The organism is Rheinheimera sp. (assembly GCF_037442525.1).
In the GTDB taxonomy this organism is placed as follows: Bacteria; Pseudomonadota; Gammaproteobacteria; order Enterobacterales; family Alteromonadaceae; genus Pararheinheimera.
Genome location: NZ_JBBIQD010000018.1, coordinates 1 through 55,179, shown reverse-complemented (window position 1 = coordinate 55,179; position 55,179 = coordinate 1). Strand labels below are relative to the sequence as shown.

The 55,179-nt window shown below is 51.1% G+C and carries 55 protein-coding genes; 36 read left to right on the top strand and 19 right to left on the bottom strand.

Annotation, left to right across the window (positions count from 1 at the left end; genetic code table 11):
- The 4 genes from infC to WKJ03_RS17485 form a co-directional block, all read left to right on the top strand.
- A partial coding sequence (gene infC / locus WKJ03_RS17500) for a translation initiation factor IF-3 (RefSeq protein WP_337843533.1) occupies positions 1-240 on the top strand: 240 nt, incomplete at its 5' end.
- Positions 241-335: 95 nt separating this feature from the next.
- Positions 336-533, top strand: coding sequence for a 50S ribosomal protein L35 (gene rpmI, locus WKJ03_RS17495; RefSeq protein WP_337843532.1), 198 nt, complete (start codon positions 336-338; stop codon positions 531-533).
- An 18-nt stretch (positions 534-551) separates the two neighbouring features.
- Positions 552-911, top strand: coding sequence for a 50S ribosomal protein L20 (gene rplT / locus WKJ03_RS17490; protein WP_337843531.1), 360 nt, complete (start codon positions 552-554; stop codon positions 909-911).
- A 176-nt stretch (positions 912-1,087) separates the two neighbouring features.
- Positions 1,088-2,044 (top strand): ADP-ribosylglycohydrolase family protein, encoded by a 957-nt coding sequence (locus WKJ03_RS17485; RefSeq protein ID WP_337843530.1) that lies wholly within the window; start codon positions 1,088-1,090, stop codon positions 2,042-2,044.
- An 18-nt stretch (positions 2,045-2,062) separates the two neighbouring features.
- Here WKJ03_RS17485 and fur read toward each other — a convergent pair whose 3' ends face one another.
- Positions 2,063-2,506 carry a ferric iron uptake transcriptional regulator gene (fur, locus tag WKJ03_RS17480; protein ID WP_337843529.1) on the bottom strand — a complete coding sequence of 148 codons (444 nt, stop codon included), beginning with the start codon at positions 2,504-2,506 and terminating at the stop codon, positions 2,063-2,065.
- 142 nt (positions 2,507-2,648) lie between these two features.
- Between fur and WKJ03_RS17475 the strand changes: the two genes are divergently transcribed.
- Positions 2,649-3,131, top strand: coding sequence for a DUF4442 domain-containing protein (locus WKJ03_RS17475; protein WP_337843528.1), 483 nt, complete (start codon positions 2,649-2,651; stop codon positions 3,129-3,131).
- Positions 3,132-3,174: 43 nt separating this feature from the next.
- On the opposite strand, the gene fldA is transcribed toward WKJ03_RS17475, so the two are convergent.
- From fldA to WKJ03_RS17455, 4 genes are all read right to left on the bottom strand, one after another.
- Positions 3,175-3,705: a flavodoxin FldA gene (gene fldA / locus WKJ03_RS17470; protein ID WP_337843527.1), complete on the bottom strand. Its 531-nt coding sequence runs from the start codon at positions 3,703-3,705 to the stop codon at positions 3,175-3,177.
- 12 nt (positions 3,706-3,717) lie between these two features.
- Positions 3,718-4,002, bottom strand: coding sequence for a LexA regulated protein (gene ybfE, locus WKJ03_RS17465; RefSeq protein ID WP_337843526.1), 285 nt, complete (start codon positions 4,000-4,002; stop codon positions 3,718-3,720).
- Positions 4,003-4,011: 9 nt separating this feature from the next.
- Positions 4,012-4,212: a DUF2788 domain-containing protein gene (locus WKJ03_RS17460; protein WP_337843525.1), complete on the bottom strand. Its 201-nt coding sequence runs from the start codon at positions 4,210-4,212 to the stop codon at positions 4,012-4,014.
- A gap of 63 nt (positions 4,213-4,275) precedes the next feature.
- Positions 4,276-5,034 carry an alpha/beta fold hydrolase gene (locus WKJ03_RS17455; protein WP_337843524.1) on the bottom strand — a complete coding sequence of 253 codons (759 nt, stop codon included), beginning with the start codon at positions 5,032-5,034 and terminating at the stop codon, positions 4,276-4,278.
- A 110-nt stretch (positions 5,035-5,144) separates the two neighbouring features.
- Here WKJ03_RS17455 and seqA point away from each other — a divergent pair, with 110 nt between their 5' ends.
- From seqA to WKJ03_RS17430, 5 genes are all read left to right on the top strand, one after another.
- Positions 5,145-5,663 carry a replication initiation negative regulator SeqA gene (gene seqA / locus WKJ03_RS17450; protein ID WP_337843523.1) on the top strand — a complete coding sequence of 173 codons (519 nt, stop codon included), beginning with the start codon at positions 5,145-5,147 and terminating at the stop codon, positions 5,661-5,663.
- 12 nt (positions 5,664-5,675) lie between these two features.
- Positions 5,676-7,322, top strand: coding sequence for a phosphoglucomutase (alpha-D-glucose-1,6-bisphosphate-dependent) (gene pgm / locus WKJ03_RS17445; RefSeq protein ID WP_337843522.1), 1,647 nt, complete (start codon positions 5,676-5,678; stop codon positions 7,320-7,322).
- 163 nt (positions 7,323-7,485) lie between these two features.
- A complete protein-coding gene (locus WKJ03_RS17440; protein ID WP_337843521.1) occupies positions 7,486-9,984 on the top strand; it encodes a glycogen/starch/alpha-glucan phosphorylase in 2,499 nt (832 codons plus the stop codon).
- 127 nt (positions 9,985-10,111) lie between these two features.
- Positions 10,112-10,411 (top strand): hypothetical protein, encoded by a 300-nt coding sequence (locus tag WKJ03_RS17435; protein ID WP_337843520.1) that lies wholly within the window; start codon positions 10,112-10,114, stop codon positions 10,409-10,411.
- 84 nt (positions 10,412-10,495) lie between these two features.
- The gene (locus WKJ03_RS17430; protein WP_337843519.1) at positions 10,496-13,558 is read left to right on the top strand and encodes an FAD-binding and (Fe-S)-binding domain-containing protein; all 3,063 of its coding nucleotides are present in this window, start codon (positions 10,496-10,498) and stop codon (positions 13,556-13,558) included.
- Here the strand turns inward: WKJ03_RS17430 and WKJ03_RS17425 are convergent.
- The 3 genes from WKJ03_RS17425 to fabA form a co-directional block, all read right to left on the bottom strand.
- Complete coding sequence (locus WKJ03_RS17425; protein ID WP_337843518.1) at positions 13,534-15,012, bottom strand: diguanylate cyclase; 1,479 nt, start codon at positions 15,010-15,012, stop codon at positions 13,534-13,536. The two genes, WKJ03_RS17430 and WKJ03_RS17425, sit on opposite strands and share 25 nt — an antisense overlap.
- A gap of 89 nt (positions 15,013-15,101) precedes the next feature.
- Positions 15,102-15,476: a VOC family protein gene (locus tag WKJ03_RS17420; RefSeq protein WP_337843517.1), complete on the bottom strand. Its 375-nt coding sequence runs from the start codon at positions 15,474-15,476 to the stop codon at positions 15,102-15,104.
- Between the two features lie 138 nt (positions 15,477-15,614).
- Positions 15,615-16,127, bottom strand: a complete 513-nt coding sequence (gene fabA, locus WKJ03_RS17415; protein ID WP_337843516.1) for a 3-hydroxyacyl-[acyl-carrier-protein] dehydratase FabA — start codon at positions 16,125-16,127, stop codon at positions 15,615-15,617.
- A gap of 115 nt (positions 16,128-16,242) precedes the next feature.
- Here fabA and WKJ03_RS17410 point away from each other — a divergent pair, with 115 nt between their 5' ends.
- Positions 16,243-16,500, top strand: a complete 258-nt coding sequence (locus tag WKJ03_RS17410) for a hypothetical protein (RefSeq protein WP_337843515.1) — start codon at positions 16,243-16,245, stop codon at positions 16,498-16,500.
- A 70-nt stretch (positions 16,501-16,570) separates the two neighbouring features.
- Complete coding sequence (locus tag WKJ03_RS17405; RefSeq protein WP_337843514.1) at positions 16,571-17,425, top strand: 6-carboxytetrahydropterin synthase; 855 nt, start codon at positions 16,571-16,573, stop codon at positions 17,423-17,425.
- Positions 17,426-17,477: 52 nt separating this feature from the next.
- Here WKJ03_RS17405 and WKJ03_RS17400 read toward each other — a convergent pair whose 3' ends face one another.
- Entirely contained in the window at positions 17,478-18,533 is a 1,056-nt protein-coding gene (locus WKJ03_RS17400; RefSeq protein WP_337843513.1) for a metal-dependent hydrolase, read from the bottom strand.
- Positions 18,493-20,271, bottom strand: coding sequence for a PDZ domain-containing protein (locus WKJ03_RS17395; protein WP_337843512.1), 1,779 nt, complete (start codon positions 20,269-20,271; stop codon positions 18,493-18,495). The genes WKJ03_RS17400 and WKJ03_RS17395 overlap by 41 nt, the downstream gene beginning before the upstream one ends.
- Positions 20,272-20,320: 49 nt before the next feature.
- Between WKJ03_RS17395 and hinT the strand changes: the two genes are divergently transcribed.
- From hinT to WKJ03_RS17370, 5 genes are all read left to right on the top strand, one after another.
- Complete coding sequence (gene hinT / locus WKJ03_RS17390; RefSeq protein WP_337843511.1) at positions 20,321-20,671, top strand: purine nucleoside phosphoramidase; 351 nt, start codon at positions 20,321-20,323, stop codon at positions 20,669-20,671.
- A 54-nt stretch (positions 20,672-20,725) separates the two neighbouring features.
- Entirely contained in the window at positions 20,726-21,124 is a 399-nt protein-coding gene (locus WKJ03_RS17385; RefSeq protein WP_337843510.1) for an acyl-CoA thioesterase, read from the top strand.
- A gap of 69 nt (positions 21,125-21,193) precedes the next feature.
- Complete coding sequence (locus tag WKJ03_RS17380) at positions 21,194-21,661, top strand: Mpo1-like protein (protein ID WP_337843509.1); 468 nt, start codon at positions 21,194-21,196, stop codon at positions 21,659-21,661.
- Positions 21,662-21,781: 120 nt separating this feature from the next.
- Positions 21,782-22,864: a histidine kinase gene (locus WKJ03_RS17375; protein ID WP_337843508.1), complete on the top strand. Its 1,083-nt coding sequence runs from the start codon at positions 21,782-21,784 to the stop codon at positions 22,862-22,864.
- Positions 22,848-23,675 carry a LytTR family DNA-binding domain-containing protein gene (locus tag WKJ03_RS17370; protein WP_337843507.1) on the top strand — a complete coding sequence of 276 codons (828 nt, stop codon included), beginning with the start codon at positions 22,848-22,850 and terminating at the stop codon, positions 23,673-23,675. Before WKJ03_RS17375 ends, WKJ03_RS17370 begins: the two co-directional genes overlap by 17 nt.
- Positions 23,676-23,724: 49 nt before the next feature.
- Here the strand turns inward: WKJ03_RS17370 and WKJ03_RS17365 are convergent, their stop codons facing one another.
- Complete coding sequence (locus WKJ03_RS17365) at positions 23,725-24,702, bottom strand: ATP-dependent 6-phosphofructokinase (RefSeq protein WP_337843506.1); 978 nt, start codon at positions 24,700-24,702, stop codon at positions 23,725-23,727.
- A 174-nt stretch (positions 24,703-24,876) separates the two neighbouring features.
- On the opposite strand from WKJ03_RS17365, the gene WKJ03_RS17360 reads away from it, so the two are divergent.
- Together WKJ03_RS17360 and WKJ03_RS17355 are read left to right on the top strand one after the other, a co-directional pair.
- The gene (locus tag WKJ03_RS17360; protein WP_337843505.1) at positions 24,877-25,794 is read left to right on the top strand and encodes a DMT family transporter; all 918 of its coding nucleotides are present in this window, start codon (positions 24,877-24,879) and stop codon (positions 25,792-25,794) included.
- Between the two features lie 27 nt (positions 25,795-25,821).
- Positions 25,822-26,028 carry a hypothetical protein gene (locus WKJ03_RS17355; RefSeq protein ID WP_337843504.1) on the top strand — a complete coding sequence of 69 codons (207 nt, stop codon included), beginning with the start codon at positions 25,822-25,824 and terminating at the stop codon, positions 26,026-26,028.
- Positions 26,029-26,107: 79 nt separating this feature from the next.
- Here WKJ03_RS17355 and pyk read toward each other — a convergent pair whose 3' ends face one another.
- On the bottom strand, positions 26,108-27,544 hold the full coding sequence (gene pyk / locus WKJ03_RS17350; protein ID WP_337843503.1) for a pyruvate kinase: 1,437 nt from the start codon (positions 27,542-27,544) through the stop codon (positions 26,108-26,110).
- A gap of 221 nt (positions 27,545-27,765) precedes the next feature.
- Positions 27,766-28,623: a MurR/RpiR family transcriptional regulator gene (locus WKJ03_RS17345; protein WP_337843502.1), complete on the bottom strand. Its 858-nt coding sequence runs from the start codon at positions 28,621-28,623 to the stop codon at positions 27,766-27,768.
- Between the two features lie 259 nt (positions 28,624-28,882).
- Between WKJ03_RS17345 and zwf the strand changes: the two genes are divergently transcribed.
- From zwf to WKJ03_RS17265, 16 genes are all read left to right on the top strand, one after another.
- Entirely contained in the window at positions 28,883-30,355 is a 1,473-nt protein-coding gene (zwf, locus tag WKJ03_RS17340) for a glucose-6-phosphate dehydrogenase (RefSeq protein WP_337843501.1), read from the top strand.
- Between the two features lies 1 nt (position 30,356).
- Positions 30,357-31,052, top strand: a complete 696-nt coding sequence (gene pgl, locus WKJ03_RS17335; RefSeq protein WP_337843500.1) for a 6-phosphogluconolactonase — start codon at positions 30,357-30,359, stop codon at positions 31,050-31,052.
- 21 nt (positions 31,053-31,073) lie between these two features.
- Entirely contained in the window at positions 31,074-32,906 is a 1,833-nt protein-coding gene (gene edd, locus WKJ03_RS17330) for a phosphogluconate dehydratase (RefSeq protein WP_337843499.1), read from the top strand.
- A complete protein-coding gene (locus WKJ03_RS17325; RefSeq protein ID WP_337843498.1) occupies positions 32,899-33,888 on the top strand; it encodes a glucokinase in 990 nt (329 codons plus the stop codon). The genes edd and WKJ03_RS17325 overlap by 8 nt, the downstream gene beginning before the upstream one ends.
- Positions 33,878-34,534, top strand: a complete 657-nt coding sequence (locus WKJ03_RS17320) for a bifunctional 4-hydroxy-2-oxoglutarate aldolase/2-dehydro-3-deoxy-phosphogluconate aldolase (protein ID WP_337843497.1) — start codon at positions 33,878-33,880, stop codon at positions 34,532-34,534. The genes WKJ03_RS17325 and WKJ03_RS17320 overlap by 11 nt, the downstream gene beginning before the upstream one ends.
- A gap of 219 nt (positions 34,535-34,753) precedes the next feature.
- On the top strand, positions 34,754-35,833 hold the full coding sequence (gene serC, locus WKJ03_RS17315) for a 3-phosphoserine/phosphohydroxythreonine transaminase (protein WP_337843496.1): 1,080 nt from the start codon (positions 34,754-34,756) through the stop codon (positions 35,831-35,833).
- Positions 35,833-37,122 carry a 3-phosphoshikimate 1-carboxyvinyltransferase gene (gene aroA / locus WKJ03_RS17310; RefSeq protein ID WP_337843495.1) on the top strand — a complete coding sequence of 430 codons (1,290 nt, stop codon included), beginning with the start codon at positions 35,833-35,835 and terminating at the stop codon, positions 37,120-37,122. The genes serC and aroA overlap by 1 nt, the downstream gene beginning before the upstream one ends.
- Before the next feature lie 103 nt (positions 37,123-37,225).
- Positions 37,226-37,909 (top strand): (d)CMP kinase, encoded by a 684-nt coding sequence (cmk, locus tag WKJ03_RS17305; RefSeq protein WP_337843494.1) that lies wholly within the window; start codon positions 37,226-37,228, stop codon positions 37,907-37,909.
- Positions 37,910-38,007: 98 nt separating this feature from the next.
- Complete coding sequence (gene rpsA / locus WKJ03_RS17300) at positions 38,008-39,681, top strand: 30S ribosomal protein S1 (RefSeq protein ID WP_337843534.1); 1,674 nt, start codon at positions 38,008-38,010, stop codon at positions 39,679-39,681.
- Between the two features lie 8 nt (positions 39,682-39,689).
- The gene (ihfB, locus tag WKJ03_RS17295; RefSeq protein WP_337843493.1) at positions 39,690-40,025 is read left to right on the top strand and encodes an integration host factor subunit beta; all 336 of its coding nucleotides are present in this window, start codon (positions 39,690-39,692) and stop codon (positions 40,023-40,025) included.
- A gap of 282 nt (positions 40,026-40,307) precedes the next feature.
- A complete protein-coding gene (locus WKJ03_RS17290) occupies positions 40,308-41,447 on the top strand; it encodes an N-acetylglucosaminyl transferase (protein WP_337843492.1) in 1,140 nt (379 codons plus the stop codon).
- A 15-nt stretch (positions 41,448-41,462) separates the two neighbouring features.
- Positions 41,463-42,173, top strand: a complete 711-nt coding sequence (gene pyrF / locus WKJ03_RS17285) for an orotidine-5'-phosphate decarboxylase (protein WP_337843491.1) — start codon at positions 41,463-41,465, stop codon at positions 42,171-42,173.
- A gap of 294 nt (positions 42,174-42,467) precedes the next feature.
- Positions 42,468-45,014: a nitrite reductase large subunit NirB gene (gene nirB / locus WKJ03_RS17280; protein ID WP_337843490.1), complete on the top strand. Its 2,547-nt coding sequence runs from the start codon at positions 42,468-42,470 to the stop codon at positions 45,012-45,014.
- A 2-nt stretch (positions 45,015-45,016) separates the two neighbouring features.
- Positions 45,017-45,382, top strand: coding sequence for a nitrite reductase small subunit NirD (nirD, locus tag WKJ03_RS17275; RefSeq protein ID WP_337843489.1), 366 nt, complete (start codon positions 45,017-45,019; stop codon positions 45,380-45,382).
- A gap of 10 nt (positions 45,383-45,392) precedes the next feature.
- Positions 45,393-46,268, top strand: coding sequence for a uroporphyrinogen-III C-methyltransferase (cobA, locus tag WKJ03_RS17270; RefSeq protein ID WP_337843488.1), 876 nt, complete (start codon positions 45,393-45,395; stop codon positions 46,266-46,268).
- 102 nt (positions 46,269-46,370) lie between these two features.
- The gene (locus WKJ03_RS17265; RefSeq protein WP_337843487.1) at positions 46,371-47,543 is read left to right on the top strand and encodes an alginate export family protein; all 1,173 of its coding nucleotides are present in this window, start codon (positions 46,371-46,373) and stop codon (positions 47,541-47,543) included.
- A 57-nt stretch (positions 47,544-47,600) separates the two neighbouring features.
- Here the strand turns inward: WKJ03_RS17265 and WKJ03_RS17260 are convergent, their stop codons facing one another.
- Together WKJ03_RS17260 and WKJ03_RS17255 are read right to left on the bottom strand one after the other, a co-directional pair.
- Positions 47,601-49,298 carry a protein phosphatase 2C domain-containing protein gene (locus WKJ03_RS17260; protein ID WP_337843486.1) on the bottom strand — a complete coding sequence of 566 codons (1,698 nt, stop codon included), beginning with the start codon at positions 49,296-49,298 and terminating at the stop codon, positions 47,601-47,603.
- On the bottom strand, positions 49,295-50,143 hold the full coding sequence (locus WKJ03_RS17255; RefSeq protein WP_337843485.1) for a formate/nitrite transporter family protein: 849 nt from the start codon (positions 50,141-50,143) through the stop codon (positions 49,295-49,297). Before WKJ03_RS17255 ends, WKJ03_RS17260 begins: the two co-directional genes overlap by 4 nt.
- Before the next feature lie 404 nt (positions 50,144-50,547).
- Between WKJ03_RS17255 and WKJ03_RS17250 the strand changes: the two genes are divergently transcribed.
- On the top strand, positions 50,548-51,825 hold the full coding sequence (locus WKJ03_RS17250; protein WP_337843484.1) for a nitrate- and nitrite sensing domain-containing protein: 1,278 nt from the start codon (positions 50,548-50,550) through the stop codon (positions 51,823-51,825).
- 72 nt (positions 51,826-51,897) lie between these two features.
- Here WKJ03_RS17250 and WKJ03_RS17245 read toward each other — a convergent pair whose 3' ends face one another.
- From WKJ03_RS17245 to WKJ03_RS17230, 4 genes are all read right to left on the bottom strand, one after another.
- Entirely contained in the window at positions 51,898-52,344 is a 447-nt protein-coding gene (locus tag WKJ03_RS17245; protein ID WP_337843483.1) for a hypothetical protein, read from the bottom strand.
- Between the two features lie 343 nt (positions 52,345-52,687).
- Positions 52,688-54,046: a zonular occludens toxin domain-containing protein gene (locus tag WKJ03_RS17240; protein ID WP_337843482.1), complete on the bottom strand. Its 1,359-nt coding sequence runs from the start codon at positions 54,044-54,046 to the stop codon at positions 52,688-52,690.
- Between the two features lie 3 nt (positions 54,047-54,049).
- A complete protein-coding gene (locus WKJ03_RS17235; protein WP_337843481.1) occupies positions 54,050-54,394 on the bottom strand; it encodes a DUF2523 family protein in 345 nt (114 codons plus the stop codon).
- Between the two features lie 2 nt (positions 54,395-54,396).
- On the bottom strand, positions 54,397-55,179 hold a 783-nt coding region (locus WKJ03_RS17230; protein ID WP_337843480.1), incomplete at its 5' end, for a virulence factor TspB C-terminal domain-related protein.

The window sequence follows — 55,179 nt, the reverse complement described above, 5'->3', positions numbered from 1 at the left end:
GGAACTGATGAAGGCGATTACCAGGTAAAACTACGCAACCTGCGTCGCTTCATTGAAGAGGGCGACAAAGCCAAAGTCACACTGCGTTACCGTGGTCGTGAAATGGCGCATCTGGACATCGGTATTGAGGTTCTGAACCGGATCAAAGAAGACATGGCAGACATTGCTGTTTGTGAGTCTTTCCCGAGTAAGGTAGAGGGACGTCAGATGATCATGATGCTGGCCCCAAATAAGAAGTAATAAGGCTTTCAAGTATGTAAAGACGCCGCTTGAAAGAGTGGCGTTTTTTATCGCCTTATTATTCGTTGTCACTAAACAATGCGAGTTAGTAAACTATGCCAAAGATGAAAAACAACAAAGGTGCTGCAAAGCGCTTTAAGAAAACCGGCTCAGGCGGTTTTAAACGTAAACAATCACATCTTCGCCACATCCTGACGAAGAAATCTTCTAAGCGTAAGCGCCACTTAGGTCCAAAAACCTTAGTTGCCAAAGTTGACGTGAACAGCGTTGCACGTTGTCTGCCATACGCATAAGCCATTAGGAGATTTTAAATGCCAAGAGTAAAACGTGGTGTGACCGCTCGCGCGCGTCATAAGAAGGTTTTAGCGCAAGCTAAAGGTTATTACGGTGCCCGTAGCCGTGTTTATCGTGTTGCCTTCCAGGCAGTGATCAAAGCGGGTCAGTACGCTTACCGTGACCGTCGTCAACGTAAACGTCAATTCCGTCAGCTGTGGATCGCGCGTATCAACGCTGCTTCCCGTCAAAACGGTCTGTCTTACAGCCGCTTTATCGACGGTCTGAAACGTGCTTCTGTTGAGATCGATCGTAAGATCCTGGCCGATATCGCTGTATACGACAAAGGCGCTTTTGCTGCCTTAGTTGCTAAAGCGAAAGAAGCTTTAACTGCTTAATTCATTGAGCGAATTTTAAAAAGGCACCTTCGGGTGCTTTTTTTATGCCTGTCATTCAGCCCTGTATAGGCAGTGAAGTTAAGCTATGACATTGATTTTTAACAAGAGCTTGGCTTGTGCATCGCAATAGCTTATAACTAAGCACAAGGTTTAAAAATTCATCAGTTGAGTGGGTTATGCCAGAGGCTGTACTGCTATCCAAAGCCCAAGGGTTGATCTTCGGTTTGTTAGCCGGTGAAGTCACTGGCGCCGCATTGGAAAACCTGACAGATACAGAACGGGCCTTGCGCCTCGGTGGTAGTCTGGATGAACTGTTGCTGCAAAACAGCTGGAACACCCAACCAGGGCAGGTTACAGACAGTGGGGAGCTGGCTTTATTGTTATGCCGTTTGCTGGCGCACTATGGAGATTATCAGGAAGAGGGGGCCTGGCAGGCGTACGAATACTGGCTGCGGACTGAGCCTTTCGCTGTTCCTGAAGAATTGAAACAGGCACTGCTGGGACGGCAGAGCGAAGACTCATTTGCACCTACGCCTCTGGCCCGGATTGCCCCTATTGCGCTGGCTGTTCCACATTATTCATTACCTCAACTGGCCGCCTGGGCCATGGCCGACACGGCACTGACTCACCCGAATCTGCTGAATCAGCAAGTGACGGGGTTGTATGTGATGGCGCTTGGCCATTTGTTGGAAAATGACTGCAGCGCGGATGAACTGTACCAACAAATCAAAGACTGGGCACTGCAGCTGAAAGTGGACAAGCTGATAATCCGGGCCATCGATCAGGCTCTGTTTATGCCGCCAAAAGATTTTTATACTGACGACCATCCGATACTGGTCAGCTTGCAGAATGCACTTTGGCAGTTGTTGTATGCGGCTGACTGGCTGGATGGCATTTACGATACCATTCGCCGGGGCGGGGACACGGCAGATAATGCCGCCGTAGCAGGTGCGTTGTTAGGCGCCTGCTACGGCGTGAATGAAATTCCTGAGCCGCTGGTTCAGGCGATCAGCAATTGCCGGCCACTGAAAGGTCAGTTTGGTGTTCGTCGGCCACGGCCTGAGTGTTGTTGGGCCACCGAAGTTGGTTATTTGACTGAGCAGATACTGGCAGGTGTAAAAAAACCGGCGTAGCCGGTTTTTCTGGAGGCATTAGCCTTTGTGGCTGCGGTTATTTTCGCATTCCGCTTTATCGACACACTCGCCATAGAGGTACAGGCTGTGGTGGGTCAGTTTGATACCATTTTTTTCGGCAATTTCTAACTGTTTGCGTTCAATATCATCGTCTTCAAATTCAATGACTTTACCGCAGCTCAGACACACCAGGTGATCGTGGTGGTCCATTTTGCTCAGTTCAAACACCGATTTCCCACCTTCAAAATGGTGTCTGGTGACTATACCCGCATCGTCGAATTGGTTTAACACACGATATACAGTGGCCAGACCAATGTCTTCACCCAGGTCGAGCAGGATCTTGTATACATCTTCCGCGCTGATATGTTGATGGTTTGGATCCTGCAGAATATCCAAAATCTTAACCCGTGGCAGTGTAACTTTAAGACCTGCTTTACGCAGTTCCGTATTGTGATCTGACATTGAATGTCCCGTTCTTGCTTCAATTTCAAATGATTATAAGGGCATTGCCTTAAGAAGCAAACTGTTAATGGGCAGAACGCAGCAGACAAACGGCAGTTCGGGGTATAGAATTGCGACAACAGGTCATACCAGAGAGGGCTTTATGCGTTGGGCATTTAAACCCGCAGTGATGCGGCACTTACTGAACTTCTGGCCACCGTTTTTCTTTTGTGGCATTCGGGTTGAAGAACTGTCGGAGGATTACCGTTATTGCAAGGTGGTGCTGAAAAACCGGCCCTGGACCCGTAATATCAACAGCAGCCAGTTTGGTGGCTCCATGTTTGCGATGACCGACCCTATTTATCCTTTGATGCTGATGGGAGCTTTGGGTAAAGAATACATCGTTTGGGATAAACAGGCCGACATTAACTACATCACACCAGGGCGCAGCAAGCTCTGTGCTGAGTTTGTACTGACAGATGCCCAACTGGATGAAGTGAAAGAAAAAACCGCCGCGGGAGAAAAGTACTTTCCTGAATTTGTTGTGCATGTCAAAGATGCGAAGCAGCAACTGGTTTGTGAAGTGAACCGCAAAGTGTATATCCGGAAAAAACCAAAGTACCGTGCAGCAGAGCAGGATCTCTGACCCCAAAAAAGTAAAAAAGCCGGGGATCCCCGGCTTTTTTTGCTTATAACGCTTCCAGCTCTTTTAAGCTGAGCTCGTCATAAATTTGTTTACACCATTGTTTGACACGCTGTTCGGTCAATTCTGGCTGACGGTCTTCATCAATCCCTAAACCGACAAAGTGATCGTTGTCCGCCAAGGCTTTGGAGGCAACAAAATTGTAGCCTTTGGTTGGCCAGTGACCGACGATGATGGCACCTTTAGGTTCAATAATGTCTCTTAAGGTCCCCATCGCATCAAGGAAGTATTCGGCGTAGTCTTCCTGATCACCACAACCAAAAATAGCGACCAGTTTATTCTCGAAATCAATGTTTTCCAGCTCAGGGAAAAAATCGTCCCAGTCGCACTGGGCTTCGCCGTAATACCAGGTCGGAATACCAAATAACAACAAATCGTAGCTGGCAATTTGTTCTTTGGTGCTCTTTGCAATATCGAACACATCAAATAACTGTTTACCCAGCTCTTTTTGAATCATCTTGGCGATATGTTCGGTGTTACCGGTATCGCTGCCAAAAAATATACCTACAGTAGCCATAAGCTCAGCCTTTTACTTCAGTTGCGCCTGACGCAACGCTTGTTCTAAAACCAACTCTATATAGGCGCTCCGGGTCATCTGCTGCGCTTCTGCGCTCTGACACAACTGCTGGTACAGTTGCTCCGACACTTTGCACTCTATACGTTTTAAACCTTTAGTCCGATCGCGTTTGATTTGATTGCGTTTATTCAGTTTGACCTGTTCTTCGCGTGGCAGCGGGTTGGTCCGTGGCCGGCCAGGTCTTTTGTCATGCGCAAACAAATCAATGGTTGTGCGATCGGTGGCAATTTTCGCCATGAACGCACCTTACTCTGCTAAGAAATATTCAATAATCAGTTTGGCTACAAAGACTGCAGGTGACAAAAACAGCACCAGCCAGACAAAAAACTTGCCAAAACGGGGTGCTTTACTCTTCTTAAGCACATCCCATATCGCCATCACGATAAAGAGATACAAAGCACCTACACCCAGCACTAAACCCAGGGTTTCAAACTGTTCAATACTCATACTGCAGCTGGCCCGAAAAAAATTGCGCGCACTATAGCACAAATTAGTTGGGAATTAGTTGCATTAAGTCAATAAAAAATCATTGACCAGTCTTGCAAAAGCCGCAGGCTTTTCGGCATGCAACCAGTGACCTGTGCCCATAATCACTTTGGCTTTGGCCTGAGGGAAAAGTGTGCTGATCACGCCTTGGTGCTCACTGAGTAAATAATCGGAATCGCCGCCTTTGATAAAGAGTGTAGGGCCGGGGTAAGGACCTGTCGCGGCAGGTGGCTGAAGAATAGTATCGTAGCAGGACTGCAGCACATCCAGATTAAAACGCCAGGCAAAACCTGTTGCTGCTTTTTGCAGGCTTTTCAGTAAAAAAGCACGAACTCCAGCCTCTGCAATATACGCCGTCAGCAGCTGATCGGCCTGTTGCCTGCTTTGCACATTAGCTGCTGCGACGGCCGACAAACCGGCAAAAATAGCCTGATGACGCGGTTTATTCTGCACTGGCGAAATATCGGCCAAAATTAGCTTGCTGATCAGATGGGGTCTGGACAAAGCCAGTTGCATCGCCACTTTCCCGCCCATGGAATGGCCCAAAACGACCACCTGCTCAATGCCATACTGAGCCAGGGTTTCGGCGACATCATCCGCCATGGCAGGGTAATTCATTTCATCACTCCAGGGTGAGCGGCCATGATTACGTAAATCCATGCTGATCACCTGATAGGATTCCAGCTGACGGGCAATGACGCCAAGATTTTCATAACTGCCAAATAAACCATGCAACAGCAACACAGCTTGACCCTGACCGGAGATCTCGGTATGTAATAGCATCTGGGATCCTTCTGATTAAATTGGCCACAGGTTAACAGATCCTGGCTATAGCGTCAGGACTGCCGGCTTTATATAATGTTGTCAATTTTACTAAAACGCGGAATAAGTTCATGAAAACCATTGAGATAGACGACGATCTTTATCAATTTATCGCCAGCCAGACTCAGGAAATTGGCGAAAGTGCGTCGGATATTCTGCGCCGTTTATTGTTGCAGACCCATGCGACACAAATCCCGCTTGAGTCGGTGTCTGTTGCTGACATGGAGACGAAAAAGCCGGAAAAAGCCAATACAGGTTCAGTGTTTGACGTCTTGAGCCAACAGGACTTATCGGCAGAACACAGTGTGGTTGGCCGGTTTTTGTTTATTTTGTCTGCGCTGGCACGGGCTCACAAAAAAGAATTTGCCAAGGTGCTGGATATTAAAGGCCGTAACCGACTGTATTTTGCGCGCAGCGAACACGAATTGCAGGAAGCAGGCAGCAGCACTAACCCGAAATCTATCCCAAACACTGACTTTTGGGTCATTACCAATTCCAATACAACCCGTAAGAAAATGATGCTGACTGAAGTGGCCACAACCTTGGGTTACAACAGCGCGGATGTGGAAAAAATACGCGACTTATTATAAGGAGATACAGCGATGTCTTTGCACTCACTGGCCGGTCAGGTAGCGCCAGCCTCAAGCTTGATCAATGTGGCACAACTGGTATCAGCCTACTATGAGTTGGTACCAGACCCGAAAGTACCCGCAGAGTTGGTCAGCTTTGGGACCTCAGGCCACAGAGGTGGCGCCTTTTCAGCCTCCTTTAACCAGTCACATATTCTGGCCATAGTGCAGGCTGTGGCTGAGTACCGGCAGACGCAAGGCATCACTGGCCCATTGTTTTTAGGCAAAGACACTCATGCCTTGTCAGAAGCTGCCTTTGCTACGGCGTTACAGGTGCTGACCGCCAACGGCGTCCATACCATGATCCAGCAGGGCATGGGTTACACACCGACACCAGTGATCTCCCATGCCATTTTATGTTTCAACCGGGGCCGGACTGAAGGTCTGGCGGATGGCTTGATCATTACCCCTTCGCACAATCCGCCGGAAGACGGCGGTATTAAGTACAATCCGCCCCACGGCGGCCCGGCAGATACCGATGTGACCGACTGGATCCAACACAGGGCTAATCAGTTACTGGCCACGCAACTGCAAGGTGTGAAGCAGCAAAGTTTGTCAGCAGCGCTGCAGAGCCAGCACTGCCAGAGTTATGACTATGTCACTCCTTACGTCGACGATTTGAAGAATGTGATTGACATGGCTGCTATCGCCAAAGCAGGTATCCGCATTGGGGTTGACCCGATGGGCGGGTCGGGTTTGGCCTTCTGGTCTGTGATAGCCAAAACCTATGGCCTGGATATCACAGTGGTGAATGAGCGCATTGATCCGGCTTTTGCATTTATGCCGCTGGATAAAGACGGCAAAATTCGCATGGACTGCTCGTCAGCTTATGCAATGGCCAACCTGATCCAACTGAAGGACCAGTTTGATATAGCGGTAGGGAATGACCCGGATTTTGACCGCCATGGTATTGTGACCCGCAGTGGCGGCCTGATGAACCCCAATCATTATCTGGCAGTCGCCATTAATTACCTGCTCAGCAACAGACCTCAGTGGTCGGCTGATTTGGCGATTGGCAAAACCCTGGTCTCCAGTGCGTTAATTGACCGTGTGACTCAGGGGCGTGGCCGTACAGTGTACGAAGTGCCTGTGGGCTTTAAATGGTTTGTGGACGGGTTGCACAAAGGCAGCATCGCCTTTGGTGGTGAAGAAAGTGCCGGTGCCAGCTTCCTGCGATTCGATGGCTCGGTCTGGTCGACGGATAAAGACGGTTTTATTCTGGGTTTATTGGCCGCAGAAATGCTGGCGAAAACCGGGGTGGATCCCTACCAGCAATATCAGGCGTTAACCCGCGAATTTGGCTCGCCTTTATACCGCCGTCTCGACGCCAGTGCGACGGCAGAGCAAAAGAAAGCCCTGAAATCTCTGGATGTCAGCAGTGTGACTCAGACAGTATTGGCTGGCGATCCCATTCTGGCAGTACAAACCAAGGCTCCAGGCAATGACGCCAGTATAGGGGGGGTCAAAGTGGTGACTAAAAACGGTTGGTTTGCCGCGCGGCCTTCCGGCACCGAAAACAGCTACAAGATTTATCTGGAAAGCTTTGTCGACCCAGCGCATTTGCAGCAGCTGGAAAGCGATGCTAAAGCTTTTGTAGATGATGTGTTCGCTAAAATTTAAACAATCACAAGCTAATGCAATAATCCTGCCACAATTACGTAATTTAATTACGGTGGCAGGAGGGTAATCTGCTGAATCTTGACGAGAGACAAGGGTTTTTGTAATTTTTCTACAATTATTCTTATGACAATAACGGCTTCAGGCCGCAAACCGGGATTTGGCAATGAAAAATCAAGCGAAAAGCCAGTTGGCTACAGGCGCAGTGGCGCATTTACCCACATCTGATGAATTAAAGAACAGCATTGTCCGTCATTTGCACGGTACTTTGGGTACTGATATTAACAAAGCCAGCCGTCAGGCCTGGTGGAGTGCTACCTGTGCCGCAGTGAATGAATACGTATTCGATGGCCTGCGTAATACTCAACGCACTCACTATGAACAAAACACCAGGGCTGTGCATTATTTCAGCCTGGAATACCTGATGGGGCGCCTGTTCAGTAATAACCTGCACAACCTCGGAGCTTACGAGGCCGCTAAACAGGCGTTGGCTGAATTAGGGTTGAATATCGCTGATCTGGAAGATCAGGAAGAAGATATGGCATTGGGGAATGGTGGCCTGGGCCGTCTGGCCGCTTGCTTTATTGACTCAATGGCGACCCTGAACTACCCGGCTATCGGCTACGGCATTCATTACGAACATGGCTTGTTTAAACAGGAATTTTCTGATGGTCGCCAGATTGAGCGTCCGGACAGCTGGCGGGAATATGGCAACCCCTGGGAAATTTGCCGTCCAGAATCAGTGCAGGAAGTCTCAGTGTATGGCTATGTCGAAACCACCTACGACCTGCAAGGTAAAATGAAAAAAGTCTGGCACCCTGGCCGCATCATCAAAGGTATCCCTTGGGACATTCCGGTGGTCGGCTATCAGGGCAGCTCGGTGAACGTGCTACGGTTATGGGAATCGCGTGCCAGTGGTTTCTTTAACTGGGACGTCTTTAACTCAGGCGGTTACATTGATGCCGCCCGTGAAAACGTCGAAGCGGAAACCATTGCCAAAGTCTTGTATCCGAATGACGAAACGGATGCCGGCAAAGAGTTGCGCCTGATCCAGCAATATTTCTTCTGTTCCTGTTCGTTAAAAGACATTATCCGTCGTTACAAACGGACCTATGGAGACGACTGGAGCCAGTTCAGTGCTCAGGTGGCAATTCAGCTGAACGACACCCATCCGGCTATCGCCATTCCTGAACTGATGCGGATTCTGGTGGACCGCGCAGAAATGGGCTGGGATGAAGCCTGGAATATCTGCCAGCATGTGTTTGCCTACACCAACCACACGCTGTTGCCGGAAGCGCTGGAAAAATGGTCGGTACGTTTATTCGAAAAAGTGCTGCCGCGCCATCTGGAAGTGATTTATGAAATCAACCGCCGTTTCCTGGTGGAGCAGGTCGATGTGCTGTGGCCTGGCGACAACGAGAAAAAACGTAAGCTCTCTATTATCGAAGAAGGCCATGAGCCTATGGTCAGAATGGGGCACCTGTCCGTTGTGGGGTCGTTCCGTGTCAATGGCGTGGCGCAAATTCACTCCGATTTGGTTCAGTCCGATCTGTTCCCTGAAATGGTCGCGCTGTGGCCGGACAAATTCACCAATGTGACCAATGGCGTGACACCAAGGCGCTGGTTAAAGGCCTGTAACCCGCGTTTGTCCAAATTGCTGGATGAAACGGTAGGGACAGAATGGCCACGGGATCTGAAGCAACTGAAAAAGCTGGCAGCATTTGCCGATGATGCACAGATCCAGGACGCCTTTATGGCCATTAAGCATCAGAATAAAGCCGATTTAGCCCATACAGTGAAAGAACTGACCGGTGTCAGCATAGACCCTCATGCTATTTTTGATATTCAGATCAAACGTTTGCACGAATACAAACGGCAGCACCTGAATCTGCTGCATATTCTGGCGCTCTATCGTCGTATTCTGCAAAACCCCGACTATGACATGGTGCCACGGGTGTTTCTGTTTGGTGCCAAAGCGGCGCCGGGGTACAAGCTGGCGAAGGAAATTATTTATGCCATCAATAAAGTGGCAGAAAAAATCAACAGTGACAAACGGGTGAAAAACCGCCTGAAAGTGGTGTTTATGCCAAATTACCGTGTCACCCTGGCAGAGAAAATGATCCCGGCCGCTGATGTTTCAGAGCAAATTTCCACCGCAGGTAAAGAAGCATCTGGCACAGGCAATATGAAACTGGCACTCAATGGCGCCATTACGGTGGGGACGCTGGATGGCGCCAACATTGAAATTGCTGAAGAAGTGGGCTCCGATAATATCTCTATTTTTGGCCTGACAGTCGATGAAGTGAAAGCGCTGAATGCAGCGGGTTACCACAGTTGGGACTATTACTACGCAGATCCGGAAATTAAAGCCATTCTCGACTGGCTGGAAACTGACTACTTCACGCCGGGCAAACCGGGTGAATTAGGCGCCATTAAACGCAGTCTGCTGGAAGGTGGTGACCCTTACCTGGTACTGGCCGATTTCCGCTCTTATGTCGAAGCCCATCAGAAAATTGACGGCTGGTACCGCGATAAAGCCGGTTGGGCAAAAAAAGCTATTTTAAACACGGCTTCAGTCGGCAAGTTTACCTCCGACCGGTCTATTGAAGACTATGTAGAGCGCGTCTGGAAACTGGCGCCTTGCCCAATCACAGCAAAGCCATAACCCAGTCTAAGCGCATCCGAAGCTTCGGATGCGCTTCTTTCTCAGTAAAAAACCAGCATGGCCTTGAATAGTATCTGGTTCTCCCCAATTAACTTAACTGATATGTTCATTAACCATGAGTGCAGCAATGAATTACCGTGAGCAGGCGCAACAGTTTCAGCAATTATTCCGGCAGAGGCAACAGGCAGGTCTGCTAAGCAGGTTGCTGTTGTGGCTGGGCCTGGGGTTGATGTTGCTGATTGCAGTGGCGGTCTTGATGTTTTTCCTGTTGCTGAGCTGGTTATTGATCCCGGTGTTTTTGTACAAACGCCACCAGTTGAAAAAACGGATGCAACAGGCATTTTCTCAGCAGCAATGGCAATCCTCCACAGAAACTGGTTCGGCTGGCAGAGTGATTGAAGGCGAGGTAATCGACCGGAAGGATTGATACCCTTAGTTTTTTTAACAGAGCGTTCAACGCTGTTGCTACGCTCTGATATACTCCGGCCCATGCTGATGTCAGGTGTGCCTTATGATCCCGAAGCTCTCCACTGTTGAAAGTCTGGACCCGACAGTCCGGGCTTATTTAGAAGCCTTATCCACTGCTGGTTTTGCCGGCGATATCGAAACCAGTTATGCCAGCCGCCTGGCAGTGTCGACAGATAACAGTGTTTACCAGCAACTGCCTGCCGCCGTGGTGTTACCCAAGCATCAGGCTGACCTGGTGTTGCTCACCAGTCTGGCTCAGACCAGCAGTTTTACGTCACTGAAGTTTACCCCCAGAGGCGGTGGCACCGGTACCAATGGTCAGGCACTGACGTCAGCGATCGTTGTCGATTTATCGCGTCATATGCGTGGCATTCTTGAACTCAATCTGGAAGAACGCTGGGTACGGGTAGAGGCGGGGGTGATTAAAGATCAGCTGAACGCCTATTTAAAACCACACGGTTTTTTCTTCGCACCAGATTTGTCCACCTCGAATCGCGCCACTATTGGCGGCATGATCAATACCGATGCATCCGGTCAGGGCTCACTGGTGTATGGCAAAACCAGTGACCATGTACTGGAGCTGAGTTCGGTGCTGGTGGATGGCACTGTGCTTCACAGCAAAGCAATGCCCGTGGCTGAAGCCGAACAACTGGCCCAGCAGCAAAACCAGCTGGGCAGGCTGTACCATCAGGTGCTGACCAGCTGTCGTGAACATCGCCAGCTCATTCTGGATACCTTCCCCCGGCTGAACCGCTTTCTGACCGGTTATGATTTGGAGCATGTGTTTAACGACGACCTGAGCCAGTTCGATTTATCGCGCATCATTTGTGGCTCTGAGGGCTCTTTGGGGTTTGTCTCTGAAGCGCGGCTGACTATAACGCCCATTGCCAAATACAAATGCCTGGTCAATGTGAAATACGACAGCTTTGAAAGTGCGCTGCGTAATGCACCTTTGATGGTGGCAGCCAATGCGACTTCAGTGGAAACCGTTGACAGCAAGGTGCTGAACCTGGCCCGCGCCGATATTATCTGGCACCAGGTAAAAGATTTTATTCAGGACGTACCCGGCAAAGAGATGCTGGGGCTGAATATGGTGGAATACAACGCCGAAGCGCCGGAAGCTATGGCCCAGAAGATCCGCGCGCTGGAACAACAGCTGCAGCAAAGTATGGAGCAGGGCAATGCCGGCATTATTGGCTACCAGCTCACCTATGATAACGACGCTATTTCACAGATTTATGCGATGCGTAAAAAAGCTGTGGGTCTGCTCGGCAACGCCCAAGGGGCGCAAAAACCTCTGCCATTTGCCGAAGATACCGCGGTTCCCCCTGAAAACCTGGCCGACTTTATTCTCGAGTTCCGAGCCTTGCTGGACAGTTATGGCTTAAGTTACGGCATGTTTGGCCATGTGGATGCCGGTGTGTTGCATGTGCGGCCAGCGCTGGATATGTGTGACCCTGAACAGGAAAAGCTGCTGCGCACGATCTCGGATCAAGTGGTGGCACTGACCGCCAAATACGGCGGCCTGATGTGGGGTGAACATGGCAAAGGCTACCGCAGTGAGTACGGTCCGGCGTTTTTTGGCCCAGTGCTGTTTAATGAACTGCGGAAAATCAAAGCAGCCTTTGACCCACAGAACAGGCTGAACCCTGGAAAAATCTGTACACCGCTGCACAGCGATGACCCTCTGGTCAGTGTGGATGGCCAGAAAAGAGGGCATTTTGACCGGCAAATTCCGGTGCAGGTCAAAGACAGTTTTGACAGCAGCCTGAACTGCAACGGCAACGGCCTTTGTTTTAATTACGAAGCCCAGTCGCCCATGTGTCCGTCGAGCAAAGTAACCAAAGACAGGCGGCATAGCCCAAAAGGTCGGGCAGGGCTGATGCGGGAGTGGCTGCGACTGATGCAGCAACAAGGCGTGGACGTGCTGGCGCAGGAAGAACAGTTACTGCAAAAATCCACTGGTTTCACTGCACTGCTGAAAAAGCTGAACAACTACAGAGCGAAAAAGCAGGGCGATTATGATTTTTCTCATGAAGTGATGGACGCGATGGAAGGCTGTCTGGCCTGTAAAGCCTGTGCCGGTCAATGCCCTATCAAAGTGGATGTGCCGTCATTTCGCGCGCGTTTTCTGCAGTTGTACCACAGCCGCTACCCACGCCCGCTGAAGGATTATCTGGTTGCCAGTATTGAGCAAAGTGCACCTGTGCTGGCCAGAATTGCCCGGCCGGTGAACTGGCTGCTCCAACGGAAACTGGTCGCCAAAACGCTGGCAGCCACAGTGGGCTATGTGGACTCCCCCTTATTGTCTGTGCCGTCCTTGCAACAACGGATTGGCGATCAATACCGCTTTGATCTGGCGGCTCTGCAAGCCCTGTCTGCAGAAGCCAGGCAACAACTGGTGTTTTTAGTGCAAGACCCCTTCACCAGTTTTTATGAAGCCGATTTAGTCGCTGATGCATTGCGTTTGCTGCAAAGCCTGGGATTCAGGCCGGTGTTGTTGCCCTTTAAACCCAATGGCAAACCTCAGCATGTGAAAGGCTTTTTGCGCGAATTTGCCACAACAGCCACCACAGCCTCTGAATTTTTACAGCAGGTCTCGGCGTTGGGCGCACCTATGCTGGGCCTGGATGCATCTTTAGTGCTGGTATACCGTGATGAATATGTCAAAGCGCTGGGGCCGGCCCGGGGCAATTATCAGGTGAAGTTATTGCACGAGTGGCTGGTTGAGCAGCCATTACCACCATTGCAAAGTAACCAGCAGTTTAAGTTGCTGGCGCACTGCACCGAAAAAACAGCGCTACCGGCCACTGAAAAAGCCTGGCAGCAGATCTTCAACAAAGCCGGGCTGGAATTGTCCGCTGTGGCCGTTGGTTGTTGTGGTATGGCGGGCACTTATGGTCATGAAAAGCAAAACCAACAGAACAGCAGGGCCCTGTATCAGCTCAGCTGGCAGAAACCAGTCCAGCAGTTTGGTGCTGAGCAGGTGCTGGTCACTGGTTTTTCCTGCCGTAGCCAGGTGAAACGGATGGAGGGCGTGAAACCCAAACATCCGCTCCAGCAATTGTTGCTGTTATTGGCTCAGTCTTCAGCCAACGCCAGCTGATCCCGGCCTGCTCTTTTGGCCTGATACAAAGCCCGGTCGGCGCGGCGAAGCAGGGCGGCATAGTCTTCGCCCTGACGCCACTGGGCCAGGCCAGCACTGATCTGAAGTTTGGGCAGATGACCGACCTGCAGTTGCTGCAATTGATTCCGGATCCGTTGCATAACATCCTGTGCTCCTGCCACTGTGGTGGCCGGTAACAGGATCACAAACTCATCGCCCCCAAAACGACCTAACAGATCGGTGGGCCTCAGATGGCTTTGTGCTACTTTGGTTAACTGTTGCAGTGCCGCGTCCCCAACTGCATGGCCATATTGGTCATTAATCTGTTTGAAATGGTCCATATCAAGGATCAGCAAAGATAAAGCATCACCGCTCAATTGTGCCTGTCGAACAGCCAGCTCAGCCTGCTGACGCAGGCTTTCACGGCTGGCGACCTGAGTCAGCGGGTCGGTATACGCTGCTTTACGTAACTGCTGGTTGTCAGCGACCAGGGCGGGTAAGGTCAAACCAAACAAGGTATTGGCGGCAATAATAATGATGGCAAACTGATACACCATCACGTGATCCATCAACTCAAACCAATGCACCAAAAACGCCAGCAGGAAGCTATTCAGCGCCAGAGTCGCAACATTGACCAGGGCGGATTCAGTACAGGCCAGCCACATATGGGGGATCAGCAACAAAAATATGGCAAAGGTACTGTAAGCTGAGTGACTCCAGTAAGCGAGCAGCAGACAACAGGCCGCCAGCACGAGTGTTGCCGCAAGTTTGGCTGGGTACTGTGCACTTATTTTTTGGCTCAACAAACCGTTCAGGTCAGATACACGGATAAAATGCAACGGTGTCAACCGGATAAACAGACTGACAAAAAGAGGAGCCATCACCACCACACCGGCCAAATCGCCAATCCAGAAAGGTAACCAGGTTTGTGGCAACAAACCGGAATCAAGCATCTGAGTGGCCACCAAGGCTAACAGCACCAGGACACTGGCAGCAAATGAGCTCAGAGCCGCGATCAGCAGAAACAACACCACACTCAGGCCTAAATGACGTTGAATAGGGCGCAGCAGACTGTTCAGCACCCAGGTGCCCAGCGCATAGGGGGCCAGATGAGCCAGACTGAACCAAAACGCCGCATTCAGACTTTGTAAAAAGGTCAGAGGTAACTGATAAAACCAGATGGAATAAAAGGTGACCAGGCTGGCCGCCATCACCAAGGCTGGCAACGCCTGCAGACCAAACAACAGTAGCGCCGCAAAACTCAGACCGGCAGCTGGAAACCAGACACTGGCATGCTGGGTGTATTCCACCAGCCAGCCTAGTTTGAAAACCAGCAACCATAGCGTAAGGATCAAGCCTTGTTTTGCCCAGAAAGACGACAACAAGGCCGGATAAGAAGTGTCAGAAGCTGACTTCAGTGGCTCAGATTTTATTGCAGACAACTCCCACTTCATGCCGTTCCGTCCCTCGCAGCAGCTATAGGCTTATACTGCCAGAGAGCACAGGCGAACTGCAAACAGATCCCCCAAACAGGGGCAGTGTTTTATTGCATGGAATGCAAGCCAACTTTGTTGCCTTCGCTGTCGGTGAAGTGCCCGATAAAACCATGTTCACCTATCGCAGTTTTAGGCAGGACCACTTTGCCACCTGCAGCTTTCACCCGCTCCAGAGTGGAGGCCACATCGTCTGCGACAAAATACACCAAAGTTCCGCTGCTGGACGGCTCATAGCCGGCTTCCTTGACCAAAGCACCTGCAGCCCCGTTGGCTTGATGATCATAAGGAAACATCGCCATATCACTTGGCCCCATTTGCATACGTTCAAACTGCAACAAAAACACCTGTTGATAAAAAGCGCAAGCGCGCTCCAAATCCACCACTGGAATCTCAAACCAACCTACAGGATTCACTGAACTCATCATCATTTCCTTTTTTGCCAGATAGGTATAAAAGACTATAGCCCAGGCGGGCACTCGGATGCGAGCGGAGCAGAATTTCGAAAGACGGGGTTGTGCACTCACAGCGCCGTTGTCGGCACTGTGAGTCATAAAAGGGGATCAAAAACTGGACGTATCCTGGAACAAGCCGACTTTCAGCTCATCCGCTGTATAAATTTCACGGCCATCAACGCTGACAGTGCCATCCGCAATGCCCATAAAGAGTTTGCGTTTGATCACCCGTTTCATATCAATTTTGTAGGTGACTTTTTTGGCAGTCGGCAAAATCTGACCGGTAAATTTCACTTCGCCTACACCCAAAGCGCGGCCTTTACCCGGGCCACCGGCCCAACCCAAAAAGAAGCCAACCAACTGCCACATGGCATCCAGGCCCAGACAGCCGGGCATCACAGGGTCGCCTTTAAAGTGGCAGGCAAAGAACCATAAGTCCGGGTGAATATCAAACTCAGCAATAATTTCGCCTTTGCCGTATTTACCACCTTCTTCAGAGATATGCAGAACGCGGTCAATCATCAGCATATTATCAACCGGTAACTGGCTGTTACCCGGGCCAAATAAGTCACCCAGGCCGCAAGCCACTAAATCTTGTTTTGTAAAGCTATTCTTTGTCATGTATGTTAGATCCATCATCAGGGCCGGGTCACTTTAGCGAACAGATGTACGCTAAACAAGTCCGATTAGTCGGAGCCGGTACAACTTCAGCCTCAACGCCAATTGTTACGCTGTCATGACAGAATACGAAAAACGACCACTTACGAATGCAGAAAAACAACAACGGTACCGCGAGCGGCAAAAGGGCTCCGGGAAAAAGGAGTTGCGCGGTTATCTGACCCCGGAAGCTCTGGCCTGTTATCAGGAAATTCAGCAAAAAACCGACTGGAACGACAGTACTTTGCTCAGCAATGCCGTGCGCTTGATGTACGCAGCACATAAACTGGGCCAGATAGGACTGCTTAACGGCTGGCTGACCGAACACAAAAAGTAACTTTGGCTCCAGACCCGCCCTTCGGGTATACTGGCGGCCCTTTTTGCCAGGCGCCAGTTGAGAGCTCCAGATGATTTTGTTTGTACGCGATTTAACAGTCATAGATTTTTCTTACCTTTGCCAGCAGCGTGGTTTGCTTGGTGAAAGTTATATCGTGGATGTTGAACTGCACGGTGATCTGGATCAGATGTCGATGGTGCTGGATTTTGCCCGGGTTAAAAAAAACATCAAAAAAGCCATTGATGAGCTGGTGGACCATAAACTGGCGATACCGGCTTTATCTGCGGCCACAGATCTCATTCAGGCGGATCGTTCTGTGGTGAAGTTTCAGTCAGCCAAGGGCCTTATTCAGGTGGCTTCGCCAGCCGATGCTTTTGTGGCCATTCCGGCTGCACAGATCAGCATGGACAGTATCAGCTCGTATCTGACCGAACACATCAAGGCTTTACTGCCTGCCAACGTGCTGAAACTGGTGCTGAGTCTGCGAACGGAGCAGATCAGTGGTTTCAGTTATCACTATACCCATGGCCTGAAGAAACACGATGGCAATTGCCAGCGTATTGCACACGGTCATCGTTCTACCATCCAGATTTATCAGGATCAGATGCTATCGCCTCGTCTGAACAAATACTGGTGTGAACGCTGGGAAGATATTTATCTCGGTTCAACTGAAGATCAGTGCGATGCGGGGGCGTTACGGTACTTAGACGCCGAACCGGATGCGCTGAATTTTTGTTATGACGCACCTCAAGGTTACTTTGAAATCTCATTACCTGCTGCTGTCTGCGAAGTGGTGCCTTGTGACACGACAGTGGAATGCCTGGCTGACTTTATTGCCAGCGAGCTGAAGCAACAACAGCCAGACCATCAGTTTAAAGTGGTGGCCTACGAAGGGGTAGGTAAGGGCGCAATTGGGTTTGCCTGAGACAAGGCAGCTGAAAGCCTGAGTCGGTCTCAGGCTTTTTTATCGGCGAAATTTACTGAGGAAGCCACTGTACCAAAGGTTGTTGGGTCTGGCTCCAGATCCGTTGCCATAACCAGAGCAGGTGCAAAGTGCTGACTTCAGGTCTTGTTCGTTGCTGTACCGGCACTGGCTGCCATAGGCCGTCGCGCTGCTCGGCAACCACAAAGCTGAAATTGTAATAGGGGGCCAGCCCCATACGTAAATCGGTCAGTACCAACTGCTGCTGATGCTGCTCTAACACATAAAATCCCGAGCTGAACCAGCTCAGTTGCCTGACAGCGTCAAGGTCGGCAAAGGTGGTCAGCAGTGCCTGCTCACGGCGAAAGACCTGCCATTGCACAGGCTTGTCGCCGTCGAACACCGAATAGTAGCCTTCCAGATAGTGGTCCTGTTGCAACACCAGGATACGCCAGAGTGCGGTGTTAAAAGGGGTCGCAGTTACCAGCAGCTTCTGCACCTGTTGCTGTTCACCCTGTAATTGCTGCATCACTTTGTTGCTGACCATCCACTGAGTTGCCAAACCAATCAGCAGGTATACCGAACTCAGCGCCAGACCCCATTGATTGGCACGTCCCTGGGGTCGGACAAAAGCGGAACAAACGCCAAACAGCAACAGCAGGGTGTAAAGTGGGTCAATGACAAAGACAGTGCCGGTGCCATAAGGGGTATTGCTAAACGGCAGTGCCAGTTGAGTGCCATAAATGGTTAAGCTGTCCAGCAACGGATGGCTGAGCAGTACGGCGGCAACAGCCAGCGTCAGACGGACAAACCAGCGCGGTTGTAACCAGTATTTGGCCAGCAGCCAGCCCAGCAGCGGGGAGAGTAACAGCAGATAAAACAGGGCATGAGTTTCAGTTCTGTGTTGAGTCATATTACTCAACGGATCACCATGCTCTATCAGCACATCCAAATCCGGCGCTGTGCCAAGCACGGCTCCGAGCAGCGCCGCTTTAGGCACGCCAATCTGCTTGCGAAGCAGTGTGATACTGACGGCGCCGCCAAGGGCCATTTGGGTCAGGGAATCCACTTTATAACGCCACTCCGAACCACCGCTGTACTGTCTCTGCATGCTGGGTCTGCAGCATTCTTAATGACTCCGCTGCCAGCACGACCGGCAGCTGCAACTCGATAAGCCGCTGACGCCGAAACAGGTGCAGCGTCAGTGTGCGGCCGGGCTCGGTATCGGCCAACGCCTGCAATAAAGAAGCTTCAGTGACCTTTTTATGATTGGCGGCGATGATCAGATCCTGCGCCATTAAACCCGCTTTGTGGGCTGCAGAGCCCAGCAGAACCTGCAACACCTGCACGCCTTCTGCGGTACCAGACGTTACGGCACCAAAATCACGGGCAGGGTACTGGGAACCGGCTGAACCCGACCAGTCTTTCGGATGACTGCGGGCGCGGTAGCTAACCTTCAAACCCAACTGAGTCAGGCACTGTTCTAACGGCAATGGTTCTGCCTGATGGACCCAGCTTTCCAGCGCATCAGCGACATCATGTCCGGCATAATGACGGGTCAGTTCGACAAAATCATCTTCCAGACTACCTTTGCCGGAAGCACCAAAAGCGAGCCAGGCCTGTTGCATTAAGTGTTCCAATGACAAGCCTTGTTGTTGCAGGCGGGCCTGCAGACAAAGCGCGATCAGGCTGCCTTTCAGGTAATAGCTGACCACCGCATTGGGTGCATTTTCATCTTGTTTATAGTATTTGGTCCAGGCGTTGAAACTGCTGTCGGCCACCGACTGTACAGATTCTGCCGGCAACAGGCTGACCTTGTTGATGCTTTGTTCCAACGTGGTCAGGTACTGGGCCACTGTCATTTTGCCACTGCGGACCAAGGCCAGGTCATCAAAGTAGGAGGTAAAACCTTCATACAACCAGAGCTGTGCTGTGTAGAGCTCCCGGTCCGTTTGATAAGGCAAAAACTGCGCTGGTTTGGCCCGTTTGACCCACCAGGTATGAAAATACTCATGACTGCATAAGCCCAAAAAGCTGCGGTAAGCTTCAGTACTTTCGTCAGGCCTTAACGGGTGCGGCAAATCCTGATGACTGAGCAACAGCAAGGTTGAATTCATATGTTCAAGCCCGCCGTAACCTTTATCAGTCACCCAGCTTAAAAACCAGTACTGAGTTAAATCGGCCGGTAAGCCGCCGAAAACCCGCACCTGAGCTTCACAAATGGATGTGAGATCCGTGCACAAGCGGGTGATGTCTGTCGCAGGTTCACCCGCCAACACCATATAGTGAGGAATACCTGCCACCATAAATTGTTGACACTGCAAGTTGCCCAGTAACAGCGGGCTGTCGATCAATTGCTGATAGGTTTGCGCATAATAGAGTCCCTGGCCTAAAAATTTGGTGCCATCAGCAGCTTGCAAACCTGTGGCAACCTGCCAGTCTCTCTGTTGTGGCGCAGAAATCGTCAATTCCAACGGAGCGTCGGTCTGACCTTGAACCGCCAGACACAAAGCACAGGGGTTCAACGCCGCCAGCTGATCGTCCAGGTAGTTGCCCCGTACCGATAAATCAAAGGCATAGACCAGATAACTCAATTGAACCGGTAAACCTCTGTGTGACAGGCGCCAGCTTTGTTTATCCAGCTGTCTCAACGGCAAGGCTCCTTCCGGGTCGCAGGCATTCAACCCTTGCAGGTGTTTGGCGTAATCACGGATCATGTAACTGCCAGGGATCCAGGCCGGCAAACTCAGCACCATGTCATCATCGGTGGTCGGGCTAAATTCAAGACGAACCTGTATCAGGTGGGCAACTGGGTCTTTCAACTCAATCTGGTAACGGACTTTGGCCATCCCTTATACTCCAAGGCGTTGATTTGGATGTTTATCACCGGAGTATTGTATGGCCTCTGAAACTATTTTTTCCAAAATTATTCGTCGTGAAGTGCCGGCGACCATTTTATATCAGGATGAGCTGGTCACTGCGTTTAAAGACATACATCCAAGAGCGCCGACTCATATACTGATAGTGCCAAATGTGTTGATCCCAACAGTCAATGATGTGGAGCCCCAGCACGAAGCCGCGCTCGGCCGTATGTTCAGTGTGGCCAGAAAGCTGGCGGCCGAGGCGGGTATCGCAGAGAAAGGTTACCGGCTTATTATGAATTGCAACGAACATGGTGGTCAGGAAGTGTATCATCTTCACCTGCATCTGGTCGGTGGCAAAGCATTGGGCGCTATGCTCAGCCGCTAGGCAAAATCATGAAAAATCACTACAATTCGCGCCCAAACCTAGCCGGAGACTGGAATGACAGACCAAGCGCAAATAGCCAAACGCATCGAATATGCCCTCACCAAGGTGACCAAAACCGTATTCCCTGGACGCACCAATCACCACAACACTTTGTTTGGTGGCGAGGCGCTGGCCTGGATGGATGAAGTGGCCTTTATTGCTGCCACCCGTTTTTGCCGCAAGCCTCTGGTCACCGTCTGTTCAGATCGGGTTGATTTCAAAGAGTCCATTCCGGCCGGCACCATTGTCGAGCTGGTAGCGCGCATTGAGCATGTAGGCCGCACCAGTATTAAAGTGAATGTCGACATTTTTGTGGAAGACATGTATCACGACGATCAGCACAAAGCGATTTCCGGCAGTTTTACCTTTGTGGCTTTAGGGCCGGATCGGAAACCTGTGCCTGTGCTGAGTTAACGGGGCTTGAGCTTTGAGGTGCCCGGCAGTAAAGTGGTCTGAGTTCCACAACAACAGGGCACCATAACAATGAAAACAGTGCAACAATGGTTCGATGAATACGGTGAAAGCCATCAGAATCCTACCAATAAACTGATCCACTGGCTGGCGGTCCCAGTGATTTATTTCACCGTCTTTGGTCTGTTATGGCAGCTGCCTATGCCATTTACCCTCTTTGCTGAACAACAAATCACCTGGCCACTGTTGCTGGCTGTGCCAGCTTTGGCTTTCTATTTCAGCCTGTCTTTTGCCATTGGTCTGGGCATGACGATCTTTACCGCTCTGGTGGTCTGGTTAATCCGTCTGTACCAGACCCAAGTCAGTCCGGATATCTGGTTATTGTCGCTCACACTTTTTGTGATCGCCTGGGTGTTTCAGTTTATTGGCCATAAAATTGAAGGCAAAAAACCTTCCTTTTTTAAAGATCTGCAATTTTTACTGATAGGGCCGGCCTGGTTGCTTGGCTTTATTCTGCGCAGGCTTGGCTTGGGTGTTTAATCTGTGATGGGACTGTTGCGACTAACGGAGCTAATGCCGGGTTTAAAACCCGCTCCTTGCAGCGCCAGTGCCAGTCGGCTCAGTTACAATAGTCCTGTGTTTATCCGGATCTAAACTGCCTTGCAAAAATTTTTTGAAGATCGCCATCGTTTGTTCTGGCTGTTGCATTCGCTTGGCTGGGCAGGTTTTGCCTTCATCAGTTACCTGGGCTCCTTATTTCAGGAGTTGCGTTCGGCCTATTGGATAGTGGTTGCGCTGGACGCTTATGCCGGCTGGTTGCTGACCATTCCACTGCGTTATGTGTTTCAGCGCATCTGGCACTGGGAACCCTGGAAGATGCTGCTGAGCTTGCTGCTGTTGGCTTTGGCTGTCGCCGCAGTCTGGACTGTGTTCCGCAATTTTAACTACTGGGAAATCTATCGCCACGGGTTCAGGCCGGACAGCTGGACTCAATATTTCCGGCAGACCACAGTCGGCTTTTACGTGATACTAAGCTGGAGCGGTCTGTATTTTGGTATCAAGTATTATCAGACGCTGCAGCAGGAAAAACAAAAGTCGTTGACAGCCAGCAACAAAGCGCATGAAGCTCAGCTGAAAATGTTGCGGTACCAGCTCAATCCTCATTTTCTGTTTAATACGCTCAATGCAATATCGACTTTGGTCTTATTAAACGAATCCGATACAGCGAATAAAATGTTAGTGCGCCTGAGTGATTTCCTGCGTTATTCACTGTACAAAGACCCGATCAAAAAAGTACCGCTGCAGCAGGAACTCTATGCAGCTAATTTGTATCTGGAGATTGAAAAGGTCCGCTTTTCCGAGCGTCTGACCATTATTTACGACATTGATGAAGCAGCGGATGACGCGCTGGTACCGAGTCTGATCCTGCAACCTCTGGTCGAAAATGCAATTAAGTACGCTGTGGCCACACAGACGGCGGGTGGGAAAATCATGATTGCCGCGCAAAAATTTGGCCATGATTTGTTGATTGAAGTGGCCGATGATGGTCCTGGTATGGTGCTGACAGACGGTCTTCCCAAAGGCGGCGCAGGGGGGGTTGGGTTGATGAATACCAAGGAGCGTCTGGCCGCTTTGTATGACCGCAATTTTTCTTTGGTATTAACCCATAATCAGCCTCGTGGGCTGAAAGTGAATATCCGAATCCCTTTTGAAGTAGAGACGACTGATGAAACAGAAACTTAAGGTGATAGTAGTCGATGATGAGCCGCTGGCCCGTCGCGGAATGCTGGTACGTCTGGCAGACTTCCCGGAACTGGACATAGTCGCTGAATGCGGCAACGGGGACGACGCTGTGCAAAAAATCCGGGATTTAGCACCGGACGCAGTTTTCCTTGACGTTGAAATGCCAGGACTGGATGGTTTTGCGGTGATTAAACAGCTGCAACAGATGCAGGTCAGTTTGCCTTATGTGATTTTTGTCACTGCTTATGATCACTATGCACTCAGTGCTTTTGAAGTGCAGGCTCTGGACTATGTATTGAAGCCAGTCGAAAAAGATCGTTTGTCGGTAGCCGTCAATAAGTTGCTGAAAAACTTCGATGCACGCGATGATCAACGTCACAAAGATCAGCTGGCCGCTGTGGTGGCACAACTGACCGGCGAACAACGCGACCAGATCCTGCAACGTCTGGACACCGCTCTGCCTGTGATGAACGACAAATACCCGGAAGCAATCAGCATCAAAGACAGTGGTGAAATTACCCGTGTGCCAGTTACCGCGATCGATTGGGTGGATGCAGCGGGGGATTACATGTGTATTCACACCAAAGACGGGCAGACCCATATTTTGCGGCGTACCATGAAGGAACTGGAACAGGAGCTGGACCCTAAACTCTTTGTCCGGGTTCACCGCAGCGCCATTGTGAATGTCAATACCATTGCAAAGTTACAGATGCTTGCCAACGGTGAACATCAATTGATGCTGACCAACGGTCAGGCTGTCAAAGTCAGCCGCAGTTACAAAGACCGTGTGAAGATGGTGTTTAACTCCTGATCTTCCAACGCAAAAAGGCGCAACCAAGGGCGCCTTTTTTTCTAACCTCTTAATATTGAGCGACTTGCTGTTGCCAGCTCAGTAAATACTGGTCAACCTTTTTCTGCTTATCGCCGGTTTTTATCAGTGGGTACAAAGTAGCCTGCGCATTTACCTCACCGGCCATCATCAGATGTGCACCTTGTAACAGCTGCTCTACCGCATAAGCACCAAGTTTGGTCGCCAGAATACGATCAGCCCCTACAGGTCGGCCTCCACGCTGAATATGACCAAGCACAGAAGCCCGGCATTCAACCCCCTGACGTTCAAGCTCCAGTGCCAAAGCGGCCGCGCCACCGGGATACATAGTTTCAGCCAGCACAATAAGATAACTGCAGCGGCCACGGTGTTGCTGCGCATTGCGTATATGCTGCAAAATTTTTGCAGTATCCAGCTCTGAGGCAAGCTCAGGGCAAATAATTTGTTCGGCACCAGCAGCAATACCAGCGGCTACGGCCAGATAACCGGTGTGACGGCCCATCACTTCGACCAGAAAAATGCGTTCAAACGCATCGGCGGTGTCGCGGATTTTATCAATGGCATCCAGTGCTGTATCCACAGCTGTGTGAAAACCAATAGTAAAGTCGGTGCCATCCACATCATTGTCTATAGTACCCGGAACCCCCATCAATGCCCCCTGATAGTACTGACTCAGCTGAACTGCCCCCCGAAAGGTACCGTCACCACCAATCAGTACTAAGGCATCTATGGCCAGCTCATGCAACACAGCGGCGACTTGTTTTACGCCGTCGTCAGAGTACATGGCCTGACAGCGCGCACTTTTCAGTACTGTGCCTCCGTGTTGGATCAGATGATTGACATGATATGGGGTCAGTGTCAGGTACTGACGTTCCAGAATGCCGTTATAGCCATATTCAAAGCCAACAACCTCCAGCTCAGCAGCGTTCGCGGTCAGCACGACGGCCCGGATTGCAGCATTCATTCCCGGCGCATCGCCGCCGGATGTCAGTACACCAATACGTTTCATTATCTGTCCCTTGTTATGCCATTGCCACCAGCATAGTGAAACCAGCCGCTAATGCCATGACCTGACGCAAAGAACAGTCGTCTTTCAGCAGGTTATTTAAGCAGTTAGCCGGAACAGCCACAGACAAGTGATAGCAGATCACCGATAATAGCGGCCTTAGAAGCAGGAGCTGTTATGCATCAGTCATCGGGTCGTGTCTGGTTAGGGTTTAGTCTGGCTTTGGTCACAGCTGTCCTTTGGGGCATTTTACCTTTGGCGCTGAAATGGCTGCTCAGCGATCTTACAGCTGCGTCCGTCACATGGATCCGTTTTTTGGTAGCCGCCATGTTGGTGAGCCTGATGCTGGTCGCCAACAAACAACTGCACTTTAAACTGACGATTAAAGGCTGGTGTCTGCTTGCTGTCGCTGCTTCCGGATTACTGCTTAATTACATTTTGTATCTGTCAGGGCTGAGTTACTTGAGTGCCGAAACCGCTCAGGTATTAATCCAGCTGGCACCTTTTTTGATGATGATGGGTGCCGTCTTTATCTTTAAAGAACCTTTGTTGTTATGGCAGAAGTTTGGGGCTGGGGTGTTGCTTGTGGGCTTGCTGCTGTTTTTTAATGATCGCCTGCTGGCGCTGTTGCTGGAAGCGTCTGAACAAAGCTTTGGCCTGTTGCTGGTGTTAGTGGCCGCTTTTAGCTGGGCTGCCTATGCACTGGCACAAAAGCAATTGCTGATACAGCTGAAATCTCAGCAAGTGATGTGGCTGATTTACCTTACCGGCGCCATCAGTTTTCTGCCTGCCACTGAATTCAGCGGCTTTAGCCAACTCTCAACCTGGCAATGGGCTGTATTGGCGTTTTGTTGCATGAATACAGTAATAGCTTATGGTGCATTTGCGGAAGCCTTACAGCACTGGCAGGCCTCGAATGTAAGCGCAGTACTGGCCATCACGCCTTTGCTGACCATTGCCTTTGCCCAGCTTTTGTCACTGTACACGCCGGCTATCGTGACAGAGGATCTAAATGCAGCAGCTTGGTTTGGGGCTGTGCTGGTGGTACTGGGGTCGGCCATGACAGCGCTTGCCCCGATGCTTCGACGCAGATAATCAAATGAGCAAACAAGGAGAAAAATTGTGGCACTGACTGATGAACAATCACAGCAATTGATGGATGCCATTATTGAGAAGTGCGAAGCGCTGGAGCTGGGTCCAGAGGAAATTATCGATGGGCTGGGTAGGGCGCTGTTAAGTGCAACCATTGCTTTTGAAAAAGACTCTGCCGCTATTACCGTCGAAGGGATAGGTTATTGTGATGTCTTTATTGAGCCCCAGCCAGACTGAGCTCCATCAGCAGACAAAATTCGGCAGACAAAAAAGCCAGTCAATTGACTGGCTTTTTGCTTTTTGCATTCTGCGGCCGTTATGGAATTTGTACAATCTTACAGGTGTTGGACGCGCCAACTGTTTCCATCACGTCACCGTAGGTCAGGATCACCAGGTCACCTGATTTCAGCTGAGCAATTTTCTGCACAGCTTCCAGAGCAGCGGCAGATAATTTCTGACCGTGGTTTTGGGTGCTGTCAAAAAACACCGGGTACACACCGCGGTATAACGCCATTTTGTTCAGAGTTTTCTCATGACGGGACAAGGCATAAATCGACTGCGAAGAGGTAATACGGCTCATCAGTTTTGCGGTGTAACCCGACTCCGTGAGCGCCACTATCGCTTTAATACCTGACAGGTGATTGGCTGCGTACATGGCCGACAAGGCAATGGTTTCGCTGACTTCAGTAAATTCAACGTCCATGCGGTGTTTGGAGATCTGTACACGTGGGTGTTTTTCTGCGCCATCACAAACCCGCGCCATGGCTTTCACCGTCTCCGTCGGGTACTTACCGGCCGCGGTTTCTGCAGACAGCATCACGGCGTCGGTGCCGTCAAGCACAGCGTTGGCAACGTCCATCACTTCAGCACGGGTTGGCATCGGGCTTTCGATCATCGATTCCATCATCTGAGTCGCAGTGATCACCACGCGGTTCAGTTGACGGGAACGGGCAATAATGCGCTTTTGCTGGCCCACCAACTCCGCATCACCAATTTCGACGCCTAAATCGCCACGCGCAACCATCACAGCGTCTGATGCACGGATAATGTCGTCCAGAGTTTCATCGTCAGCAACAGCCTCAGCCCGTTCGATCTTCGCCATAATCAACGCATCAGAACCGGCAGCTTTAGCCAGTTCACGCGCCTGACGTAAGTCATCACCACTGCGAGGGAAAGACACAGCCAGATAGTCCACGTCAATGTACGCAGCCAGCGAAATATCAGTTTTGTCTTTTTCAGTCAGGGCTGGCGCTGACAAACCACCGCCTTGGCGGTTGATTCCTTTGTTGTTGCTGAGTTTTCCGGCGACAGACACTTTAGTGTGGATACGTTGACCTACTACATGCTCAACAACCAGCTGAATACGACCGTCGTCCAAGAGCAACACATCGCCAGACTGCACGTCTGCTGGCAGTTCTTTGTAGTCGATCCCCACTTGGGTTTCATCACCTTCGCCTTTAGGTAAGTCAGCATCCAAGACAAAGTGCTGACCCTCTTCGAGCATTACCGGACCGTTTTTGAAGGTAGAAACACGGATCTTCGGGCCTTGCAGATCCCCCAGAATAGCCACATGAGCACCGGTTTTTGCGGCGGCTGCACGCACCATTTCGGCTCGTTGCTTGTGATCTTCTGCACTGCCGTGCGAGAAGTTAAAACGAAAGACAGTGGCACCAGCCAGAATTAATTTTTCGATGGCGGCTTGTGAATTGGTAGCAGGACCCAGGGTGGCGACTATTTTAGTTCTTCTTGGCATTCTAAGGCTCCGATTGAATGGTCAGTAAACTGGCAAGCGTTAGTGTAATGTAATTTTATTACAGAACATAGCCAATTTTTGTGCTTTTGACGGCATCCCAGCTGCTGATCCGATCTGTGAATTGGTAATTTGGCAACAATTAAGCAAAACACCCTGTGTTCAACCTTAGTTCAGAACCTGCAAGCGGGCGAAAAAAAGCCCCGACCAACGGGGCTGAGGTATCAGCTGTGAAAATCTTTTTTATCAAAGCGGGAGCCACGCAGGCTGTCTTTCACTTTCTTCAGGTTTTCCCGGAATTTGGTACCGCGGCGTAAAGTAAAACCAGTGGCAAGAATATCAATCAGCACCAGCTGGGCAACGCGGGAGGCCATTGGCATATACATATCGGTATCTTCCGGCACATCCAGTGACAGCACCAGGGTGCATTCTTTGGCGAGCGGGCTGTCGTAGGCGGTGATACCTATGACTGTGGCGTCGTTTTCCCGTGCAATGGCCGCAATATCGCAGAGGTTTTTTGTACGTCCAGTGTGACTGATACAGACCACCACATCACCTTCACTGCTATTAATGGCGCTCATACGTTGCATCACGATGTCATCGAAACACACCACTGGGACATTAAAGCGAAAGAACTTATTTTGCGCATCGTGTGCCACGGACGCTGAAGCACCTAAACCAAAGAAAGAAATTTTCTTCGCCTGAGTCAGCACGTCCACCGCACGATTTACCGTCAGAATATCCACATGCTGGCGTGCCGTATCCAGCGCTGCCATGGTGGATTCGAAAATCTTTGCAGTATAAGCTTCAGGACCATCATCCTCTTCTACATGGCGGTTCACATAAGGGGTACCGTTGGCCAGGCTTTGCGCCAGATGCAATTTAAAATCCGGAAAGCCTTTGGTATCCAGGCGGCGACAGAAGCGGTTAACAGTCGGTTCAGACACGTCCGCCATTTTTGCCAGTGCTGCAATACTGCTGTGGATAGTCGTCTGGGGATTGGCCAGGATTACATCAGCGACTTTACGTTCTGACTTACTGAAGCTGTTGACGCTATTGATAATTTTTTCCAACACATTCATCGGATAGTCCTGACTTAATGAAACCTTGGTGTACAGCCTGTTGTAACCTTTTTTGTAAGGCAACCAGCGGGCCCTGCAGAGTAGTGATAAAGTTACAACAAAACAGCATATTCATTGCCTAGGCTGCCTTATTATATGAGAATAGTCAAAACTTTAGCTTGCCTGTAATTTAATTACAACTTATCCGGTTTACTTCTCGGCATTGCTCGGCTAGTATGCGGTCAAGTGTTGTAAAATTACATCTAATTAAGGGTCTTCCATGACAACCACAGCACCAACCAACAAAGCCTGCGACCTGATCCTCTTTGGCACCAAAGGTGATTTGGCGCGCCGTAAGTTAATTCCTGCACTGTATCAGTTAGAAAAATCATCTTTGTTAAATGCAGAAAGCAAGATCATCGGTGTTGCGCGTGATGCGATGTCGCTGGATGAATATAAAGAGCTGGTGAAGTTCAATCTGAATAAGTTTGTCAAAGAAGGTGTTGATGCTGAAGTATTGGCCCGCTTGCAGGAGCGTTTGGTTTATGTGCAAGTCGACCTGTCTAAAGAGGATGACTACAAAGCGCTGAAGCAAGTGACAGACCCGAAAAAACGTATTCCGGTCAGCTATTTCGCCACCGCACCTTCTTTATTCGGCCATATCTGTAAAGGCTTATCCCTGGCTGGTCTTTCCGGCGAACCGGCTCGTGTCGTGCTGGAAAAGCCTATTGGTCATGATTTGGCGTCATCAAAAATCATTAACAACGAAGTCGCCAAGTACTTTAACGAATGCCAGATTTACCGGATCGACCACTATCTGGGGAAAGAGACAGTGCTGAACCTGTTGGCACTGCGTTTTGCGAACTCAATTTTTGCCGCCAACTGGGACCATAACGCCATTGATCACGTACAAATCAGCGTGGCGGAAGAAGTTGGGGTGGAAGGCCGCTGGGGTTATTACGATGATGCCGGCCAGATGCGCGACATGGTACAAAACCACCTGTTACAGGTATTGTCACTGATTGCGATGGAACCACCGGCACGGCTCGATGCAGACAGCATCCGTGATGAAAAGCTCAAAGTGTTAAAAGCCCTGCGTCCTATTAACCTGAGCAACGTGCAGGAAAAAACGGTGCGCGGCCAGTATGCCGCTGGATTTGTTGCCGGTCATGCGGTACCAGGTTATCTGGAAGAAGAAGACGCCCGTCCGAACAGCAAAACTGAAACCTTTGTTGCTATTAAAGTGGACATTGATAACTGGCGTTGGGCCGGTGTGCCCTTTTACCTGAGAACAGGTAAAAGGATGCCGAACAAAGTCAGCGAAGTGGTGATTTGTTTTAAACCTCAGCCACACAATATCTTCTTTGAAACTTACAAGCAGTTGCCAGCAAACAAGCTGATTATCCGACTGCAACCAGACGAAGGTGTGGAAATCCAGATCATGAACAAAATTCCTGGTCTGGGTGAAAATATGCAGCTGCAACAGACAAAACTCGACCTGAGTTTTGATGAAACATTTAAGGCACAGCGCATTGCCGATGCGTATGAGCGGTTATTGCTCGAAGCCATGTTAGGCAACCAGTATTTGTTCGTGCGCCGTGACGAAGTCGAGCAGGCCTGGAAGTGGGTAGACGGTATTCTGGATGCCTGGCGTACCACCAATGAGCCACCAAAACCATATCAGGCGGGAACCTGGGGGCCAGTGTCTGCCATCTCCCTATTGGCGCGGGATGACCGCAACTGGGACGAATAACATGGAATTACATCAATACGATAGCAGCGCGGCATTAAATGATGCCTTTGCCGCTGACATTACAAAACGACTGCAACAGGCCATCGCGCTCCGCGGAGAAGCTGTACTGGTTGTTTCTGGTGGCAAAACCCCTTTACCTTTATTTAAAGCATTGGCACAGACAGCGCTCGACTGGTCAAAAGTAGTGGTTACGCTGGCCGATGACCGATGGCTGCCTGAACAACACGCAGACAGCAACGAAGGCCTGGTCAAAACCAACCTGTTGCAGGACAAAGCGGCCAAAGCGCGTTTTATCAGCTTATTCGATGCAACCCATCCGGATGACGCCTTTACAGGCGCCGCGGCAGTAGCGCAGCGGGTCAAAGGCCTGGCGACTTTCGATGTGCTGATTTTGGGCATGGGTGAAGATGGTCACACGGCCTCTTTGTTTCCGTGCAGCGCGCAAATTCAGGCCGGTCTCGCTGACGACGCACCGGATGTACTGGCGGTGCAGCCAGCAACAGCCCCTTATCAGCGGATCAGTTTCAGTAAAAAGCGGCTGCTTAACAGCCGTCAGATCTATATTCATTTGGTTGGTGAGAAAAAACTGACCGTGCTGCAACAGGCCCAGGCCGGACAGGATGCGTCAGAAATGCCCATCCGCGCCATACTGCAACAGCAGCAGGTACCGGTCACAGTGATGTTTGCGGCGAGTTAATTGAAAAGGCGAGGTTAGAAAATGCATTCGGTGATACAACAGGTAACAGAGAGAATCGCGGCCCGCAGTGAAAAAAGCCGCGCTCTGTATCTCGAACGGATGGAAAAAGCCCGGAGTAAAGGGCCACATCGTGGGGCTTTGGCCTGTGGTAACCTGGCGCATGGCTTTGCGGCTTGTAACGCGCAGGAAAAAACCGATTTACGCAGCCTGACCAAAGCAAACATCGGGATTATTTCGTCCTACAACGACATGTTGTCGGCACACCAGCCCTATGAAACTTATCCGGCCATTATTAAGCAGGCCGTGGCAGAGGTAGGCAGTGTGGCTCAGTTTGCCGGTGGTGTGCCAGCCATGTGTGACGGCGTGACCCAAGGTCAGCCTGGTATGGAGCTGAGTCTGCTCAGCCGTGACATTATTGCTATGTCTGCAGCGGTTGGCTTGTCGCACAATATGTTCGATGGCGCCATGATGCTTGGTATCTGTGACAAAATTGTGCCGGGTTTGATGATGGCCGCCCTGAGTTTCGGTCATCTGCCTTTTGTATTTGTGCCCGCAGGCCCAATGCCTTCCGGCATTCCAAATAAAGAAAAAGCCCGGGTGCGTCAGTTGTATGCGGAAGGGAAGGTTGGCAAAGAAGAATTGCTGGATTCAGAATCCGCCTCGTATCACAGTGCCGGTACCTGTACTTTCTATGGCACTGCCAACTCCAACCAGTTGGTGGTGGAAATTATGGGCCTGCATTTACCAGGCTCGTCATTCGTCAATCCAAATACACAGTTACGTGATGAACTGACCAAAGCCGCAGCCCGTCAGGTGACACGTCTGACGGACTTAGGCACCGAATACACGCCAATCTCGCAAATTGTTGATGTCAAAGCTGTGGTGAACGGTATTGTTGGTCTATTGGCTACTGGCGGTTCCACCAACCACACCATGCATTTGATTGCGATGGCCCGTTCCGCTGGCTTTATTGTGAACTGGGACGATTTTAACGACTTATCCAATGTGACACCGCTGATTGCCCGTATTTACCCGAACGGCCAGGCAGACATTAACCACTTCCAACAGGCGGGTGGTATGGCTTATCTGATCCGTGAATTACTGGATGCAGGCCTGCTGCATGAAGATGTACATACTGTGGCCGGTTTTGGCCTGCGCCGTTACACCCAAACCCCAGTGCTGGAAAACGGCAAACTGGTATGGGTCGATGGGCCGAAAGAATCGGGTGACGACACTGTGTTGAGTACCGTTGGTCAGCCGTTTAAACCTACAGGTGGTGTCACAGTGCTGTCCGGCAATATTGGCCGGGGTGTTATTAAGACCTCCGCTTTGCGCTCTGGTACCGAAGTGGTGCAGGCGCCAGCCGTGGTTTTTTCCAGTCAGCATGAACTGGACCGTGCCTTCAAAGCGGGTGAACTGAATAAAGATTGTGTGGTGGTTGTGCGCTTCCAGGGACCGAAGGCCTGTGGTATGCCAGAGCTGCATAAACTGACTCCACCTCTTGGGGTGTTGCAAGACCGTGGCTACCATGTCGCTTTGGTCACAGATGGTCGTATGTCTGGCGCATCAGGCAAGGTACCCGCCGCTATCCATGTCACACCTGAAGCCGTTGAAGGCGGCGCTATTGCGCGCATCAAAGACGGCGACATGGTGTTAGTCGATGGCATCAATGGCGTGCTGAAAGTGATGGTCTCTGATGAAGAACTGGCTGCACGTGACGTGGCTACCCGCGATATGACAGATGCGCATTGGGGTATGGGTCGTGAGATGTTCGGCGGCCTGCGCACCGTAATTACCGGTGCAGAGCAGGGCGCCTGTAGTTTGTTTAATACCGAGGAGCAGTACCATGGCTAACATGGAAGTCCCTTTTGCCATAGTCGCGGATATTGGTGGGACCAACGCCCGGTTTAGCCGGGTGGATTTGTCCAGCCTGCAACTGGATAAGGTTGCAGTCTATCCATGTGCTGATTTTCCGACTCTGGCAGAGGCCTTACAGTTTTACCGTGAACAGCAAGGCGTAACTGCCATTCGCCATGTGGCCATTGCAATTGCCTGTCCTGTCACTGGCGATCTGGTCAAGATGACCAATTTCAGCTGGCAGTTTTCTATTTCAGAAATGAAGCAACAGCTGGATTTAGCCGAATTTATTGTGCTGAACGATTTTACGGCCGTCGCCATGAGTTTGCCGGCATTGACCTCCAACGAACTGGTTAAAGTTGGTTCAGGAAACACACAAAGCGGCAAACCAATGGCTGTGCTGGGAGCAGGCACAGGCCTGGGCGTTGCGCATCTGATCCCAACACCAGCGGGCTTTATTCCTCTGCCTGGCGAAGGGGGGCATGTCGACTTCACGGCGCAAACCGAACAAGAGTGGTTTATCCAGAATTTCCTGGCCAAAAAATATGGCCATGTGTCGCCGGAGCGCTTGTTGTCTGGCCCTGGTCTGGAAGATTTGTATCTGGCCATTGCCGCCTTTAAAGGCCAGCAGGTCGAGGCATTGAATGCGGCGCAAATTGCCGGTAAAGCGCTGGACAACAGCTGTGAGCTTTGCACTGCAGTGGTTGCGCAGTTTTTTGCATCCTTAGGTGGTCTGGCAGGCGATCTGGCGTTAACTCTCAGTACCTTTGGCGGCGTTTTCGTGGCTGGTGGTATTACTCCTAAATTACTGAGCTTGATTGAGCCCAGCGAATTCAGAAGCCGTTTTGAAGCCAAAGGTCGCTTCAAGGGCTTTAACAGTGGCATCGCCACCTTCGTCGTCACGGCAGAACAACCGGGTTTAACCGGCTGTGCCGTCTACTTAAAACAACATTTGGCGAGTTCACATCATGGCATTTGAAAACTGGCAACTCCAACCTGACGTTCTGTTCGCACAAGGCCCAGTGGTGCCGGTGATTGTGATTAAAGATTTAGCCGACGCTGTTCCTATGGCCAAAGCACTGGTCGCAGGCGGTATCCGGGTGCTGGAAGTGACGCTTCGCACACCAGTCGCGTTGGAAGCCATTAAGTTACTGTCGCAAGAAGTACCTGACGCTATAGTGGGAGCCGGCACTGTCACCAATGCCAAGCAACTGGCCGACGTGATTGCCGCAGGCGCACGTTTTGCAATAAGCCCCGGTTCTACCCGTGAATTGCTGGAGGCCGGTAAGAGCAGTGTGATCCCGCTGATCCCTGGTATCGCCAGTATTTCAGAACTGATGGAAGGCACCACGCTGGGTTACACCCACTTTAAGTTTTTCCCGGCTGAAGCCGCTGGTGGTGTAAAAACGCTGAAGTCTATTCATGGACCCTTTTCTGACATTAAATTCTGCCCAACCGGTGGTATTAATGAGAAAAACTTTAAGGATTACCTGGCACTGCCCAACGTGCGCTGTGTCGGTGGCAGCTGGATTGTCCCGGACGAAGCGATCAAAACCCAGGATTGGGGGAAGATCACCGAACTTTGCCAGAGCGCTGTAGCCGAAGCTAAAAACTTTAGTCAGTAAACATTCAAGCCCGGTTTTTGCCGGGCTTTTTTAGCCCCGTCCTCTGCACGTTGAAACTAAACCAAGGTTCTTTGTACCACCTGCAGTTTCAGCATTTCACCAGCAGCTATTTTCAGGTAAAGTAGTGCGCAATTCGAAGAGCCGTCCAGACGTCGATTTTACACGCGGCCGCCGTCCACGTTTTGCCATCTATTTTCAGTTGTTGCGAAGGAGCAAAGAATGACCACTTATAACTTTTGTGCCGGTCCGGCCATGTTGCCTGTTGAAGTCATGCAGCAAGCCCAGGACGAATTTGTCAACTGGCATGGTCGTGGCTGCTCCATTATGGAAATGAGTCACAGGGGCAAAGACTTTATTAAAGTGGCGGCGCAAGCCGAGCAGGACCTGCGGGATTTATTGCAGGTACCGGCCAATTACAAGGTGCTTTTTATGCACGGCGGCGGGCGTGGTCAATTTAGCGCTGTCCCGCTGAACCTGGCCAAACCAGGACTGAGCGCCGATTACATTGTGTCCGGTGCCTGGTCGAAAGCGGCCGCTGAAGAAGCAGCTAAGTTCACTGAATTGCAGGTACAGACCATCAATACTAAAACGAATGACCTGCGCTCGCTGATTGCGCCATCCGACTGGCATCTGAACCCGAACGCCAGTTTTGTGCATTTTTGTCCGAATGAGACAGTGGATGGTCTGGAATTTACTGACTTACCGCAAACATCCGCGCCATTAGTGGCCGACTTGTCGTCCACCATACTGTCACGTCCTATTGATGTGAGCCGTTACGGCGTGATTTATGCCGGCGCCCAGAAGAACATTGGCCCTTCAGGCCTGACCATTGCCTTAGTACGTGACGATTTATTGCCTGCCAGAGATGCCGCTATTCCTTGTGTGCTGGATTACCGTCTGTACGCCGAAAACGACAGCATGTTTAACACGCCACCTACCTATGCCTGGTACCTGGCGGGCCTGGTGTTTCAATGGCTTAAAGGTAAAGGTGGCGTTGCAGCGATGGCCGAGCGCAATCAGCTGAAAGCTGACACCCTGTATTCGTACATCGACCAAAGTGGTTTTTATCGTAATGATGTCGCAACAGCCTACAGATCCTGGATGAATGTGCCGTTTTTCCTGGCGGATGAGCGCTTAAACGATCAGTTTGTCAGTGAAGCCGAGCAACAGGGCCTGTTGGCATTAAAAGGCCACCGCATGGTCGGCGGTATGCGCGCCAGTATTTACAACGCCATGCCACTCGAAGGCGTACAAACTTTAGTGAGTTTTATGAAAGAATTTGCACGGGTGAACGGCTGATGAAAACTTTAACCTTAGAACCCATTGCAAAAGTGGAAGGTGTGGTGCATTTACCTGGCTCCAAGAGCATTTCAAACCGCGCTTTGCTACTGGCGGCTTTAGCCTCAGGTACCACCCGCATCAGCAATTTGCTCGACAGCGACGATATCCGTCATATGCTGACGGCTTTAACGGCTCTGGGTGTGCAGTATCAGTTGTCGGACGATAAAACCTGCTGTGAGGTGCAGGGTCTGGGTGGCGTATTTCAGCATCCGGCGGCACTGGAGCTGTTTTTAGGCAATGCCGGCACCGCGATGCGGCCACTCACAGCGGCGCTGGCAGTCTCCAATGTGGATGTCACCTTAACGGGTGAACCACGGATGTATGAACGCCCGATCGGCCATTTGGTCGACGCGCTGGTACAGTGGCAAGCCGATATAGACTACCTGGGTGAAAAAGAGTATCCACCGCTGCGAATTCGTGGCAAAGCATTGCAAGGCGGCGCTGTTCGCATCGATGGGTCCGTTTCCAGTCAGTTTTTAACTGCTGTGCTGATGACTGCGCCTTTATTGCAAGGGGACAGCAGCATTGAGATTATTGGCGAGCTGGTGTCCAAACCTTATATCGACATTACGCTGGCCCTGATGGCGCGTTTTGGTGTGACTGTGGACAACCAGAACTATCAACGTTTTGTTGTCAAAGGCAATCAGCAGTACCAAAGCCCAGGAGATTTCTTGGTGGAAGGTGATGCCTCGTCTGCGTCTTATTTCCTGGCGGCGGCTGCCATTAAAGGCGGCACTATTAAGGTCACAGGTATTGGCAAAAATGCGGTGCAAGGCGATATCCACTTCGCTGACGCCTTAGAAGCTATGGGCGCGACTGTGGAATGGGGGTTTGATTACATCTCAGTAACCCGTAACCAGCTCAAAGGAATAGACCGCGATTATAACGCTATACCTGACGCAGCGATGACCATTGCCACCACAGCTTTATTTGCCGAAGGCCCCACGGTAATCCGCAACGTGTACAACTGGCGGGTGAAAGAAACGGATCGTCTGGCTGCGATGGCGACCGAACTGCGTAAAGTGGGTGCTGAGGTGGAAGAAGGTCACGACTATATTCGCATTGTGCCATCTGCCCAGCTGAAACACGCCAGCATTGCGACGTACAATGACCACAGAATGGCGATGTGCTTCTCCTTAGTGTCCTTAAGTGACACTGCGGTGACCATTGAAGACCCGGATTGCACCAGAAAAACATTTCCTCAATATTTTGAAGTGTTTAACTCTTTAGTCAAAAGAAACGCGTAACTAAAAAGGTTACGCGCTTTCATCGAATAGACCGCGCTTTTTGTTGTCTGTTTCTGTATAATGTCGCCGCTTTTTGTTGTTTCGACTAATTGATGGAGGCAGAATGCAACAAGCGCCGGTCATTACCATAGACGGCCCAGGTGGCTCAGGGAAAGGCACCATTTGCCGTTTAGTAGCACAGAAACTGGGCTGGCACTTGCTGGACAGCGGAGCTATTTATCGTGTGTTAGCTCTGGCTGCCATTCATCATCATATTGATGCCAAAGACGAAGAAGCGCTGCAACCGCTTGCCGCTCATTTGGATGTGCAGTTCAGCCCGGATGAAACAGGTGGCACCCGTATTACACTGGAAGGTGAAAACGTCACTCATACCATTCGTACCGAAGAAGTGGGTTCTGTGGCTTCTCAAATTGCATCTTTACCTCGTGTACGTGAAGCTCTGTTGCGTCGTCAACGCGCCTTTCGTGAAGCCCCGGGCTTAGTGGCCGATGGACGAGATATGGGCACTGTGGTGTTCCCACAGGCAGAAGTTAAAATTTATTTAACAGCTGACGCGCAAGAGCGCGCCAACCGGCGTTATCTGGAGTTGAAACAAAAGGGCCATGATGTTAACATCGGCGACCTTTTGAGCGAAATCCAGGCTCGTGATGAGCGGGACATGAACCGCGCCGTCGCACCATTAAAACCGGCTGACGATGCCTACATGCTGGATTCAACGCATAAAACCATTGAACAAGTGTTAGATGAGGTACTGAGCGTTTGTGAACAGCGCTTGAACCAGGCCTAGTCGACACTTTGGACAACCAGCGGCACGGATGTTGTTGGTGAACTTAGCAACCCCATGACACAGGACTGTGCGTGGAGCACTTAACTGAAAAAGTGATTATGACTGAAAATTTTGCACAATTATTTGAGGAAAGCCTCAAGTCTATCGAAACCCGTCCAGGTGCCATCGTTAAAGGTACTGTTGTTGCAGTACAAAAAGACGTCGTTCTGGTTGACGCTGGCCTGAAATCTGAAGCTGCTATCCCGGTAGAACAATTTAAAAACTCTGCTGGCGAAATCGAAGTGAACGTTGGTGACTTAATCGACGTAGCTCTGGACGCAGTAGAAGACGGTTTCGGTGAAACTCTGCTGTCTCGCGAAAAAGCCAAGCGCCATGAATCATGGGTTCGCCTGGAAAAAGCCTGTGAAGAAAAAGCCACTGTTATCGGTGTTATCACTGGTAAAGTTAAAGGCGGCTTCACTGTTGAAGTAGACGGTATCCGTGCATTCCTGCCTGGTTCATTAGTAGACGTTCGCCCGGTACGCGACACGCTGCACCTGGAACACAAAGAACTGGAATTCAAAGTAATCAAACTGGATCAGAAGCGTAACAACGTGGTTGTGTCACGTCGTGCCGTGATCGAGTCTGAGAGCTCAGCTGAGCGTGACAGCCTGCTGCAAAACCTGGAAGAAGGTATGGAAGTCAAAGGTATCGTGAAGAACCTGACTGACTACGGTGCTTTCGTCGACCTGGGTGGCGTAGACGGCTTACTGCACATCACTGACATGGCTTGGAAACGCGTTAAACACCCAAGCGAAATCGTCAATGTTGGCGACGAGATCCCAGTAAAAGTACTGAAATTCGACCGTGAGAAGCAACGTGTTTCTCTGGGTCTGAAGCAAATGGGTGAAGATCCATGGGCCGCTATCGCTTCTCGTTACCCAGAAGGTGCGAAAATCACTGGTCGTGTAACGAACCTGACTGACTACGGCTGCTTCGTTGAAATCGAAGAAGGCGTTGAAGGTCTGGTACACGTATCAGAGATGGACTGGACAAACAAAAACATCCACCCATCTAAAGTCGTTAACCTGGGCGACACCGTAGAAGTTATGGTTCTGGAAATCGACGAAGAACGTCGTCGTATTTCTCTGGGCCTGAAGCAATGCAAAGCGAATCCATGGGAAGAGTTTGCTAAAGGCTTCAACAAAGGTGACCGTGTTTCCGGTAAGATCAAGTCAATCACTGACTTCGGTATCTTCATCGGTCTGGACGGCGGCATCGATGGCCTGGTTCACCTGTCAGACATCAGCTGGAATTCCACTGGCGAAGACGCAGTTCGTGAATTCAAGAAAGGCGACGAAGTGCACGCAGTTGTTCTGCAAGTTGACCCAGAGCGCGAGCGTATCTCTTTAGGTATCAAGCAATTAGACGAAGATCCGTTCAACGGCTACCTTGCTGATAACAAAAAAGGTGCTATCGTTAAAGGCAAAGTAACTGCAGTTGACGCCAAAGGCGCTACTGTTGAGCTGGAAGGCGGTGTAGAAGGTTACATCCGCGTATCGGACATCGCTCGTGAGCGTATCGAAGATGCCACTACTGTGCTGAAAGCAGGCGAAGAAGTTGAAGCTCGTCTGATGGGTGTTGACCGCAAAAACCGCGTGATCAGCCTGTCAATCAAAGCCAAGTTCGAAGCTGAAGAGAAAGAAGCGTTAGAATCGATCAAGCAAGATGATGCTGGTTTCGGTGGTAACGCCATGGCAGAAGCATTTAAAGCTGCGCAGAAATCTGAGTAATTAAATGTTTGTCAGGCCGCCCGGCTCCCCGGGCGGCCGTTTTATCAGTTGGAGGGTTCATGACCAAATCAGAATTGATCGAAAAACTGGCAGCTGACTTTTCTCATATTCCTATCAAAGATGTGGAATCATCTGTAAAAGAGATCCTTGAGCAAATGGCAGGATCTTTGGCCAATAACGAACGTATTGAAATTCGTGGTTTTGGCAGCTTTTCCTTGCATTATCGCGCACCTCGGGTAGGTCGCAACCCTAAAACCGGTGACAAAGTCGAACTGGACGGCAAATACGTTCCTCACTTTAAACCAGGTAAAGAATTACGTGATCGGGTAAAAGAAAACACCTGATTAATCCTCAAGCCAGACATGGATTGACGCAGTTTTGACCAGAATTTTGTTTAGTATTGTCATTCTCGTATTGTTGCTGGCTGGCCTGATGTTAGCGTCTTTGAACCAACACAGCACAATTCTTAATTATGTGATTGGACAAATTGAGCTGAGAGTCAGTGAACTCGCAGCTTTGTTTTTACTGCTTGGCTTTCTGCTTGGTCTGGTGTTTTCATCCCTTTTTGCACTTACACGCAGAACCCGTCGTTGGTTAAATAAATCCGCTGAGCAGCGCTGACCCTTATGCTGGAATGGTTATTTCTGTTATTGCCCGTTGCCGCTGCCTATGGCTGGTTTATGGGCAGCAACAGCGAACGGCAAAAAGCACTCAAAGGCAAAGCCTCCGTCAGTAAAAACCTCGCCTCCGGCCTCAACTTTCTGCTGACCGATCAAGAAGATAAAGCCATAGAGCAGTTATTGCAGCTGCTGGACATCGAAGTCGCCACCGTCGACACTTACCTGGCCTTGGCGACCCTGTTTCGTCGCCGTGGTGACTGGGACAAAGCCATCCGCATTCATGAAAAACTCTGCCAGCAAAAGCTACCTAAACCTCAGGCGCAGAAGATCCGCTTTGAGCTGGCGAAAGATTATTTCCATGCCGGTTTATACGACAGAGCCGAACCTTTATTGGCTGATTTAGTCCAGGCGGACAGCATTCGTGAAGCGGTGATTAAACAGCTGTTTCAGTTGTATCTGGCCACCCACGAATGGCACAAAGGCCTGGATTTCAGGGCCGTGGTGGAACAAACCGACTCTCGCTCCTTGCGTATCGGGCTTGCCAACTTTCAATGCGAAGCCTGGCAACAGGAACCTCAAACCAGAGCAGAACAGTTTCAGCAACTGGCAGAGCGCTATCCACAGGCCCTCAGGCCACGATACGAAGCAGCCAGGCGTTATCTGAACCAGGGGCAGGGCGAAGCAGCCCGTCCTTTACTGCTCAGTATCCTGCAGCAACGTCCACAGTGGGCCGCGGATCTGTTACCTCTGGTAGCGCAATCACAACCGGACCAAGCGGACTGGCAGGCGTTATTGCAGCAGCTCAGTCAGAAAAATAAAAATATTTCGGCCACCTCATTACTTGCCGAGTTATTCCTGAAGCAACAACAGCCGGCGCAGGCAGAGCGATTGCTGACCGATAAACTGAAGCAGCAACCCAATATCCGCTTGTTCCAGAGCTTTATTCAGCTGCGTCTTCGCCAGAGTAGCGGAGAAGTGGCCATACAACTGGGGCAAATCGAACAAATGGTCCAGGCCTATCTCGAAACCAAAGTACTGTACCATTGCCGCAACTGCGGTTTTAAAACCAAACAGCCGTATTGGCTTTGTCCGTCATGCAAACAATGGGAAACCGTTGAGCCTTTGCCAGGCATAGACGGCCGTTAATTTTCAGAGAGTGTTATGAGTCAGCAGAAAAATACCGTCGTCGTGGCGCTGGATTTTGAACAACAACAAGCCGCACTGAATTTAGTCAGTCAGTTGGACCCCAAACTGTGCCGGCTAAAAGTAGGCAAAGAAATGTTTACCCATTTTGGTCCGGCTTTTGTCACACAACTGCACAACCGCGGTTTTGACGTGTTTTTGGATCTGAAATTTCATGACATTCCGAACACTGTGGCCAAAGCGGTAAAAGCGGCCGCTGATCTGGGTGTCTGGATGGTCAATGTGCATGCCAGCGGCGGTACCAGGATGATGGCAGCAGCACGGGATATTCTGCAGCCCTACGGAGCCCAAAAGCCGTTGTTGATAGCGGTGACAGTGCTGACCAGTATGGAACAGAGTGACTTAACTGAACTGGGTATTACCCTGACTCCGGAGCAACAGGTGCTGAAACTGGCCGGTCTGACTCATAAAGCCGGGCTGGATGGCGTTGTCTGTTCAGCCCAGGAAGCCAGCTTACTGAAACAGCAGTTTGGTCAGAATTTTTGTCTGGTGACACCAGGGATAAGACCCGCCAGCGCCAGCCAGGACGACCAGAAGCGGGTGATGACACCAGCTCAGGCCATAGCGGCGGGCGTCGACTATATGGTGATAGGTCGCCCCATCACCAAAGCAGCAGATCCATTGGCTGCGTTGCATAGTATTTATCAGGAAATCAGCCAGGCAGGCTGACCCTACAGCGACTTATTCTGGTGCATTGTTGCACCAGAATAAGTCCTTACCTTCAGCCCCCACTCAAACACAATCAAAATTAATTATTTGATATCAATAACTTGATTAGTTGGCATTAAATCTGCTTTTCCATTTCTCAAGGGTGTTTAACACCATAACAAACAGACGTCGGACCTAAGGTCTGATACGGCAACGAAGCCCGGACTCTGACTGCAGCCATGCAGCACAGAGCCGGGCTTTTTTTATTGTGGTTCTTTTTAGCACCCGCCCAAAAAGAGCTGCAGAGGATGGGTGATGAAGCAGCATAAAAAAATTCTGGTAGTAGGTAATGGCATGGTTGGCCATCATTTTGTCGAACAGCTGCAAGCCGCGGCACCACAAACTCAGATCACCGTGCTCTGTGGGGAAGCACAGCTGGCCTATGACAGGGTGCATCTGTCCAGTGTGTTTGATGGCGGCAGCGCCGGTGCGCTGGCCCTGACCTCTGAGCAGCATTATCAACAACTTGGGGTTGAATACCGGCTCAACTGCTGGGTTGAACGCATTGACCGGAGAGCGAAACAGGTCTTCAGCCAGAGCGGCGAATCTTTCAGCTACGACAAGCTGGTGCTTGCCACAGGCTCTTATGCCTTTGTCCCTCCGGTGCCTGGTAAGGATCAGGCTCATTGCCTGGTGTACCGGACTTTAGACGATTTAACCGCCATTGCCGACAGTGCCGCTCAAAGTAAAGTTGGGGTGGTCATTGGCGGCGGCCTGCTGGGGCTGGAAGCGGCCAATGCGCTGAAAAAACTTGGGCTTGAAACCCACGTAGTGGAATTTGCGCCTCAGTTGATGGCTGTCCAGCTCGACCTGGCCGGTGGCACCATGCTGGCTGATAAAATCCGTCAGTTGGGTGTCACTGTTCACTGCAATAAAGTCACACAAGAGATTGCCGCCGGTGTATCACATCGTTATCAATTGCGGTTTGCCGACGGCGAGGTACTGGACACCGATATGGTGCTGTTTTCTGCCGGGATCAGGCCCTACGACCAGTTGGCCAGAGAGGCTGAGCTCAGCGTCGGTGAGCGGGGCGGCATTGTGGTCAACGATCTGTGTCAGACCTCAGATCCGGCCATTTACGCCATAGGTGAATGTGCCGTCTGGCAACAAAAAATTTATGGCCTGGTGGCCCCTGGTTACCAGATGGCCCGAGTGGTGGTCAGTCATCTGACTGGCGGTGAGCTCAAATTCGGCGGTGCCGATATGAGCACTAAACTGAAGCTGCTTGGGGTTGAGGTGGGTTCCATTGGGGACGCCCATGGTCGTAGCAGTGGCGCCTTGAGTTATGTATTTACCGACCCACGCCAGCAGCATTATAAAAAGTTAGTGGTCAGCGCCGATGGTAAAAAGCTGTTAGGCGCGGTGCTGGTGGGTGATACCAGCCAATACGACACCTTGTTGCAATATGCGTTAAACGGTGTGGTGTTACCAAAACAGCCCGAAGCGTTGATCCTGCCACAAAGCACAGGGACCGCTTTGCCTAAACTGGCCTTGCCGGCCAGCGCCACCATCTGCTCCTGCCACAACGTCGCCAAAGCCAATGTGCTGGCCGCGATGGAGCAAGGTTGTGGTGATGTGGCCAGCATCAAAAACTGCACCAAAGCGGGTACAGGTTGTGGTGGCTGCGCTGCCTTACTGAAATCTGTGGTGGAGGATGAATTAAAGGCCCGTGGCATTGAGGTAAAAAACCATCTGTGCGAACACTTTGCTTATTCACGGCAGGAGCTGCTGCACCTGGTACAAGTCGGACAAATTAAAACTTTTGCTGAGCTGATGCGCCTGTATGGCAACGGCTTAGGCTGTGATATCTGCAAACCGGCCATTGGTTCCATTCTCGCGTCCTGCTGGAATGACTATGTGCTCAAATCTGCCCATGTGGGTCTGCAGGACACCAACGACACCTTTTTAGCCAATATGCAAAAGGATGGCAGCTACTCCGTGGTGCCCCGTATTGCCGGTGGCGAAATTACGCCGGACAAACTGCTGGTAATAGGTCAGGTGGCCAGGGACTTTAACCTGTACTGCAAAATTACCGGCGGCCAGCGTATTGACCTGTTTGGCGCCCGGCTGGAGCAACTGCCTCAGATCTGGCAGCGACTGGTCGACGCCGGATTCGAAACAGGCCATGCCTACGGCAAATCGCTGCGGACGGTGAAATCCTGCGTCGGCAGTACCTGGTGCCGTTATGGTGTGCAGGACAGTGTTGGCCAGGCCATTGCCATTGAAAACCGTTACAAAGGCCTGCGTGCTCCTCACAAAATCAAAATGGCGGTCTCTGGCTGCACCCGTGAATGCGCGGAAGCGCAAAGCAAAGACATTGGCGTCATTGCCACTGAAAACGGCTGGAACCTCTATGTCTGCGGCAACGGCGGTATGCGCCCCCGTCATGCTGATTTATTTGCCACTGACCTCGATACCGACACCCTGATCCGCTACATCGACCGCATTCTGATGCTGTATATCCGCACGGCTGACCGCTTACAGCGTACTTCAGTCTGGATGGAAAAACTGGATGGCGGTCTGGCCTACCTGAAGCAAGTGATCATTGATGACAGCCTGGGCATTGCTGCTGAGCTGGAACAACAAATGAGTGCCCTGGTGACCAGCTACGCCTGTGAATGGAAAACGACGCTGGAAGACCCCAATGCACTGAAACGCTTCCGTCAGTTTGTCAACAGCCCGGAGGCGGACGGCAATATTGTGTTTGTGCAGGAGCGCGAGCAAATCAGGCCCGCCACAGCCGCAGAGAAACAACAATGGCAACAACACATTCCGGTGTTAGAACTGACAGAGGAGGACTGAACATGGCCTGGACCCCAGTATGTACAAAAGAGGATCTGGTGGAAAACAGTGGTGTCTGTGCGCTGGTCGCCGGTCAACAAGTGGCAATTTTCCTGCTGCTGATTGAGGGCGAACAGCGGCTGTTTGCTGTCGGCAATTATGACCCTATTGGCGGTGCCAACGTGATGTCCAGGGGGATCCCTGGCTCCATAGGCTCGCGACTGGTGGTGGCATCCCCATTGTACAAACAGCAGTTTGACCTGACGACAGGCCAGTGCCTGCAGCAACCCGAATACCGCCTGCCTTGTTATGCCGTCGGGCTGGAACAAGGCATGGTATCGGTGTTCACTGAGCCGCTTTGCACTGAGCAACAGGCCAGCGCCGCCTGAGGAGTCAAGCATGAACTTACTGAATTACTTACGTCAGCGCCCATGGCCTGGTCTGAGCGGTCTTTTCGACTTTTCAGCTGCAAAGAACCAAAGCCGCTACGCCACACCAAGGGCCGCGAAGGGGGTTTATCTGATCGGTACCGGGCCAGGCGACCCGGAGCTGTTAACGGTCAAAGCAGAACTTTTGTTGCGCCAGGCTGATGTGGTGCTGTACGACGCGCTGATCCCGACATCACTGCTTGGCTTGTTGCCAAGGCGCTGCCGGCAGATTTATGTAGGGAAAAGAGCAGGGCAGCATGCACTGAAACAAACGGAAATCAACAGGCTGCTGGTGGAGTACGGCCGTTTGGGGGGCTTGGTGCTGCGTTTAAAAGGCGGCGACCCGTCTATTTTTGGCCGGGTCTCGGAAGAAGCCGTCGCACTGGAGCAAGCTGGGCTCAGTTTTGCCATAGTGCCCGGTGTCACCAGTGCCTGCGCCGCTTCGGCCTATTGTGGTATTCCTCTGACATCGCGCGGCGTTGCCAGCTCAGTGCAGTTCCTCACTGCTCAATTTGCTGAACCTGAACAACAGCCAGACTGGGCGGGGTATAGCTACAGGCCTGACGGCCAAAACCCGACCCTGGTGGTTTATATGGGCCTGACTCGTTTGCCCTTGTTGTGCAACGGTCTGCGCTCTGTCGGCTGGCCTCATCACACGGCCATTGCCTTACTGGATAAAGTCAGCACGCCAGAACAGCAACAGCTGATTGGCACACTGGCTAATATTCAGCAAAAACTGCAGGCCCAGCCACTGCGGGGGCCAACTCTGATTTTGATTGGCGATGTGGTGAAAGCGCCGATGGCGGTCAGTGCTGTGCTGCAGCATCAGCACCTGAGCGGGATTTAAACCTTAGTAAGAACTGACCAGCGCCTTGTCAGGCAAGGTGCTGCAGCACAGTGCTGCCCAAATTTCGGACGAAACAATTTTTAAAATAACAAAGGACAACAGATGACGAAGCCATACCCGATAGCCTGTTGCCTGCTGCTGGCCATACCGCCACTGCAGGCAGAACCAGCTGAGCCCACTGTGAATTACCAGTTTCGCTATCGACTGGAGACAGTGGATCAACAAGGGCTGGAAAAAAATGCACTGGCCAATACCTTATTGTCCCGTTTGAGCCTGGTTCAACCGCTGGCGACGGGCTGGTCGGCGATGGCCGAAGCTGACTATGTCACGGCTTTGGATCACTCTGGCTATCACGACAGTCTGAATGGCAAAACCCGGTACCCGACCATTGCCGATCCGGACGGTGCCGACCTGAACCAGTTGTTTTTGCAGTTTCAGCAACAGGGCCACAGACTGAAAGTCGGACGTCAGCGCATCAACCTCGGCAATGAACGTTTTGTCGGTGGCTCGGCCTGGCGGCAAAATGAACAGACTTTTGATGCACTACGTTATCAATGGCAGCAGAGTGCGAAGCTGAGCCTGGATTACAGCTATATCAGTAAGGTCAACCGGGTTTTTGGCAACAAACACCCCCAAGGCGACTGGTCGGCCAGGGGGCATCTGCTGCAGGCAGATTATCACCCCTTACCCAACCATAAACTGGGCCTGATGTGGTTGCAACTGGACATCGCTGATGCAGCGGCACAGTCCAGCCAGACTGCCGTGTTGGACTACAGCTTCAACCAAAGTCTGTCGGCCAGCAGTAAACACCAGTTCAGTGCCAGTTACGCCCGTCAGCAAGACAGCGCAGACAATCCGGCCAATTACAGCGCTGATTATTACGCGCTGGACTGGACACTGTGGTACTCAGAGTGGTTGTTGGCGGTTGGCGTGGAACAACTTGGCACGGATAACAGCATGGCGTTCAGCACACCGCTGGCAACTTTGCATAAATTTCAGGGCTTTGCTGATAAGTTTCTCAGCACGCCAGCATTGGGGGTACAAGACCGTTACCTGAAGTTGGGCTATCAGTGGCATCAGTTCGATTTGCAGAGCCACTACCATCAGTACAAGGCCTCCGAAGAGGATCAGGATTATGGCACTGAACTGAACCTGCAACTGAGTTACAACCTCAGCAAAGAACATCAACTGTTGCTGAAATATGCAGACTATCAGGCCAAGCAACTCTTTACCGATACCCGTAAGTTTTGGTTGCAATGGCTTGCCAGGTTTTGAAAGAACACAGCCCCGCCTGTACAGGGCGGGGCTGGCCTGACAGAAAGGTTTGTTCCGTCAGCGGGCCACTAAACCCAGGATCACCAGCAGCTGCAATACACACAACGCCTGCCAGAAAGCCAGAGGATGTTGCTGCATCAGACTGACCGGCTTGATAAAGTCCGGGTTGGGATGACGAATGTCGTACAAAAATTCCGACAGATGCTGATAACGTTCCTGCGGGACAGGCTGCAGGGCCTTTCGCAGGGTATGGTCCAGCCAGAGTGGCACTTCAGGCCGGTAAATCCGAACCGACTGATAAGTCAACTGGCACTGGGCTTTGCGTGTTTTGCAGCGTGCCATGGCCGGACCATAAGGAAACTTGCCAGACAATAAGTGATAGCTCAGCACGGCCAGTGAATAAAGATCAGAGCCTTCTGTACCGGCTTCACCAAGAAAAAATTCCGGCGCAGTGTAAAGCGCAGTGCCAGGAATATCGCCGGCAACTTCCTCAGCACTTTCCAGCCCGGCTAAGCGGGCGGCCCCAAAATCAATCAATACCGCATTGCCCTGGTGGTCAATCAGCACATTTTCCGGCCGCAGATCCTGATGCAAAATTTCCGCTCTGTGCAAAGTTTGCAAGGCCCGGCCCAGTTGCTCTATCAGTTGCCGCACCTGTTCCAAAGAGAGCTGTGGGTGGTCAAGCCGCCATTGCCGCAGGCTTTGACCGGGCACATAATCAAACAGGCTGTACAGGGCTGAGCGGGGCTGCTGCAATGCAGCGGCTTTTTGCAGATGCTGGCTTTGTACCCGGCGCGCTATCCATTCTTCTCTAAGCAGTTTATCCAGCAGTTGGGGCTGTTCGGCCAGTTCAGTCGAAGGTGCTTTCATCACATAAAAAGCCCCTGTGGTTTGCTGCTGCACCAGATAGACAAAACTGCGGCTGTTTTGCTGCAACACCCGCACTACCTGTAAGGCATCGAGGCTGTCGTTGCAGCTCAGCACGGGAGGAAGGGGCAGCTCATCATGCTGCTGATAGGGCTTCAGCGTATGCGAAGGCAACTGGTCAATACGGACCAGTTGCAGCGTAATGTTGTCATCTGTCCCGGCAGCGAGTGCCTGCGCCGCCAGTTGTGCCGCCAGCCTGTCCAGATCGTCGGTGGCTGTGCTTAAGGTCGCGGTTAAATCCTGTGGTCCCAGCCTGTCAAACAAACCGTCAGTGGCCAGCATCAGCAAGTCGCCTTGCTGTAACATCAGGCTGTTTTGCTCCGGTTTCAGCACTGCATTCATACCAAGCGCCTGGCTCAGGTAAGACAGCTGGCCCTGCCAAATCCGGTGATCGCGGGTCAGCTGCTGCAGTTGCTGCTGACGGAATAAATACAGACGGCTGTCGCCTACATGAAGCCAAAACGCCTGATCCTGTCGCAGGATCAGTGCCGTAAAGGTGCTGACATAGCCTTTATCTGGTTCGTGGGCAAACGCACTGTTCTGGTTTTGGCCACGCAACCAGTGGTGACAAGCCTGAACAACCTGCAGCGCACTGTGGGGGACAGACCAGGCGTCACTGGTGCAGTAGTAATCCTGCAAAAAGCTCTGCACTGCAGTTTCGCTGGCCACCTGACTGACACTACTGCTGCTGATACCGTCAGCAACAGCAAGCACTATGCCTTTGGCTGACAAGGCGGCGCCTTGCGGGATGCAGGCGCCATAACTGTCCTGATTCTGCGCTTTCTGGCCAGCAGTTGAATACTGACCAAGCCGAACCATTAAACTCATTTGGCACTCACCATGCTTGAACTGGCCTGCAGGTTGCTTAAGTGGCGTTTGGGTGCCGTTTTATAGTGCGTGCTGTACAGCGTCAGACCGGTAAAGGCCAGGCCGCCTACCAGGTTGCCTAATGCGGTAGGGATTTCATTCCAGACAAGGTAATCCATCACTGAAAAATCACCGCCCATCATCATGGCAAAAGGAAACAAAAACATATTGACAACAGAGTGTTCAAAACCCATAAAAAAGAACAACATAATAGGCATCCACATCGCAATGACCTTGCCGCTGACATGAGTGGATACCATGGCGCCAACCACTCCCATCGACACCATCCAGTTGCATAACATGCCTCGCAAGAAAATGGTCAGCCAACCGGCCGTGCCATGTTCGGCGTAACCCAAAGTACGGGCTTCACCGACGCCCGCCAGTTTTTCCCCTACAGGCCCGGCTTCGGTATGAAAGCCCATCGTCAGCACAAAGGCCATCATGGCCGCAACCGTCAGGGCACCGGCAAAATTGCCGCAAAACACCAGGCCCCAGTTGCGCAATATTGCCTGAACTGTCACACCCGGGCGACGATCCAACAAAGCCAGGGGCGTTAACATAAAGACACCGGTCAACAAGTCGAATCCCATCAGGTACAACATAATAAACCCAACAGGGAAGAGTACAGACCCCAATAAGAATGAGCCGGTCTGTACTGCGACTGTCACCGCAAAGACCGCCGCCAACGCCAGAATGGCTCCGGCCATATAGGCGCGTATCAGGGTGTCACGGGTTGACATATAAATTTTACTTTCACCAGAATCGACCATTTTGGTGACGAATTCAGTCGGAATTAAATAAGCCATTGTTTGTTCCTCGCAGTTGCATTTGCCCAGTTGCCGTTTTACGGGCATAAAAAAAGCGCCCGGACCTGCTGTGACCAGCCGATCTCGGACGCCTTTGTCCTGAAGCTTGTTGTGATGTCGTTCTCGGTTTTGCTTACGCTGTTTGACGCAGCAAATTTAAGGCCAATGATTGTACGTGATTGATAATTAACTACATTATTCAAAAATAAGTGAAGGGTAACTCAGATAAAACCCAGGTTTTGAGCCATAACTGGGCATAACCTGCACCAGAATTGCCCAATAACAGCCTCGGGCCAGAACCATAGATCTGGTGCTTCGCTTTGCCAACGTTGGGCCTGGCTACTGTTTTGAACAAACTGGAACGGCCATTGCTTTGAGATTGTGACGGATTAGGGCAGGGCACCATGATAAGTTCAGACACCTTTCAATTTTTACTGGCGGCAAAACGGGCGGAAATTAAAGTATTACACCAGTTGGCCGCCAACTGTCAGCTGGTCACTTTTGTCAGCGAACTGGTGCATCAGCTGCAGCGCGAACGGGGGATGAGCAACGTCTACCTGGCGTCAGGTTCTGAACTGTTCCGGGCTGAACGCCAGGCTCAGCTGGTCCATGTCACACAACAAGAGCAGTTGCTGCGTCAGGCGTTGCAGCAGCATTATTTGCATAACCCCGAAGCACACAACAGCAGCCGTTTGCTCAGCGCCGTGTCTATGGCCTTGCTGGGCATGGATGATTTAGCCGAACTGCGGCAGCAAATCAGCCAGCAGAAGATCAGTGCGCTGGCATCAACCCAAGCCTTCAGTCGACTGATCCATGCCTGGCAAACCCTGGTATCTGAAGCAGCCGACATCGCCAGTGATGCTGACATTTGCCGTTTGTTAGTGGCGCTGCAACATTTGATGCAATGCAAGGAGCTGGCCGGACAAGAACGGGCCTGGGGCAGTATTGGTTTTGCCAAAGGCAGCTTCAGCGTCGACCTGATCCAACGGCTGACCGATCTGGAGCTCGCCCAGTTTCAGGCCGCAGAGCAGTTTGTCAGTGCAGCCCCAGCAGCCTTAGCCCAAAGCTGGACAGCTCAGGAAAACGCACAGGGAAGCCAGGATTTGGCGCATTTACGCGGAATGTTAAAACAGTTTACCGGTCACGACTGCACTGTGCCGGCTATAGCTGACATCTGGTACCAGTTAGCCACAGACCGCATGGACCACATGCAGCAACTGCAGGTGCAATTAACCAGCCTATTGCAGCAGCAGGCTCAATACAAACTTGCAGACGCCAGACAGCAGCTGGACTTGTATAAGCAGAGGGTCACCGCCAGGCAACAACATAACGAAGCGCAGATCCGCAGTATTTTATTCGATCCTTCCATGCCTGGTTTGTACGGCGATGCGTCAGCAATACAATGCCGGCTGGAACAAACTGGCTATTCATCTTTGTATCAACTGCTGACTGATCAGGCGGCTTACATCAACCGAATCCAGGCTGAACTGGCAGAAGTTAAAGCAAAAGCTGACGAACAGCACCTGCTTAAACGTGCCAAAATCTGGCTGATGCAACAACAGAAGCTGACCGAACCCGCAGCCCACAAATTATTGCAGCAACAAGCAATGAACCAAAACTGCACCGCAGTGGATATCGCCAGACAGTTGCTGCAAAAAACCAGACAGAAGGCGGGAGGCTGAAGACGGCTTCCAAACAGATATATCATATTTAACATAATAGGAACAATAATTTAGGGCCATGTAGGCCCTTTTTTATTGACCTGAAAACTCATGAACTAAACGATTCAAGTAGTCAGTGGTGTGCTTAATCATCTTTAGCTTGGCGTCCGACTGCATATCTTCAATTTTCTGCCTGGCAGCCTGTAGCTGACGGGTAGCATTAGCAGACGCCCATTTATACCGCCAAATCATAGCCACATCACCAGGGGAGCAATTGCCCCACGGAGTAACAAGAGATCCATCTTGATCAATGCGCATAGTAGACCAGCCTTTCATAAGGGGCAGGTAACCAGCGCAGTGAACATGCAGGTAACGATGTGCTGTTGGATGCGGAGCATTCTGTTCATACCAACGTCGGCAGGTCTGAGGGGTTACACCAAAGAATTTAGATGCCCGGTCATGTTTCTGGCCGTCCATACCAAAAGCATCCCTATACAGGGTCTGGAAATTTTCCAAGGGTTCAGACTTACGTTTTAACACTGCTAAAAATCCATCTTAAAACGGGGTTCGGATAGTACCTTTTTGTCCTGTCCAGTGGCACCGAAAAAGTGTGGATTAGTCCGGAAGTCCGGACTCAGTTCGGATGTAATAGAACTCCGAACTTTCTGGCCCCAAGAAAGCGCCAAAATCGGCCGCCTTCGGCTGTCCGCTTTTGCCCCTTTCTGAGTGTGCGTTGGGCCGCCGCCCTTCGGGCGAAAAAAGAGGTTTTTCAGGGCGCGGGGTAGTCTGGCGGGTCGGGTGATCATGAGATCGCGGAGCAGGTTTATTTGTGCAGATGGTCAGCAGGGTAGCCCTGGGGCGCTACGCCCCCAGCCCCCAGTTGTTACTGAAACTTTGGAAAGATAAACGCCAGGTTTTCATAGGTCAGGATAGGCGTATACCCGTAATACAGGAACTTGAACCCCATCAACTCAAAGAACTGGCTATCTAAGGTGACGATATTCAGCTCAGTACGAGTTTGAGGCGTAGCGGGGTCGCCTTCAGGTTGCGATTCAAGCGGCTGAACCTGAACCTCTACGGAACCAACAACACAGTTGAACAGGTGGCGAACCTCTGTATAACGCTTGCCTTTGATTTCCTTCTTAACCACCTCATAGCCACCATACGTCAGTTCCTGGCACATGCCACTAATGGGTGTATTGGCCTGCAACAGGTTGACGAACGGCAGGAGCTGGCGGGTGGTTTCAGCCTGGACTGTTTGCTGAACTGGTTGACTGGCCGGAGACGTTGACTGTTCTGATACGGTTGGTTCGGGCTGGTCTGTTTTACCGATTTGGGTGATTTGGTAAATCAGGTAAGCAAGAAGGATCACAACAAGAGGCAGCAATAAAAGCTTTGTGGGCAGCTTGAATTTATGGGTATGCAAATCAGCCGACCAGTAGAGGCCATAATATTTTTTATCGCGTGGGGCTGGCTTTTGCTGGGCCTGTTTGCGCTGAAAGTAGTCCTCTGGGTCAAAAACCTTATCCGCCCAAAGGCGGGTTACAACAGTACCGCCAAAGGGCCGGAAAAAGTGAATATGACGGCCTGTAAGCCGTCTAACGTGGTTATCTAATAGTTTAGCGTCCTGAGTGACTAAAAAGACGTCATAGCCCTTGTGGCGGTGTGTTTCAAACTCAGAGCAGTGCTGCGGTACTTTGGCCCCGACCGGACGGGGCGGAAAAGTTTGCTGGCATTCGTCGATAAAGATGACTGAGCCCCTGGGTAACTCATACCAGGCGGCGGCATGTTCAAAGCGGGTAAAGTGCAGGTTAAACCGTTTGATGTGGTCAATATGGGGCTGTTCGGCGGCCGCCAGGTATTCATTCAGGGCGGTTAGCCTGGCAGGTTTATAGAGTTTGCGGCACCACTTAACGAATAAATCCAGGGGGCCGGTGCCTGAAACCCAGGCGTCGTACAAATGTACCAAATGAGGGAATGAATCAGCTGAGGCCGATTCACCCTCTTTATGAATGCGAAATAGTATCTTATTGACCTTTTCCCTGGGCTTTTTTCCCAGGGAATCGAGGTACACACCATAAAACCATCCGGCGAAGCTGTTGCAGACCTCTATGTCCAGCATGAGTAGCTTAACGTTGTTGTAATACTTCTCGCGGCCACTGAAATCCGACTCTTCAATAATCATCTTCAGGGTGTTCAGGGATTTGCTGGCCCCAGGCAAACCGGTAACTAAATACAGCATGGTTTAACTCCACTGAAAGACTTTGACAGCGCCAGACTGGAATCCCATCAGGACCAAACGGGCGGCCAGGGCGGAAAAAACAATCTGAAGACACTCATCAAATCGAAGGTTGGCGAGGACGCTGACCGTGAGGGGTGAAAGGTTAAGGAGATAGCCTTTGACCTGGCCAAAGATGGTGGACAAGCCCCAACCGGATAATTCATAGACGGCCCAACCCACACCAAATGAGGCAAGAACTTTTACAAGCAAAGGACCTGCAGTAAGGACAGTCAGAGTGAATATATATTTGCGGAAAGCTGTAAAGAGAACTGAAAAGGCTGAAGCCAGCCACGGTACTAAACCAAGCATTTTTACCCCCTACGACCAAAAACAATGAACGGCGTAGCTAACCAGGCGAACGCCACAAAAAGAGAACCCAACATGCCGGAAAAGTCACAGGCCGGCTTAAAGTTGAGTTTGTAGGTATGGACACGACCAAGGAACGACAATTCTATTGGGACATCCCTAGGGCACTGTTCGGCATCATCAAAGAAGGTGTTGAATGTATCTGAATCAACGCCTGGAAGCTTCACACTGTCCTTAACTAAATCACCTGGTTTTTCATTACCGGAAATACCGAGCGCTGTTAAATAGCCATCGCCTGGCATGTCTAAATTATCCCCCTGCAAGCTATTGCCCTTTAGGCTATCGCCAATTTCACCCAGTTTGGAGGACAGCCCCTCAAAACCGGATTCCACCGTGGAATTCAACGTCTTGACGCTGTTATTTACATTCGTCACATTCGAATTCAAACCGCTCAGCTGGCTTTGCATATCGCGCAACCGGTCATTGGTATAACCCGCCTGTTTTTGTATCGCGCCAAGTAACTCATTGGTGTTTTTCTGCTGCTGCCCTAAATAGTCAATGCGATCACTCAACGGTTTTAAATCCGTGCTGCTAGCCGGTGTCGTCGGCGCGGTCGGCGGCGGCGGGTCAGTCTGAGGCGGCGGGTCAGGTGGAGGCGGATTATTGTCATTGCCGCCATCTGGTGGCGGAGGGTCATCATCACCACCCCCATCGCCGCCGTCTGGTGGCGGAGGGTCATCATCACCACCCCCATCGCCGCCATCTGGTGGCGGAGGGTCATCATCACC

Bases quoted from the DNA above. Each gene is read 5' to 3' on its own strand.
- fur (WP_337843529.1), bottom strand. From the start codon at position 2,506: ATGTCAGATCACAATACGGAACTGCGTAAAGCAGGTCTTAAAGTTACA.
- WKJ03_RS17290 (WP_337843492.1), top strand. From the start codon at position 40,308: ATGCTGGAATGGTTATTTCTGTTATTGCCCGTTGCCGCTGCCTATGGC.
- WKJ03_RS17235 (WP_337843481.1), bottom strand. From the start codon at position 54,394: ATGCTTGGTTTAGTACCGTGGCTGGCTTCAGCCTTTTCAGTTCTCTTT.
- WKJ03_RS17365 (WP_337843506.1), bottom strand. From the start codon at position 24,702: ATGAAACGTATTGGTGTACTGACATCCGGCGGCGATGCGCCGGGAATG.
- WKJ03_RS17410 (WP_337843515.1), top strand. From the start codon at position 16,243: ATGACAGAATACGAAAAACGACCACTTACGAATGCAGAAAAACAACAA.
- nirB (WP_337843490.1), top strand. From the start codon at position 42,468: ATGAAGCAGCATAAAAAAATTCTGGTAGTAGGTAATGGCATGGTTGGC.
- WKJ03_RS17475 (WP_337843528.1), top strand. From the start codon at position 2,649: ATGCGTTGGGCATTTAAACCCGCAGTGATGCGGCACTTACTGAACTTC.
- seqA (WP_337843523.1), top strand. From the start codon at position 5,145: ATGAAAACCATTGAGATAGACGACGATCTTTATCAATTTATCGCCAGC.
- WKJ03_RS17455 (WP_337843524.1), bottom strand. From the start codon at position 5,034: ATGCTATTACATACCGAGATCTCCGGTCAGGGTCAAGCTGTGTTGCTG.
- cobA (WP_337843488.1), top strand. From the start codon at position 45,393: ATGAACTTACTGAATTACTTACGTCAGCGCCCATGGCCTGGTCTGAGC.
- WKJ03_RS17395 (WP_337843512.1), bottom strand. From the start codon at position 20,271: ATGGCCAAAGTCCGTTACCAGATTGAGTTGAAAGACCCAGTTGCCCAC.
- WKJ03_RS17405 (WP_337843514.1), top strand. From the start codon at position 16,571: ATGATTTTGTTTGTACGCGATTTAACAGTCATAGATTTTTCTTACCTT.
- fldA (WP_337843527.1), bottom strand. From the start codon at position 3,705: ATGGCTACTGTAGGTATATTTTTTGGCAGCGATACCGGTAACACCGAA.
- WKJ03_RS17360 (WP_337843505.1), top strand. From the start codon at position 24,877: ATGCATCAGTCATCGGGTCGTGTCTGGTTAGGGTTTAGTCTGGCTTTG.
- rplT (WP_337843531.1), top strand. From the start codon at position 552: ATGCCAAGAGTAAAACGTGGTGTGACCGCTCGCGCGCGTCATAAGAAG.
- WKJ03_RS17425 (WP_337843518.1), bottom strand. From the start codon at position 15,012: ATGAAGTGGGAGTTGTCTGCAATAAAATCTGAGCCACTGAAGTCAGCT.
- WKJ03_RS17250 (WP_337843484.1), top strand. From the start codon at position 50,548: ATGATAAGTTCAGACACCTTTCAATTTTTACTGGCGGCAAAACGGGCG.
- WKJ03_RS17325 (WP_337843498.1), top strand. From the start codon at position 32,899: ATGGCTAACATGGAAGTCCCTTTTGCCATAGTCGCGGATATTGGTGGG.
- edd (WP_337843499.1), top strand. From the start codon at position 31,074: ATGCATTCGGTGATACAACAGGTAACAGAGAGAATCGCGGCCCGCAGT.
- WKJ03_RS17240 (WP_337843482.1), bottom strand. From the start codon at position 54,046: ATGCTGTATTTAGTTACCGGTTTGCCTGGGGCCAGCAAATCCCTGAAC.
- pyk (WP_337843503.1), bottom strand. From the start codon at position 27,544: ATGCCAAGAAGAACTAAAATAGTCGCCACCCTGGGTCCTGCTACCAAT.
- rpsA (WP_337843534.1), top strand. From the start codon at position 38,008: ATGACTGAAAATTTTGCACAATTATTTGAGGAAAGCCTCAAGTCTATC.
- WKJ03_RS17460 (WP_337843525.1), bottom strand. From the start codon at position 4,212: ATGAGTATTGAACAGTTTGAAACCCTGGGTTTAGTGCTGGGTGTAGGT.
- rpmI (WP_337843532.1), top strand. From the start codon at position 336: ATGCCAAAGATGAAAAACAACAAAGGTGCTGCAAAGCGCTTTAAGAAA.
- pgl (WP_337843500.1), top strand. From the start codon at position 30,357: ATGGAATTACATCAATACGATAGCAGCGCGGCATTAAATGATGCCTTT.
- serC (WP_337843496.1), top strand. From the start codon at position 34,754: ATGACCACTTATAACTTTTGTGCCGGTCCGGCCATGTTGCCTGTTGAA.
- hinT (WP_337843511.1), top strand. From the start codon at position 20,321: ATGGCCTCTGAAACTATTTTTTCCAAAATTATTCGTCGTGAAGTGCCG.
- WKJ03_RS17385 (WP_337843510.1), top strand. From the start codon at position 20,726: ATGACAGACCAAGCGCAAATAGCCAAACGCATCGAATATGCCCTCACC.
- pgm (WP_337843522.1), top strand. From the start codon at position 5,676: ATGTCTTTGCACTCACTGGCCGGTCAGGTAGCGCCAGCCTCAAGCTTG.
- WKJ03_RS17345 (WP_337843502.1), bottom strand. From the start codon at position 28,623: ATGAATGTGTTGGAAAAAATTATCAATAGCGTCAACAGCTTCAGTAAG.
- aroA (WP_337843495.1), top strand. From the start codon at position 35,833: ATGAAAACTTTAACCTTAGAACCCATTGCAAAAGTGGAAGGTGTGGTG.
- WKJ03_RS17370 (WP_337843507.1), top strand. From the start codon at position 22,848: ATGAAACAGAAACTTAAGGTGATAGTAGTCGATGATGAGCCGCTGGCC.
- WKJ03_RS17260 (WP_337843486.1), bottom strand. From the start codon at position 49,298: ATGAGTTTAATGGTTCGGCTTGGTCAGTATTCAACTGCTGGCCAGAAA.
- WKJ03_RS17265 (WP_337843487.1), top strand. From the start codon at position 46,371: ATGACGAAGCCATACCCGATAGCCTGTTGCCTGCTGCTGGCCATACCG.
- WKJ03_RS17255 (WP_337843485.1), bottom strand. From the start codon at position 50,143: ATGGCTTATTTAATTCCGACTGAATTCGTCACCAAAATGGTCGATTCT.
- WKJ03_RS17380 (WP_337843509.1), top strand. From the start codon at position 21,194: ATGAAAACAGTGCAACAATGGTTCGATGAATACGGTGAAAGCCATCAG.
- WKJ03_RS17435 (WP_337843520.1), top strand. From the start codon at position 10,112: ATGAATTACCGTGAGCAGGCGCAACAGTTTCAGCAATTATTCCGGCAG.
- WKJ03_RS17420 (WP_337843517.1), bottom strand. From the start codon at position 15,476: ATGAGTTCAGTGAATCCTGTAGGTTGGTTTGAGATTCCAGTGGTGGAT.
- ybfE (WP_337843526.1), bottom strand. From the start codon at position 4,002: ATGGCGAAAATTGCCACCGATCGCACAACCATTGATTTGTTTGCGCAT.
- nirD (WP_337843489.1), top strand. From the start codon at position 45,017: ATGGCCTGGACCCCAGTATGTACAAAAGAGGATCTGGTGGAAAACAGT.
- fabA (WP_337843516.1), bottom strand. From the start codon at position 16,127: ATGACAAAGAATAGCTTTACAAAACAAGATTTAGTGGCTTGCGGCCTG.
- pyrF (WP_337843491.1), top strand. From the start codon at position 41,463: ATGAGTCAGCAGAAAAATACCGTCGTCGTGGCGCTGGATTTTGAACAA.
- WKJ03_RS17485 (WP_337843530.1), top strand. From the start codon at position 1,088: ATGCCAGAGGCTGTACTGCTATCCAAAGCCCAAGGGTTGATCTTCGGT.
- cmk (WP_337843494.1), top strand. From the start codon at position 37,226: ATGCAACAAGCGCCGGTCATTACCATAGACGGCCCAGGTGGCTCAGGG.
- WKJ03_RS17320 (WP_337843497.1), top strand. From the start codon at position 33,878: ATGGCATTTGAAAACTGGCAACTCCAACCTGACGTTCTGTTCGCACAA.
- WKJ03_RS17440 (WP_337843521.1), top strand. From the start codon at position 7,486: ATGAAAAATCAAGCGAAAAGCCAGTTGGCTACAGGCGCAGTGGCGCAT.
- WKJ03_RS17400 (WP_337843513.1), bottom strand. From the start codon at position 18,533: ATGCAGAGACAGTACAGCGGTGGTTCGGAGTGGCGTTATAAAGTGGAT.
- WKJ03_RS17430 (WP_337843519.1), top strand. From the start codon at position 10,496: ATGATCCCGAAGCTCTCCACTGTTGAAAGTCTGGACCCGACAGTCCGG.
- zwf (WP_337843501.1), top strand. From the start codon at position 28,883: ATGACAACCACAGCACCAACCAACAAAGCCTGCGACCTGATCCTCTTT.